At 60.9% G+C, this 51,559-nt stretch carries 39 protein-coding genes and 2 pseudogenes; 10 read left to right on the top strand and 31 right to left on the bottom strand.

Going from position 1 to position 51,559, the window contains the following annotated elements; all coding sequences use genetic code 11:
• The 3 genes and pseudogenes from BV034_RS04140 to BV034_RS04130 all read left to right on the top strand — a co-directional run.
• Positions 1–537: pseudogene (locus BV034_RS04140) on the top strand (hypothetical protein); the annotation flags it as partial.
• A gap of 271 nt (positions 538–808) precedes the next feature.
• A complete protein-coding gene (gene trxA, locus BV034_RS04135) occupies positions 809–1,135 on the top strand; it encodes a thioredoxin (protein ID WP_038163612.1) in 327 nt (108 codons plus the stop codon).
• A gap of 204 nt (positions 1,136–1,339) precedes the next feature.
• Positions 1,340–3,799, top strand: coding sequence for a DUF87 domain-containing protein (locus BV034_RS04130; RefSeq protein ID WP_050024407.1), 2,460 nt, complete (start codon positions 1,340–1,342; stop codon positions 3,797–3,799).
• A 388-nt stretch (positions 3,800–4,187) separates the two neighbouring features.
• On the opposite strand, the gene BV034_RS04125 is transcribed toward BV034_RS04130, so the two are convergent.
• From BV034_RS04125 to BV034_RS04105, 5 genes are all read right to left on the bottom strand, one after another.
• Positions 4,188–4,400: a hypothetical protein gene (locus tag BV034_RS04125; RefSeq protein WP_050024405.1), complete on the bottom strand. Its 213-nt coding sequence runs from the start codon at positions 4,398–4,400 to the stop codon at positions 4,188–4,190.
• Between the two features lie 69 nt (positions 4,401–4,469).
• The gene (locus BV034_RS04120) at positions 4,470–5,090 is read right to left on the bottom strand and encodes a redox-sensing transcriptional repressor Rex (protein WP_038163607.1); all 621 of its coding nucleotides are present in this window, start codon (positions 5,088–5,090) and stop codon (positions 4,470–4,472) included.
• A gap of 112 nt (positions 5,091–5,202) precedes the next feature.
• Positions 5,203–6,585 carry a tetratricopeptide repeat protein gene (locus BV034_RS04115; protein ID WP_050024403.1) on the bottom strand — a complete coding sequence of 461 codons (1,383 nt, stop codon included), beginning with the start codon at positions 6,583–6,585 and terminating at the stop codon, positions 5,203–5,205.
• Between the two features lie 59 nt (positions 6,586–6,644).
• Entirely contained in the window at positions 6,645–6,854 is a 210-nt protein-coding gene (locus BV034_RS04110; protein ID WP_050024401.1) for a hypothetical protein, read from the bottom strand.
• A 50-nt stretch (positions 6,855–6,904) separates the two neighbouring features.
• Positions 6,905–7,783 carry a LysR family transcriptional regulator gene (locus BV034_RS04105; protein ID WP_050024399.1) on the bottom strand — a complete coding sequence of 293 codons (879 nt, stop codon included), beginning with the start codon at positions 7,781–7,783 and terminating at the stop codon, positions 6,905–6,907.
• Between the two features lie 129 nt (positions 7,784–7,912).
• Between BV034_RS04105 and BV034_RS04100 the strand changes: the two genes are divergently transcribed.
• Positions 7,913–11,074, top strand: coding sequence for a DUF2339 domain-containing protein (locus BV034_RS04100; RefSeq protein ID WP_050024397.1), 3,162 nt, complete (start codon positions 7,913–7,915; stop codon positions 11,072–11,074).
• Positions 11,071–13,071 carry a DUF3999 family protein gene (locus tag BV034_RS04095; RefSeq protein WP_050024395.1) on the top strand — a complete coding sequence of 667 codons (2,001 nt, stop codon included), beginning with the start codon at positions 11,071–11,073 and terminating at the stop codon, positions 13,069–13,071. The genes BV034_RS04100 and BV034_RS04095 overlap by 4 nt, the downstream gene beginning before the upstream one ends.
• Before the next feature lie 406 nt (positions 13,072–13,477).
• Here the strand turns inward: BV034_RS04095 and BV034_RS04090 are convergent, their stop codons facing one another.
• The 5 genes from BV034_RS04090 to xerA form a co-directional block, all read right to left on the bottom strand.
• A complete protein-coding gene (locus BV034_RS04090; RefSeq protein WP_050024394.1) occupies positions 13,478–14,926 on the bottom strand; it encodes a DUF1501 domain-containing protein in 1,449 nt (482 codons plus the stop codon).
• Between the two features lie 45 nt (positions 14,927–14,971).
• Positions 14,972–18,334 (bottom strand): PSD1 and planctomycete cytochrome C domain-containing protein, encoded by a 3,363-nt coding sequence (locus tag BV034_RS04085; protein ID WP_050024392.1) that lies wholly within the window; start codon positions 18,332–18,334, stop codon positions 14,972–14,974.
• 147 nt (positions 18,335–18,481) lie between these two features.
• On the bottom strand, positions 18,482–21,685 hold the full coding sequence (locus BV034_RS04080; RefSeq protein ID WP_050024390.1) for a multidrug efflux RND transporter permease subunit: 3,204 nt from the start codon (positions 21,683–21,685) through the stop codon (positions 18,482–18,484).
• Between the two features lie 83 nt (positions 21,686–21,768).
• Positions 21,769–22,974, bottom strand: a complete 1,206-nt coding sequence (locus BV034_RS04075; RefSeq protein WP_050024388.1) for an efflux RND transporter periplasmic adaptor subunit — start codon at positions 22,972–22,974, stop codon at positions 21,769–21,771.
• 235 nt (positions 22,975–23,209) lie between these two features.
• Positions 23,210–24,166 carry a site-specific tyrosine recombinase/integron integrase gene (gene xerA, locus BV034_RS04070; RefSeq protein ID WP_081887560.1) on the bottom strand — a complete coding sequence of 319 codons (957 nt, stop codon included), beginning with the start codon at positions 24,164–24,166 and terminating at the stop codon, positions 23,210–23,212.
• A gap of 89 nt (positions 24,167–24,255) precedes the next feature.
• On the opposite strand from xerA, the gene hisF reads away from it, so the two are divergent.
• Positions 24,256–25,029 (top strand): imidazole glycerol phosphate synthase subunit HisF, encoded by a 774-nt coding sequence (gene hisF, locus BV034_RS04065; RefSeq protein WP_050024386.1) that lies wholly within the window; start codon positions 24,256–24,258, stop codon positions 25,027–25,029.
• A gap of 18 nt (positions 25,030–25,047) precedes the next feature.
• Here the strand turns inward: hisF and BV034_RS04060 are convergent, their stop codons facing one another.
• The 6 genes from BV034_RS04060 to BV034_RS04035 all read right to left on the bottom strand — a co-directional run bounded on the left by BV034_RS04060 (position 25,048) and on the right by BV034_RS04035 (position 32,650).
• Positions 25,048–25,368, bottom strand: a complete 321-nt coding sequence (locus BV034_RS04060) for a hypothetical protein (RefSeq protein ID WP_050024384.1) — start codon at positions 25,366–25,368, stop codon at positions 25,048–25,050.
• A gap of 7 nt (positions 25,369–25,375) precedes the next feature.
• Positions 25,376–27,136, bottom strand: a complete 1,761-nt coding sequence (locus BV034_RS04055; protein WP_050024383.1) for an Hsp70 family protein — start codon at positions 27,134–27,136, stop codon at positions 25,376–25,378.
• 22 nt (positions 27,137–27,158) lie between these two features.
• A complete protein-coding gene (grpE, locus tag BV034_RS04050; RefSeq protein ID WP_050024382.1) occupies positions 27,159–27,884 on the bottom strand; it encodes a nucleotide exchange factor GrpE in 726 nt (241 codons plus the stop codon).
• The gene (locus BV034_RS04045) at positions 27,881–28,183 is read right to left on the bottom strand and encodes a J domain-containing protein (RefSeq protein WP_050024380.1); all 303 of its coding nucleotides are present in this window, start codon (positions 28,181–28,183) and stop codon (positions 27,881–27,883) included. Before BV034_RS04045 ends, grpE begins: the two co-directional genes overlap by 4 nt.
• Positions 28,184–28,206: 23 nt before the next feature.
• Entirely contained in the window at positions 28,207–30,876 is a 2,670-nt protein-coding gene (locus BV034_RS04040) for a hypothetical protein (protein ID WP_050024378.1), read from the bottom strand.
• Between the two features lie 85 nt (positions 30,877–30,961).
• The gene (locus BV034_RS04035; RefSeq protein WP_050024376.1) at positions 30,962–32,650 is read right to left on the bottom strand and encodes a hypothetical protein; all 1,689 of its coding nucleotides are present in this window, start codon (positions 32,648–32,650) and stop codon (positions 30,962–30,964) included.
• A 122-nt stretch (positions 32,651–32,772) separates the two neighbouring features.
• Here BV034_RS04035 and BV034_RS04030 point away from each other — a divergent pair, with 122 nt between their 5' ends.
• Complete coding sequence (locus BV034_RS04030; protein WP_050024375.1) at positions 32,773–33,957, top strand: serine hydrolase domain-containing protein; 1,185 nt, start codon at positions 32,773–32,775, stop codon at positions 33,955–33,957.
• A gap of 3 nt (positions 33,958–33,960) precedes the next feature.
• On the opposite strand, the gene BV034_RS04025 is transcribed toward BV034_RS04030, so the two are convergent.
• From BV034_RS04025 to msrB, 13 genes and pseudogenes are all read right to left on the bottom strand, one after another.
• Positions 33,961–35,433: a DUF4350 domain-containing protein gene (locus BV034_RS04025; protein WP_050024373.1), complete on the bottom strand. Its 1,473-nt coding sequence runs from the start codon at positions 35,431–35,433 to the stop codon at positions 33,961–33,963.
• The gene (locus tag BV034_RS04020) at positions 35,423–37,096 is read right to left on the bottom strand and encodes a DUF4129 domain-containing protein (RefSeq protein ID WP_050024371.1); all 1,674 of its coding nucleotides are present in this window, start codon (positions 37,094–37,096) and stop codon (positions 35,423–35,425) included. The genes BV034_RS04025 and BV034_RS04020 overlap by 11 nt, the downstream gene beginning before the upstream one ends.
• A 39-nt stretch (positions 37,097–37,135) precedes the next feature.
• On the bottom strand, positions 37,136–37,447 hold the full coding sequence (locus tag BV034_RS04015; protein ID WP_050024369.1) for a hypothetical protein: 312 nt from the start codon (positions 37,445–37,447) through the stop codon (positions 37,136–37,138).
• 33 nt (positions 37,448–37,480) lie between these two features.
• On the bottom strand, positions 37,481–38,578 hold the full coding sequence (locus BV034_RS04010) for a hypothetical protein (RefSeq protein ID WP_050024367.1): 1,098 nt from the start codon (positions 38,576–38,578) through the stop codon (positions 37,481–37,483).
• 8 nt (positions 38,579–38,586) lie between these two features.
• Positions 38,587–39,240 carry a hypothetical protein gene (locus BV034_RS04005; protein WP_050024366.1) on the bottom strand — a complete coding sequence of 218 codons (654 nt, stop codon included), beginning with the start codon at positions 39,238–39,240 and terminating at the stop codon, positions 38,587–38,589.
• Positions 39,241–39,287: 47 nt separating this feature from the next.
• Positions 39,288–40,151, bottom strand: a complete 864-nt coding sequence (locus BV034_RS04000; protein ID WP_050024364.1) for an RDD family protein — start codon at positions 40,149–40,151, stop codon at positions 39,288–39,290.
• 99 nt (positions 40,152–40,250) lie between these two features.
• Positions 40,251–40,583 (bottom strand): DUF4339 domain-containing protein, encoded by a 333-nt coding sequence (locus BV034_RS03995; RefSeq protein WP_050024362.1) that lies wholly within the window; start codon positions 40,581–40,583, stop codon positions 40,251–40,253.
• 57 nt (positions 40,584–40,640) lie between these two features.
• Entirely contained in the window at positions 40,641–43,193 is a 2,553-nt protein-coding gene (locus tag BV034_RS03990; protein ID WP_265592603.1) for a PEP/pyruvate-binding domain-containing protein, read from the bottom strand.
• Positions 43,135–44,034, bottom strand: coding sequence for a phosphatase PAP2 family protein (locus BV034_RS03985; protein WP_050024359.1), 900 nt, complete (start codon positions 44,032–44,034; stop codon positions 43,135–43,137). Before BV034_RS03985 ends, BV034_RS03990 begins: the two co-directional genes overlap by 59 nt.
• On the bottom strand, positions 44,031–45,335 hold the full coding sequence (locus BV034_RS03980; RefSeq protein WP_265592602.1) for a lysophospholipid acyltransferase family protein: 1,305 nt from the start codon (positions 45,333–45,335) through the stop codon (positions 44,031–44,033). The genes BV034_RS03985 and BV034_RS03980 overlap by 4 nt, the downstream gene beginning before the upstream one ends.
• An 87-nt stretch (positions 45,336–45,422) precedes the next feature.
• A complete protein-coding gene (locus tag BV034_RS03975; RefSeq protein WP_265592601.1) occupies positions 45,423–45,710 on the bottom strand; it encodes a hypothetical protein in 288 nt (95 codons plus the stop codon).
• A 126-nt stretch (positions 45,711–45,836) separates the two neighbouring features.
• The gene (locus BV034_RS35620; RefSeq protein WP_265592600.1) at positions 45,837–46,013 is read right to left on the bottom strand and encodes a hypothetical protein; all 177 of its coding nucleotides are present in this window, start codon (positions 46,011–46,013) and stop codon (positions 45,837–45,839) included.
• 134 nt (positions 46,014–46,147) lie between these two features.
• Positions 46,148–46,636 (bottom strand): annotated as a pseudogene (gene msrB, locus BV034_RS03970) (peptide-methionine (R)-S-oxide reductase MsrB); the annotation flags it as partial.
• Between the two features lie 376 nt (positions 46,637–47,012).
• Between msrB and BV034_RS03965 the strand changes: the two are divergent.
• From BV034_RS03965 to BV034_RS03955, 3 genes are all read left to right on the top strand, one after another.
• Positions 47,013–47,660, top strand: a complete 648-nt coding sequence (locus BV034_RS03965; RefSeq protein ID WP_081887558.1) for a M50 family metallopeptidase — start codon at positions 47,013–47,015, stop codon at positions 47,658–47,660.
• 38 nt (positions 47,661–47,698) lie between these two features.
• Complete coding sequence (locus BV034_RS03960; RefSeq protein ID WP_050024349.1) at positions 47,699–49,027, top strand: dipeptidase; 1,329 nt, start codon at positions 47,699–47,701, stop codon at positions 49,025–49,027.
• 93 nt (positions 49,028–49,120) lie between these two features.
• Complete coding sequence (locus BV034_RS03955) at positions 49,121–49,696, top strand: hypothetical protein (RefSeq protein ID WP_050024347.1); 576 nt, start codon at positions 49,121–49,123, stop codon at positions 49,694–49,696.
• A 94-nt stretch (positions 49,697–49,790) separates the two neighbouring features.
• Here the strand turns inward: BV034_RS03955 and BV034_RS03950 are convergent, their stop codons facing one another.
• Positions 49,791–50,207: a DoxX family protein gene (locus BV034_RS03950; protein WP_050024345.1), complete on the bottom strand. Its 417-nt coding sequence runs from the start codon at positions 50,205–50,207 to the stop codon at positions 49,791–49,793.
• Between the two features lie 114 nt (positions 50,208–50,321).
• Positions 50,322–50,864, bottom strand: a complete 543-nt coding sequence (locus BV034_RS03945) for an NAD(P)H-dependent oxidoreductase (RefSeq protein ID WP_050024344.1) — start codon at positions 50,862–50,864, stop codon at positions 50,322–50,324.
• Positions 50,865–51,559 lie beyond the last annotated feature (695 nt).

The following is a 51,559-nucleotide window of genomic DNA, read 5'->3' as shown; positions in this document are numbered from 1 at the left end:
CCCGGAGCCAAGGTTGAGGCTGGTGCCACGACCGTTCCTCTCACCAAGTCCCCCGGCGCGCCGCCGAAGCCCCCGGGCGCAGCAGGCGGCACGGGCACCTCGCCCATGGCCAAGTCCGGTGCAGGTCCGACCCAACAGCTTCCCAAAGCGACTGTCCAGCTCGCCAAAGGCACTGGTCCGATGGCCGGTGCAGGCGCAGGCGCAGCAGGGGCCAAGGCCGCCAGCCCCGTGACGCCTCCGAGCGCCCCAGTGAAGCGCACTCAGGCCGCCGACAACGCTCCTCTCTATGAGGAAACCGATCCGGAAGCCGGTCTCGCCCCCCTCGCGATTCTCTGCACGGTCCTCGCCGTGGCCGTAATGCTCCTGAACCTGCTTGGTTCCGACAAAGCCTTCGCCGCCGCCCCAGGAGAAACCAGCTCCTTCATGGTTCCTGCCGCTGACAACCCAGCCTGGGAAGTTCGCGATCCGAACACCGGCACCTTCAAGAACGAGTTCAACAGCACGCTCAAGAAGATCACGGACCTCTACAACCAGTAATCCCAACTCGTTCCTCCTGTTCCCATGCCTCTCGCCTGGATCCTTTTCCTGCTCTCGATCGCAGTCCTTGCCATCAACATCCTGACCAAGAGTCAGATCGGCAGCTAGACTGCACCCGTAGCACTTCCCTTCTACTCAAAAGGCGCGACTCCGGTCGCGCCTTTTTTGTGCCCTCGTCCGGCAGCCAGCCCCGCGTTGCTCTGCGATTCCGGTTGATTCGCCGCATCCCCTCGCCACGATGCGTGCGTAAATCTTTCCACACCCTAATACTATGGCTAGCGAAACCCTGGTCACCTTGACCGAAGAAAACTTCACCGCCGAAGTGCAAAACTCCACGGTGCCCGTGATCGTGGACTTCTGGGCCGAGTGGTGCGGACCCTGCCGCATGCTCACCCCGATTCTTGAAGACCTGGCCAAGGACAAGGCAGGCGCAGTGAAAATCGGCAAGGTGAACGTGGACGACAACCAGAACCTCGCCGCTCAGTTCAACGTGCGCTCCATCCCCATGCTGGTGTTCTTCAAGGATGGCCAGGCCAAGGACGTCGTGGTGGGCGTTCAGTCCAAGGATGCTCTCAGCCGCAAGCTGGAAGCTCTCTGATTGAATTTGCTCTGATCTCCCGGTCACAACACCGGTCCATCTGACAAGCATTTACTGGCGCGGCAATACTGCCGCGCCTTTTCTTTTTCACGACGTCGTCCTGCTGGCCAAGGCCGGATGAAGTTCCGTCTCCCATTCATTGCCCATTGTCTTTTCACCTGCTTCATGGTTTAACCGCATTGGGTTCCACCCCTTCCCTCTCCCATGGAAATCAAACCCGAAATCTACGAACAGCCCGGCACCTTCTACCTCGGCCGCACCTATGATCCCGTGTCATCCAAGCTGGAAGATGATCTGGTGCTCTATGATTCCAAGGACCTCGTGACCCACGGCGTGGTGCTGGGAATGACGGGCTCCGGGAAGACAGGCCTCTGCCTCGCGGTGCTGGAGGAGGCCGCCATGGACGGCATCCCCATCATCGCCATTGATCCCAAGGGCGACATCGCGAACTTCCTGCTCACCTTCCCGGACCTGGCCGGCTCCGACTTCGAGCCCTGGGTGAACGAGGAGGACGCCCGCAAAAAGGGCCAGAGCACCGCCGAGTACGCAGAGAGCCAGTCCGCAATGTGGAAGAAGGGCCTGGGTGAGTGGGGCCAGAGCGCCGAGCGGATCAGGAAACTACGGGACAACGTGGACATCACGGTCTTCACCCCTGGCAGCAACGCCGGCATTCCCGTCTCCATCGTCGCCTCCCTGGAGGCCCCCCCTGCGGAAGTGCTCGAGGACGAGGAAATATTCCACGAGCGGGTGGAGAGCTGCGCCACCAGCCTGCTCAGTCTGGCCGGCGTGGAAGGCGACCCCATGCAGTCCCCAGAGCACATCCTCCTGGCGAACATTTTTTCCCATTGCTGGGCCAAGGGGCAGAACCTGACGCTGGAAAACCTGGTGCAACTCGCCCAGCAACCCCCTTTTCAGAAGGTGGGCGTGATGACTGTGGACGAGTTCCTCTCCGAAAAGAAGCGCACGGATCTGGCGATGAAGCTGAACAACCTCCTCGCCTCGCCCAGCTTTGCGAGCTGGTTGGAGGGGGTGCCGCTCAACATCCAGAGCATGCTCTACACGCCCGAGGGCAAGCCCCGCGTCAGCATCTTCAGCATCGCCCATCTCAGCGACGCGCAGCGCATGTTCTTTGTGAGCCTGTTGCTCAACCAGACTCTGGGCTGGATGAGAGCACAGTCTGGCACCACCAGCCTGCGGGCCATGCTCTACATGGATGAGATCTTCGGGTACCTGCCCCCCACAGCCAACCCACCGTCCAAGAAGCCCATGATGATCCTGCTCAAGCAGGCGCGTGCATTCGGCCTGGGCATTCTGCTGGCCACCCAGAACCCGGTGGATCTGGACTACAAGGCGCTCTCCAACATCGGCACCTGGTGGCTTGGCCGCCTGCAGACGGAGCGCGACAAGGCCCGCGTGCTGGATGGCCTGGAAGGCGCGGCCTCCTCCCAGAACGCCAGGTTTGACCGCTCCGACATGGAGAAGCTCCTTTCTGGCCTGGGCAACCGCATCTTCCTGATGAACAACGTGCATGAGGAGCACCCCGTGGTGTTCAACGTGCGCTGGGTCATGACCTACCTGAGAGGTCCGCTGGGCCGCAACCAGATCAAGCAGCTCATGGACCCGAAACGGGCCGAGTTCGCCAACACCGCCCGCATCTCCTCCGCCGCCTCATCGCGCAAGCCCCGCGCCGCCAAGGCCGCGACTCCGACAGAGGACAGCGGCTTCCTGCCACCCGGCGGCGGCGATGACGATGAAGAGGGCGCACCCGTTGGCTCCTCGATCCGACCGAAACTTCCCGACGGCGTGGCCGAATACTTCAAGGCCGATGGCGGCGGCACCAGTTATACGCCAGCGCTGCTGCGCTCTGCCACGGTGCAGTTCAACGATCCCAAGAAGAAGATCAACGGCCGCCTCACCGTGACCGTAGCCAACGAGATCGACTCTGCCAAAGCCAAGGTGCTCTGGGACAAGTTCCTGGAAATTCCCAAGGACCTGGACCTCGCCACCCTGCAGACCGAGCCCGACGAAAGCCTGGCCTTCGGCGAGCTTCCGAGCGTGGCCCAAAAGGCGGCCACCTACAAAACCATCTCCAAGGACTTCATCAACTGGGTGTACTCCAATGAGGTGTTTGAACTGCTCTACAGCCCCCTGCTGGACGCCTACTCCAAATTCGGCGAAGCGGTGGCAGACTTCCGGGTTCGCGTGGACCAGACTGCCCGTGAATTGCGCGATCAGGCAGTGGAGGATCTTCGCGCCAGGATGACCAAGCAGGCCAAGGCCATCCAGGAAAAGATGGCCCGGGCCCAGCAAAAGCTGGAGACCCAGAAGGCCCAGGCCAGCAGCGCCAAACTCTCCACCGTCATGCAGATCGGCGGAGGATTGCTGGGAGCCTTGTTCGGACGCAAGAGCAGCGCCTTCAGCAGCACCACAGTGAACAAGGTGGGCTCCGCCTGGCGGGAGTCCAAAGAAGCCTCCGCCGCGGAGGATGAAGTGGAGCGTTATGACCAGGAACTCCGGGACCTGGACAAACAGCTCACGGATGAGATCCAAAAGATCCGCGACCAGTACGATCCGACGGCCCTGGTTTTGGAGACCGTTCAGCTTAACCCGCTCAAGAAGAACATCACCCCCAGCGCTGTCGGCATCCTCTGGGTCGCAGAGTAGCGTGGTGGATTTAGCTCGTTCTATCGGCCGCCGCAGTGAACCACTGTGGCGGCCGTTTTGTTGGGAGACTTGCTCCCGCTCCGCGCCCTTCAGATACGCCCAACCTCCCCCATTGAAATCCTATCCCACCGCTCCCACCGTCGCGAAGCGTCTTGGAGTACGGTGGCTCGACACCGTTTTCAAACCGCAATAGCGCGTGAAGAACGACAACGCACAAGCGAAGCCCACCACCACCGCGAACGTCAACCGGCCGGCCCCAGGTTCAAGACACCAACCAGCCTCCATCGCCCGGCGAAAGCGGCGTCAAGCCGCCAGCACTCCAAGACGCTTCGCGCGATTGGAAACACTGGGCAACGGAACCGGCCCCGCCTACCACAAACATTCGCGCTTACAGCACCGTGCTGTCATCCGCACGTTCCAGCTTGCCGACCTTCTTTTTGATGGTCTCAAGCTGCACGGTCATCTCGTGAATCGCTTTGATGCAATCACTCATCGTCTCCGCATCATTCAGGCCGGGCAGGGCCGGATGAAGCTTCATAAACTGGAGGGCGATGTTCTTACAGGCTTCCCGGATCTGGGCAATAGCGGCTGGGCGGTCCATGCCACCTACATCCAACGGGTGACGGACTCCGTCAAACATCAAAACCAGCCCGCGAATGCCCTTGCCTCACTATCGGATGAAGTAGCTCAGATTCTCCAGCTCCACGGCGAGGTCCACGTTGTTGACCACGACGTTCTTGGGGACATCCAGCACCACAGGCGAGAAATTCAGGATGGCCTGAATCCCGGCTTCCACCATCTCATTCACCACCTCCTGCCCGTGCGTCGCCGGGACGGTCAGGATGGCCATCTTGATATGGTTTTCCCGGATGAAGGAAGAAAGCTCCTTTGCATCCATCAAGGGGATCTTGAGGCCCTTCATCCGTTTGGGATCAGGACGCACGTCAAACGCGGACACGATCTCGAAGCCCTCTTTCTGGAAGCCACCGTAGCGAAGCAACGCTGCGCCCAGGTTCCCAACTCCCACCAAGATAACAGGCTGAAGGCGTGATCGCCCCAGCACCTCTCCAATCGCGCCGCTCAGGCCGGCCACATTGTAGCCCAAACCACGGGTGCCAAACTGGCCGAAGTACGTCAGGTCCTTGCGCAACTGCGTGGACTTCACCCCCGCCGCTTTGGCAAGCGCCTCAGAGGAGACAGTCTCCATCATGTTGTCCTTCAGTCTCTGGAGGCATCGCTGGTAGATCGAGAGGCGGTAGACAGTTTTCCGGGGGATTTCGATTCTTGTCACTTGTGAAATTTCACAAAGGAATCGGCTTTGTCAAGGAACCCCACACAAACAAAAGGCCGGCTTCCTTGCGGAAACCGGCCTAAAGCATTCAGTTTGAGGACAGTTTGTGATCTTAGGCGTAAGACGACTCCACACGGGACGCCACGTCTTTGTAACCGTAGTCGTTGTTGTAGATCTCCTTCATGCAGTTGAGGTAGTCGTCGGCCTTGCCCACCTTCTGGTAGGTCTTGCCCAGTTCGTAGAGGATCTCCTTCTTCTCGTTGTTGAAGGCAGGAATTTCCTTCACGGCCTCGGTCATCGCATTGATGGCCAAGTCGTTCATGTTGAGCCTCTCAAAGCACTTGCCCAGCATGAGCAGCGCCTTGTTGCGAATGTGCGGGTTGCTCTTGGCCTGCTGAAGCTCAGGGATGGCCTCGCGGTACTGCTCTGCCTGGAAGAGGATCGTGGCGTAGTCGAAACGATACTGCTTGTCCGTGGGGTTGCGGTCCACCTTGGATTTGGCCTCTAGAAGGAGGGTGGAAAGACGCTCGCGCTTGGTAGCGCGGATGGTCTCCCGCTTCTCCTCAATGTCTTCGGCGTCAGGATTAGCCTCAATCTCAGCTTCCATCTGCTGGATGTGCTTCTCACCGGCCTTGTTGCGCACTTGCTCAATACGGGCCTGCAGGGCCACGTCGCCCGGGGCCAGCTGTGCAGCCCAGTCGTAGTAGCTCATGGCACTTTCCAAGTCATCCATGCGGTCATAGAGATCAGCGATCTTTTTGACCACGTTGACGTTGTTCGGATCCTTTTCGTAGTCGCCGGCCAGTTGCACCAGAAGGGCTTGCATCTGTTCGGGGGTCATCCCCTGGCGGGCGAGGGCCTCGTCACGGTTGGACTGGTCCTTGTCGCGCTTGGCTTTGTCGAATCCGCCTTCCTGCTGCCAACCCTGGCGCATCATGGAAGTCTTGGCCGCCGCATCCTTCTCGCCCTTGATGGCGTCCATGTCGGTCGGATCATGCTTCAGGACCTGGCGATACGTTTCGCTGGCCTTCTCCGGCTCATCGATGGCCATATAGTGCAGGGCCAGCTGGTGCATGTTCCGCGTGTTCGTCGGCTGCCCCTCTTTGATGGTCTCCAACGCCAGGGAGGCCAGATGGTTCTGTCCCAGACGCATGGCCAGATCATACAGAGTCTGATTGGCTGCCGCATTGTAGGGATCCTTCTGGAAAACATTCTCCTCCAGATCAGCAATCTGTTCCCACGGATCCTTCTTGGAGGCGGGTCCCAGCTTGATGCCGCCCATGCTCAGGCCGCCACCAAAGAGGCCCTTTTTCTGGCTACGGAATTTTTCACCTTCGGCGCGGCGCAGCAATTTGCGCCCGTCCAGGAACTCTGGGGCCTGCTTGACCACGGTAAGCACAAGACTGATGGCGTAGTCAAAGTTCTTTAGCTGATAGGCACTGACACCTTTGAGCCACAAGTTTTTCTGCTGAGGGGCAAGATCGGCTTCTGTCATGGAATTGATGGGAGTCTCGTGAAGTTTTGACGTTGTAAAATAAGGGAGCGTGAGGGGAGCTATTTTGCCGCCGGAGCAGCCGGCATGGCAGGGGTAACTGGCTGCGGCCCTACGGGCTTGCCAGTGACGAATGCCGCAAGATTGCGCCATTCACCCTTGAACCCATCGCGAAAACCCGCCCACCCGAAGCCGTGCTCGAAGGCCACCATCCAAGAGTAGGTGGCCAGCAAGAACGCGACGATCCAGAGAATACGGGCGAAAAAACGCATGGCAGAATTGAAGTTTAAAGGCAAAACGCGGCGGGCGTCCAGCCTTGAATTCATCTTGAAAACAACTCGCCAGCCAGCAACTCGGCCTCCCGCACGAAGACTTCCGCCGGAGCCGTGAGTTTACCCGCCCAAAGTGCGCCGAAAGTGACCGGCGGCGCACCCGGCAAAGGCAGCTCCCTCACCCCGGGCGCTATCTTCATCTTCGGCAGCTGGAGACTGAGCCCCACACCGAACCCGCCCTCCACATACCGGTTCACCAGATCCAACCCACCGAGTTCCAGACTGGGCAGCCAGTCCACCCCCCGCGTACGAAGGTAGGCTTGAAACGTGCGGCTGACGCCTTCGAAGGAGCTGAGGGTGATGAGGGGCAGCTCGATGCGATCCTGCTCCAGCACCTCCTGGGCATGCTGGATGCCGCTCGATTCGGAGACCAGCAGCACCATGGAAAGGGTGGCCACCTCGCGAATCTGGATGTTGGGCCCTGCTTTGTCCGTCAGCACCGAAAGGCCCAGATCGATCTCCTGAGACTCCAGGAGAGCCTCGATTTCCTGCTGCCGCCCCTGGGTGAGGGTAAAATGAAACCCTGGCACGCGCTGTTTCATGCGCACCAGGAGTTCCGGCAGGTACTCCCGCTGCACAATTTCTGGAGCCGCGATGCGGAGCCGATTGTCCACCCCACCCCGCAAACGCCGGGCCATGTCATCCAAACCCGCGAAGAAAGGCTCTATATAGGCAAACAGCACCTGCCCTTCCCTCGTGAGCTGGAAAGGGCGCCGGCGAAACAAGGTGACACCGAGATTGTCCTCCAATTGCAATATCTGTGCACTGATGGCCGGTTGCTGGATGCCGTAGGGGATGTGCCGGGCGGCCGCGCTCACCCCGCCATGCCGGGCCACATAGAAAAACAGCTCAAGATGGTGGACGTTCATGCAGGGTCGGTCTGGGGATGGCCCACTGTATTCAGTCCATCAATACACGGTCAAACTTTATCAATTTCCATTCGTCGTCGCTTCGTCCCAGACTAGGGTTCTATACCGGGGCAACCCCCGGCACGTTGTATGGAAGTCATTGGCCTTCTCTTTTTCCTCGCCTTTGTGGTGCTGGTCTTCGTCCTGCCCATTCGGGCGGCCATCGTCTCACGCGCTGCGCGGGACAAAACCGCTCAGCTTGAGGAGCAGTTGCGACAGGCTATCTCCCGCCTGACCGATCAGCAGTACCAGATGAACCAGCGCATCGGCGAGCTGGAGGGTCAACTCCGAGATGGTGCCACCCCATCCGTCAAGGCCGACCAGGCGGCAGCACCTCCGGTCTCCCCAGAACTCCAGATAGTTTCCCAACCCTCAACAGCGCCTCCGCCTCCGCCCCAGGAGCAAGTATCACCAGAGCCTGTGCTGGCGGAAACGCTGGAACCCGTTCCGGTTCCCGCCGCGGCGGAAGAAGCCGTCCCCGCACCGCTTGCTCCTCCTCCGCTGCCTCCAGCCTCGACACTGGCACCGGTGTCCACCCGCGAATCCACGACGCCTGTCATGCCTCCGCCCATGCCGTTGCCCTCTGCGGCCCGGAAGCCGGTTCAGGAAAAACCCGCCTTCACGCTGGAGCAATTCATGGGAGTGAAGCTCTTCGCCTGGCTGGGTGGTCTGGCCCTTTTCCTCGGCATCGTCTTCTTTGTGAAGTATGCGTTTGAGCAGAACCTGATCCCGCCGTCCGTGCGCACCGCCATCGGATTTGTGCTCGGCATCGGACTCACTGTGGGAGGATTGAAGTTAAGCGCCAAGAAGACCTATACGGTCCTGGCACACACGCTCAGCGCCACCGGGGTGTTGGTACTGTATGGCGTGACGTTTGCCGCCCACTCAATATACGAATTCAAACAGTTCGACAGCGTCACCACCTTTGGAGTCATGACTCTGATCACGGCTGTGGGGTTCCTGCTGGCGGTGCGGATGAATGCCATGGTGGTGGCGGTGCTGGGCATGGTGGGTGGTTTCCTCACTCCCATCCTGTGCTCCACCGGCCAGGACAACCCCTGGGGATTGTTCGGTTACATCACGCTGCTTGACCTGGGTTTGATTGCCGTGGCCAAGAAAAAACGCTGGCTCTACCTCACCGCACTGGGGGCTGCGGGGACGATCCTCATGCAGTTGGGCTGGGATACGAAGTTCTTCGCCGCCGAGGGCTACATGTACGGGCCCAAGACCTGGATCACAGTGGGAGTGTTCCTGTGGTTTGCCTTCCTCTTCACCGCCGGAGCCTGGTGGTCGAAGCGTCGTGACGGCGAGGACCTCTATCCAGTGGGCTCGGCCCTTGCGCTCTGCGGCAGCGCCCTCATCATTGCCTTTTCTTTCTTTGACCACACAGAAATCCTCCAGCGCCCCGGTCTGCTCTACACGTTGGTGCTGCTGGTGAATGTGGCCGTCCTGGCAACCGTCTGGATCGAACCCCGAGTCCGCGCCGCTCAGGCCATCGTCGGACTGCTCACCTTTACCCACCTCTCGATCTGGAGCACGCATGAGTTGACGGCTGAGATGCTGCCAGCCGCGCTGGCGATCTATCTGGTGTTTGGCTTCATGCACACTGCCTTCAGTGTGGTGTGGGCACGTCGCCATCCCGGAACACCACAGACCATTGCGGGCTTCGTGCCTGTCGTGGCGCTGCTCCTCATGATTCTTCCTGTGCTGAGGCTCCCGGCAGTGCCCTTCCTGCTCTGGCCTGCTCTCCTGTTGGTGAATCTACTCATCATCGGCCTCGCCGTAGTGACCCGGGCCCTGCTGCCGGTGCTGACGGCCATCGTCCTCACGCTCTTCACCACCCTGGCCTGGCTGCTCCGCCTGCCTGCCACCACTGGCAGCATGCCCGGCTTCCTCACCATTCTTTGCGGCTTCGCCGTGGTCTTCATCGCCGCCAGTTGTTTCCTCTCGCGCCGGATCCTGGCCACCCAGCCCAATCAGATTGGAGATCGCGACCTGCTTCCCAACAGTCTCGCCGAATGGCTGCCCATCAGCTCGGCCACGCTGCCATTCCTGCTTCTCATCATGGCGTCGCTTCACATTCCGATGCCGAATCCGGCGCCGGTCTTTGGCGCAGCGTTGGTCCTGACTCTCTTCATGCTTGGCCTCACCCGGGTCAGCGGCATTGGCAGCCTTCCACCCGTGGCCATGCTGTGCAGCCTGGGCCTGCAGATCTCCTGGCATGTGCACCGCTTTGACATCAGTTCCCCCTGGCAGCCGCTCTTCTGGTACCTGGGCTTCTATCTCCTGTTCACGCTCTATCCCTTCATCTTCCGCCAGGTCTTTGAGCGGGCGATCCTCCCCTGGGCCGCTGCAGCCCTCTCCGGAGTCGGCGCCTTCCTGCTGGTTCATGATCTGGTGAGAATCACCTGGCCCAACAACGTGATGGGCCTGCTGCCCGCCGCTTTTGCCGTGGCGCCACTGCTGAGTCTGGTGATGGTCCTGAAGCGTCACGATGCCGCCAATCCCGCACGTCTCTCGCAACTCGCCTGGTACGGCGCCGTGGGACTCTTCTTCATCACCCTCATCTTCCCGATCCAGTTCGACAGACAGTGGATCACCCTCGGCTGGTCCTTTGAAGGGGCTGCCCTCTGCTGGCTCTATCGCCGTGTGCCTCATGGCGGGCTTCGCGCCACCGGAGCCGGTCTGCTCATCGCCGCCTTCGTCCGCCTGGCCCTCAATCCTGCGGTACTTACCTATTACCCGCGCAGTGAGACGCCCATCTTGAATTGGCACCTCTACACCTACGGCCTGGCCGCCGCCGCGCTCATCCTCGCTGCCTGGTGGCTGGCTCCGCCGCGGCACAAGCTGGGGGATCTCAATTTGCGCAGCCTCTTCTGCGCCCTGGGCGGAGTGCTCCTCTTCCTGCTGTTGAATATTGAGATCGCCGACTACTTCACCGCACCCGGCCAGCGATTTATCGTCTTCAACTTCGACGGGAACTTCGGCCGCGACATGACCACCAGCATCTCCTGGGGTCTGTTCGCCCTCGGCCTGCTCGGGCTCGGCTTCTGGCTGCGCACGGCGGCGACCCGCTACGCCGGCATCGGCCTGCTCGCGATCACCTTGTTGAAGCTCTTCTTCCACGACCTCGCCAACATCGGCAGCATCTACCGCATTGGAGCCCTCATCATCGTGGCTCTCATCGCGCTTGCCGCCTCATTCCTCTACCAGAAGTTTCTGGACCGCAGCCATCCCACTGACGAAGCATGAAAACCCAGTCTTCCATTTTGACGCGGTGGCTGCCTCTCGCTCTGATGCTGACCGTGGCTTCCGCCGAGGCACAGGAAAACACACCGCCGCTGGCTGACTGGCGTCACGTGCAAAGCGTCACACCCGCCGCGGCGGGCCTTGTGCGAATCGAGATCCCCTCCAACACCCACGGCGGCGCCCAGCAGAATTTGAGTGATCTCCGCCTCATCAACCCCTCGGGAGTGGAAACCCCTTTCCTGCTGCAGTGGCCCCAACAAGACACCGTCACCACGCGGGCAGTTTCCGGATTTCGGGCTCGCCTCGAAGGTGACAAGACCTACCTGGAGATGGTGCCGCCACCCGGTGAATCCATCCGCGCGCTCACCCTGGAGACAGCCAACGCCACCTTCCTCAAAGCCGTGACGCTGGAGGGTTCCCAGGACGGAACCACCTGGCAGCCAATCGGTGAACCTGGCATTTTGTTCCGCCAGCGTGATGGCAGCAGCCGGCTTCGTCTTGCCTTTCCAGCCGGATCTTGGAAACAACTCCGTGCCGCCCTCGATGACCGGAAGTCGCCACCCGCGGCTTTCACAGGTGCCACCGTGGAACTGCCGCAGACCGCCTCGTCCACCATCAAGGAAGACGTCACGCTGACAAAGACAGAGGAACTCCCCGGCATCACCCGTCTCCATCTGACTCTACAGACACCGCAAGCCTGGCTGGGTATGCTCCGTCTGCAAACAGCGGATACGGTTTTCAGCCGGAAGGTGGTGGTTCGCAGCGCGGGCACCTCGCCTGAGGGGGCCGGCTCCCCCCTCGCAGATGGCACCGTGTTCCGACTGCAAGCAGACGAACTCAACGCCGCCTCACTGGAAATCCCCGTGCATCGTCAGGCATTGGGGGATCAACTGGTGTTGGACATTGAGAACGGGAACAGCCCGCCACTGAAGATCGACGGCGTCCAGGCCACCCGCTATCCGGTGCACCTGCTTTTTGCTGCCCAGGACTTGGGCGCCTGGAAGCTGTACAGCGGCAACCCGCTGGCCATCGCGCCGTACTATGATCTCGCTGCGCTTTCCTCTCATTTGCAGTCGGCCCAAACCAACATCGCGACAATCGGGGAGCTCCAGGCCAACCCCGGCTACCGTAAGGATGGTGTACTCGGCCAGTTTGCCGAATCAGGCAGCGCCATCGACACCAACGGCTGGCGGCGACGCAAGCCGGTGCTGATCACGCAACCTGGTGTGCAACTCCTCGAACTCGACCTTGAGGCAACCTGTCATCATGATTTCGATGATCTACGCCTCGTTCAGGACGGGCGTCAACTGCCCTACTTGGTGCTCCCGGAGCGCGTCACCCGCACGATTTCCATGCCGGCCACCCTCGCACGGGATCCCAAGCGCCCCACCTGGTCACGGTGGAAGCTGGAACTGCCTTTTGAAGATCTCTCGATGCAACGGCTGGAAATCGACACTCCATCCCGGGTTTATGAAAGAACTTTGAACATCCTGGAAAGACGCCCCAACCGTTCCGGCTCGTCGCAATACTATTCCGCCATCCTGGGAAACGTGACGGTGAGAAATCGTGAGGAGGGGAAATCCGTCACCGTGCCATTGAACACCCGGGCGGCAGGCAGGGAGATTTGGATCGAGACGGACAATGGGGACAACACGCCCATGGAGATCAGCGCCGTGCGAGGAGCTTATCAAGTGGCCCGATTGAAGTTCCAGGCCCTGCCTAGCGGGGCTCCCGTGTATTTGTACTACGACAACCCGTCGGTACCGGCCCCGCGTTATGACCTGCGGCTCGTGGAGCGTGAGCTCAATCTGGCCACCCCCTCCACCGCGACCCTGGGGCCTGAGGAGGCCGGCGCGCCGGGCAAACGCAAAGCAGAAGACGAATCCGGTGCCGGATCTGTCTTTCTGTGGGCGGCCCTCGCCGCCGTCGCGGGCGGGTTGCTGTGGGTGGTGGTGAAGTTGTTGCCTGAACAACCGGGTGGCGGGAGTGCGTCCGCGTGATGGCAGTCAGGGATCCGGCAACGCGATAGGTCTACCGCTGCGAGGTGGAGGGCGGAGTTTGCGAGGTCCATGGGTGTTGGAGGAGAACCCTCCGGGTTCGGTGCGTCGCCATGCGAAGCCCAGGAACATCCAAACTATCATCAGCAACTCACCCCCACCTCCAACCGTCGCGAAGCGTCTTGGAGTACGGTGGCTCGACACCGTTTTCAAACCGTAATCGTGCGTGAAGAACGACAACGCACAATCGAAGCCCAACATCACCGCGAACGTCAACCGGCCGGACCCAGGTTCAAGGCACCAACCAGCCTCCATCGCCCGGCGAAAGCGGCGTCAAGCCGCCAGCACTCCATGACGCTGCCGCGATCTTTGAGGTGCCAACAGGATAAAGGGCCAGAGTCCCGTGCCTCTACGCCATCAGCTCACGCACAACCTTCGGACCATCCTCCACCCCGGTGAGGCGGAAGTCGAGACCGGCGTATTTGTAGGTGAACTTCTCGTGGTTGAAACCGAGCAGGGCGAGGATGGTGGCGTGCAGGTCGCGCACGTGCATCTTGTTCTCCACGGCCTGGAAGCCAAACTCGTCAGTGGCGCCGTAGGCCTGGCCGCCTTTCACCCCGCCACCAGCCATCCACATGCTGAAGCCGTAGTGGTTGTGGTCACGACCGCGCTGTTTGCCGGCGTTGGAGCCCGGAGTAGGCAGTTCCACGGACGGAGTGCGGCCGAACTCACCGCCCCAGAAAAGGAGGGTTTCATCAAACAACCCGCGCATCTTCAAGTCGGTCATGAGTGCGCCGATTGGCTTGTCCGTGCGCTCGGCGAGCTTCTGGTGTTCCAGGATCTCATCGTGGTTGTCCCAAGGCTGGCCGTCGCCGGTCCAGAGTTGCAGGAAACGCACCCCGCGCTCCAGGAGACGACGGGCAATGAGGCACTGACGGGCAAAGGCGTGTTCCCGGCCCGGCTTGGCACCGTACATGTCGATCACCCACTGGGGTTCCTTGCTGATGTCAAAGGCGTCGCTGGCCTCCATCTGCATGCGATAGGCCAGTTCATAGCTCTGCACCCGCGCCTCCAGCTGCTGGTCCTTTTGACGCTCGGCGAGGTGGCGCTCGTTGAGCTGGGTCAGCAGATCCAGTTGGCGGCGCTGCTGTTTGAAGTCCAGCGAGGGGTTCTTGATGAACTCAACCAGCTTCTCCACCTCTTCATTGTTGGTGTTGATGTAGGTCCCCTGATAGGCGCTGGGAAGGAAGGCCGACTGCCAGTTCTTGGTGCGGCGGATGGGCATGCCGCCCGGGCACATGGCAATGTAACCCGGCAGATTCTGGTTTTCCGAACCCAGACCGTAGGTGATCCAGGATCCGAGACTTGGACGGTTCAGACGCGACTCGCCGCAGTTCATGAGCCCCAACGAAGGCTCATGGTTCGGCACATCCGCGTGCATCGATCGGATCACGCACATGTCGTCCGCATGCTGGGCCGTGTGGGAGAACAGATCGCTCACCTCCAGACCGCTCTGACCATATTTCCTGAACTCGAAGGGAGACTTCAACCCTGCGCCCGTGGGACGCTCCGTGCGCAACGTGTTCGGAAGGACCTTGCCATCATACTTGGTCAGCATGGGCTTGGGATCAAACGTGTCCACATGAGACGGCCCCCCGTTCATGAACAGATGCACCACCCGCTTGGCCTTGGGGGCATACTGGGAACTGCGCTGGGCCAGGGGATTGCTCACCGCCGCAGACGCCATACCGCCAAACAACTGACCCAGCGCCATCGTGCCAAACCCCATGCCGATGCGATTCAGCATCTGCCGGCGGGTCAGGAAGGAGTGTTCTGGATTGAAACCGTGGTGGGACATAGGGATTGCGGAAGGGGGAGTTCGGAAAGCGGAATGCTCGCGTGCTTATTCGACAAATTGGAACTCGTTGCTCATAAGCAATACGTGGGCGAGCTGTGAAAGGGGGCTCTGGGGGCGGGCGAGATTGAGCGGCCAGTTGCCGGGGCCGACGAAATCGCGACCGGAATCAGTCCAGACCGTGAAACCGGTGGCGGCGGAGTCCTGGCGCTCAATGCGCGGAGTCCAGCGGTAGCCGTCGTTGGTATTGTCTCTCTTCGGCCCAGCCGTGGCACAGAAGTCCAGCACCTCACCGGCCTTCACTTCCAGGCGGTCCACACCCATGTTGCGGCCCGTGTTGGGGGCAACTGGGGCCTCTTTCACCAACCCGGTGCGGCTGCTGACGATCCAGCCCGTGACACCGTCGCCATTCGGGCTGCCATGCTGGAGCGTGCCGGAGATGCGAATGACAGCGTCCGATGGAGCCACCCAGCGAATGATGTTCGCCATGTCACCATCGCCAACGTGGCTGGTGATCGTGCCGGCTGAAAGGCGGGCGAAGGTGTAGTTGGAAACCGGATCAGGGACCTTGTCTCCACCCTGCCAGACAATGCCCATTTTCTTGTCGTTGAAGAATTTCTTGAAGGCGTTGAACTGCACCTGCACCGGGCCGTTGGGGGTGTCGCGCTTCACATTGCCGTATCCGTATGCCCAGGTGAAGGGGCTGTTGCTCTGGAGAGAGGTCGCATCATTGACGAAACGGCCGGCCAACTCCACCTCATCAGGGGAAGGTTCGCGGAGCAACACCTGCCGATAGAGCACCTTCAGGCTCTCCGAATCGATGCCGCTGTTGTTCGCAGGCACCTTCTGCGCCACCTGGTCGGCCCGGGATTTCATGAACGGGCTGTTCATGAGGAAGAGCGTCTGCTGCGGCACGGTGGTGACGAAGCGCTGCGGGCTCAGCGTATCAGGGTTCGCAAAGTCAAATGTGGCGGGCACGGTGGCCTGCTCGTACCGGTTCACAAACAAGTACACGCTGCGACGGCTGTCGGCGTCCGGGGTCTCGGGCAGGGTGGAGCGCCCGCCCGCCTTGGCCACATTCAAAGCCCCGCTGACCTGCAGGAGGTTGTCCCGCATGTTTTCATAGTCCATGCGCTGGCGGTTGAAGTGGGAGAGCAGGTTGTTTTCCGCATCCTTGAGCTCTTTCTCCGGCGTGGTGGCAGAGCTCTGCTGGTAGGTGCGGGAGGTCAGGATCAGGCGGTGAAGCTTCTTCAAAGACCAGCCCTGCTCCATGAAGGTCGCAGCGAGGTAGTCCAGAAGGGCGGCCTGATCCGGCTTGGGCGTCTGCACGCCGAAGTCAGTGGGCTGGCTGACGAGTGGCTTGCCAAAGTGGTGCATCCACACGCGGTTCACGATGACACGCGCAGTCAGGGGGTTGTCCTTGCTGGCGATCAGTTTGGCGAGCTCAAGACGTCCGCTGCCTTCGCTGAACTTCTGGCCACCCAGCGCAGTGAGGAAACCACGCGGTGCTGGCTCACCCTGACGCCCGGGATTCCCACGGATCATCACTTTCACATCCGCGGGCTTCTCCTTGTCGAGCATCACCATGGCGCGCTGCGGGGCTCCTTCGGAGGTCAACTCCAGCTTGGTGATCTTGTTCTCCAGCTGGGTCATGTGCTCCCGGTCCTTCCGGGTGAAGAAACGGTCGATCTGTTCCACCGGCACCGACATGGGAGACTTGCCATCCATCAGCATCGCGCGCACCGCCTGCCAGTCGGCGTTGTCGGGCTCCTTGCCAGTGATGCAGGTCACAAACACATCGCTGTAAAGACCCGCCACATCGTCGAAAGTCTTGGGCGCAGGCCGCTTGGCCAGCTCGTTCTTCACCACCGCATTGACCGGGCTCTCTGGTCTGGTGAGCTCCTGAACCAATGCAGGGGCCTTCGCGGCGAATTCGCCATCTGGCAGGTCGGAGAGCTTCTTCCACGCCAGCATCACAGGATGCGGCTTTGCCACATAGGCGTTGCGCTTCACCATGTCGCGCAGTCCGTCTGCATAGCGGTCACGCAGCTTGGCCTTGCCCGCCTCGCCGCGGAACTGTTCGCTCTGAAGCTCCAGCGCCTTGCGGGCGAACACGAGATACTCCTTCAACCGGGCACTGTTGCGGATGTCGCCATAGACCTCCTGACGGAAGGTCTGCATCTCCTTCTCGATCGCCGCCACCTTGCTCTTGAAGTCCTCGGCAGCCGCCTTGTCGGTCGCTTCCCCGATCACCGGCAGCTTGTCCGGCGTCTCGCTGGAGTTGAAGACGCTGTACAGCGCATAGTAGTCCTTGCTCGGGATGGGGTCGTACTTGTGGTCGTGGCAGCGGGCGCAGGCAACAGTGAGCCCCAGCATGCCGCGGCTCACCACGTCAATGCGGTCATCATTCTGCAACAACCTGTCCCCGAGGAAATAATCTCCGATGGTGAGGAAGCCGAGGGCTGCCAGAGACGGATCAGCCTGCCCTTGTGCGGGGGGCAGAAGCTTGTCCGCCGCCAGCTGCTGGGTGATGAACTGATCATACGGCAGGTCTTTGTTCAGCGCCTGCACCACCCAGTCACGATAGGTGTAGGAGTACGGGAACCGGTTGTCCACGCCGCCGGCACGGTAGCCGTCCACGTCCGAATAACGAGCGACATCCAACCAATGCCGTGCCCAGCGCTCGCCATAGCGGGGTGAATCAAGCAACCGATCCACCAGCTTCGCCACCGCATCGGGCGACTTGTCGTTCACAAACTTCTGCAGATCTTCAAACGTCGGTTGCAGACCGGTGAGGTCCAGATAGATGCGACGGCCCAGCGTGGCTCGGTCTACCACCGGGGCAAAGGCCATTCCAGCCTCCTCCAGTTTGGCGGCCACGTGCTTGTCCACGTCGTTCTTCACCTCGCCCTTGAGCTTGGTGAGGGCGGGCTCAGCTGGTTTCGTGACCTTTTGGAAGGCCCAATGCTCCTGCCAGGAGGGCTTGTCATGATGCCCCACGGCCTGTTCTTTTTCTTGAGGCCAGGGGAGACCCATCGCCACCCATTTCTCCAGGGAGGCCACTTGGGAGGCGCTCAGCTTGTCCCCTTTTTTAGGCATGGCCTCCACGCCCGGAGCGTGCTTCACGGCCTTGAGCAGCTTGCCCCCCTCGGGATTGCCCGCCACCACGATCTGACCGTAGTCGCTGCCTCGCAAGATCGCGGCCCGGGAGTCCAGCCGGAGGCCGTTCTCGTGCCGGTGCCCACCATGGCAGTCCTGGCAGCTCTCCACCAGAATGGGCCGGATGTTCTTCTCAAAAAACTCGATCTGATCTCCAGAAAACGTCGGCTGGGCTTCCGCCGCAGCCAAAAGTCCAGGAGCAGCGGCAATCAGGCCGCCCAGAAGGGTGCGAATGGAGAATGTTTGGGCCATCGGGAGGGGATTCCGCAGCAGAGTGAGAAACGGGCGGCCACGGATATAGGATACGCACGCCAGTGCCCGTTCTTTCGGCCTGCCGAGCGGTTGCGGGCAGCAACTAAGCTGCCAGCAACCGGCACAAATTCAATCCCCGGGAAGCCCTTACGCCCCCTCAGGAGTACCATGAGGCACCGTGTGGGGCAGCTTCAGGGACTCTGGGGTGTCCTTGATCTCCTTGCGATCCTTCATGAACTTGGCGATCACCACGTAGAAGACCGGGGTGAAAATCAAGCCGAAGAAGGTGACCCCGAGCATGCCGTAGAACACGGCCGTCCCCAGCGCGTTACGCATTTCCGCGCCAGCCCCCTTGGCCAGCACGAGTGGCAACACACCGAGGATGAAGGCGAAGCTCGTCATCAAGATGGGACGGAGACGCAGTCGGCAGGCCTCGACTGCCGCATCGAACCGGGACATGCCCAGGTCCTGCTGCTGTCGCGCGAACTCCACGATGAGAATGGCGTTCTTCGACGCCAGACCCACCAGCACCACCAGACCGATCTGGGTGAAGATGTTATTGTCCATGCCCGAAATCCACACCCCGCCGATGGCGCTGAGGAGACACATCGGCACGATCAAGATCACCGCCAGCGGCAGGGCCCAGCTCTCATACTGGGCAGAGAGCACGAGGAAGACAAACAGCACGCACAGCGGGAAGATGTACACGATGGAGTTCCCCGCCAGGATCTGCTGATAGGTGAGGTCGGTCCACTCATAATCGAAGCCCTCCGGCAAATGCTGTTTGGCCAGCTCGTCCACCCGTTGGATCATCTCCCCCGAACTGATTTCCGCCGAGGTGCTGCCGCTGATGTCGGACGAGACAAACATGTTGTACCGCTGCACACGATCCGCACCGCCGATACGCTCCACCTTCACCAGGGCTCCCAGGGGCACCATTTCCCCGTTCATGTTCCGGGTGCGCAGACGCCCAATATCCTCCGGCTTCATACGATTCGCCGGCTCCGCCATAGCCATCACCTGCCAGGTGCGGCCGAAGAGGTTGAAGTCGTTCACATACGTCGAGCCCAGATAGGTCTGGAGGGTGTCGTTGATTGCGGAGATGGAGACGTTCATCGTCTTGGCCCGCTCGCGATCGATCACCAGGTTAAACTGCGGGTTGTTCGACCGGAAGCCGGTGATCATGGAGGAGAACCCAGGTTCGGCGGTCAGGGCGTCCAGGAACTTGCGCGTGGCAGCTTCCAGGGCGGGCAGACCGGCGTTGTTCAGGTCTTCCACCTGGAGCTTGAAGCCCCCGGCGTTACCGAGACCACGCAACGGCGGCGGCGGAAGGACGAGCACACGTGCTTCCTGGATATCGGCAAACTTCTTGCGCAGCGTGGCCATCAGAGCATCGGCACTGAGCGAGGGATCGGTGCGATTCTCGAACTCATCAGGAATGATGAAGCAGGCGCCCAGATTGCTCTGGTTGGCCTGAAGCACGTTCGAGTAGCCGGAGATGGCGAAGGTGTGGGCCACCCCGGGAGTCTCGCGAGCGAGGGCATCCACCCGGCGCACGATTTCGTCAGAGCGCTCGAAGGAGGCCCCGTCCGGCAGCTGGATCACCGTCATGAAATAACCCATGTCCTGGGCCGGAATGAAGCCGGTGGGCACCTTCTTGAAAGCGTGTACGGCAAAGGCGATCAAGCCACCATAGATCAGCAAGGACAGGATGGCATGACGGATGACCTTCGCGATGCTCTTGGCATACATCTCCGACATGGCGCCGAAGACCCGGTTGAAGATGCGGAAGAACCAGCCCAGGAGCCCTTCGATGATCCTCGTCATGATGTCCGGCTTGGCCTCGTGGTGCCGGAGGAGCAGCGCGGCCAGCGCCGGGGAAAGCGTGAGCGAGTTGATCGCGGAGATCACCGTGGACGCCGCGATGGTAAGGGCGAACTGGCGGTAGAACTCACCCGTGATGCCGCCCAGGAAGGCGGTCGGCACGAACACCGCGCAGAGCACCAGGGCGATGGCCACCACAGGGCCGGTCACTTCCTTCATGGCCCTCAGGGTGGCCTCTCGGGGTGTGAAGCCCTTGGCCAGATACCGTTCCACGTTTTCCACCACCACGATGGCATCATCCACCACAATCCCGATGGCCAGCACCAGACCGAAAAGAGAGAGGTTGTTTAACGAGAACCCGAAGGCTGACATCACCGCCAGGGTACCCACCAGCGACACCGGCACGGCAAGGAGCGGAATCACAGAAGCGCGCCAGCTCTGCAGGAAGACCACCACCACCAGCACCACCAGCAGCACGGCTTCCACCAGGGTGTGAAGCACCGCCTTCATGGAGGAGCGCACGAACTTCGTCGGGTCGTAGTTGATGCTGTAGTCCACACCAGGCGGGAAGCGCTTGCTGATGTCCTCCATGGCCGCATACACGGCGTCAGAGGTCTGGAGCGCGTTCGTACCGGGAAGCTGGAACACCCGCAGTGAGACCGAGTTCTTGCCGTCGCGATAGCTCTTCACGGCATAATCCTTCCCACCCAGCTCGATACGGGCCACGTCTTGCAGACGGATCACATCCCCACTGCCCCCCGTACGCAACACGATACGACCGAACTGCTCCGCGCTGCGCAGACGTCCCTGCGTAGTGAGCGTGTACTGGAACTGCAGTCCGCTGGGAGCAGGCGGTTGACCCAACTGGCCCGCAGCCACCTGCACGTTCTGCTCGCGGATGGCACTGACCACATCACCCGCCGTCAGATTGCGCACCGCCAGCTTCTCCGGATCCAGCCAGATGCGCATCGTGAAGTCCAGGCCGCCTAATGTGGAGGCCTCCGCCACGCCGGGCACACGGGCAATGCGGTTCTGCACCTGCAGGTTCACATAGTTCGCCAAATACAACACATCTCGCGTGTCATCGGGCGAGTAGAACTGAATGGCCATCGTCAAATCTGGCGACCGCTTGAGAGCCGTCACCCCAAGTCGGCGAACCTCTTCCGGCAGACGCGGCAGCGCCGCATTCACACGGTTCTGCACCAGCACCTGTGCCTGGTTCAAGTCCGTACCCAGCTTGAAGGTCACGGTGATCGACAATCGACCGTCACTGGTCGAAGACGAGGAGAGATACAACATGTTCTCCACCCCGTTGATTTCCTGTTCCAGTGGTGTCGCCACCGTGTCCGCAAGCACCTCAGCGTTGGCACCAGGATAGGTTGCACTCACCACCACCGTAGGAGGGACCACTTCCGGATACTGAGAAACGGGCAATTGGAAATAAGCCAGTCCACCCAAAAGCGTGATGACAATGCTCACCACGGCCGCAAACACGGGGCGGTCTACGAAAAACTTCGGCAAATTCATGAAATAAGAGAGGGGTAATTTTTGCGATCCGCGGTGTCAGCACCACGTGTCGGATCTCATTCCTAATTCCTAATTCAGAATTCCTAATTTTTAGGCGCCGCTGATGCGGTCACTTCTGCCTTGGGAGAACCAGCACCCGGCAGCGCCATCGGCTCCTCGGTGGCGGCTACGCTCACGCCGTTGCGGATGTTCATGAGGCCGTTGATGACGACTTTCTCACCCGCCTTCAGGCCGGAGCGGACGACGCGGAGGCCGTCTTCCATCGGACCCACCTCGACGGGGCGGTACTCGGCCTTGTTCTCGCCGTTGATGACGAAGACATAGGTGCGGCCCTGATCATTGCCGATGGCGTTGTCGCGCACCAGGAAGGCTTCGTATTCTCCTGAACCTGGGATGCGGACACGGGCGAAGAAGCCGGGGGCCATCAGCTTGTCGGCATTGGCAAACACACCGCGAGACCGAATGGTGCCGGTGTCAGGGCGGAGCTGGTTGTCCACGAAGTCGATGATGCCCTTGCGTGGGAATCCGGCCTCGTTGGAGAGGCCCATCTGGGCTTCCACGGTTTCAAAGATCGCGCTGCGGCGTTTGCCGTCGCGGTAGAGCTGGCGGTACTTCAGCGCGCTCTGTTCATCCACCTCGATATAACAATAGATCGGGTCCAAGGAAACAATCGTCGTCAGCAGCGTGGAATCCTTCTCACCGCCGGTCACGAGGTTCCCTTCTGTGACAGGGGCATTGCTGATGCGGCCGCTGATGGGCGCGCGCACGCTGGTGAACTCCAGATTCAGCTGGGCCGTTTTGAGCGCTGCATCCGCCACCCGCACGGCGGCATCGGCTTCGGCGGCGGCCTTGAGCCGGGAATCATAGTCCTCTGCCGCAATGGCGCGGGATTTGATCAACGTTTCCGCCCGTTTGGATTCATTGCGGGCCAGTTCCGAACGGGTCCGATTGCGGTCCAGCTCGGCTTTGGCACCTTCCACGGCGGCTTCGTAGGGTCGGGGGTCGATCGTCACCAGCAGATCGCCAGCATTGACCTCAGCACCTTCCTTGAAATGGATCTTCTCCAGATAGCCGCCCACGCGGGCGCGCAGGTTCACCATCTTGGGCGACTCCAGACGTCCCACAAACTCGTCCCACTCCATGATCTTCTTCACGACCGGTGCTGCCACGGTGACCTTGGGGGTGGATGCCGCGCCAGCTGTGCCGCTGGCCTTTTTCTGGCATGAGGTGATGGCCAGGCCAGACAGGCCTGCAACCGCGAGAAGGAACAATGGAGCGCGTTGGATCATGTGAAATTCGTGGGGTATTTTGCCAGCCCTGCAGGTTGGACCACCCGCCATCCAGCGAAAGCGGGGTAATGGCTGTACGTCCGAAGGGGTCAAACAGTTGCAAGTGTACACTTGCATTTTGACCCCGGGAAAATCTGCATGGGCATCCTACAAACACCCATTTTCAGCCGGGCTGGACAGGAAAAGTCCGTGACGTTTTTGCCCGGAAATGCCTTCAGACTGTGGAGCCAGCACATTATGCCCGAGGATGAGCATCTTCGTACACTTCTTTCATCCGCTCAGTGGTGACGTGAGTGTAGATCTGCGTGGTGCTCAGGCTGGCATGACCCAGGAGGGTCTGCACGCTGCGCAGGTCCGCGCCATTGTTGAGCAAATGCGTGGCAAAGCTGTGCCGTAGCTTGTGAGGCGTCACCTGCACGGGCAGACCGGAGAGTTTCCAGTACTTTTCCACCACGTTGTTGATGGCCTGATTCGTCATGCGCTTGCCCACCTTGCTGCGAAAGAGAGGGCCTGAATACACTCCCAGACGGCTTTGATACCGCTGCATCGCCCGGATGGCGGGACCACCCACGGGGCAGATGCGCTCCTTCCTGCCCTTCCCGATCACTCGAAGGGTCTCCGAGTACACATCCACGTCCTCCACGTTCAGGGAGGCCAGCTCACTGATACGAACACCGGTGCTGTAGAACAGCTCCAGAATGGCCGCATCCCGCTCTGGAGCCCACGCAGGAGCCTGCTTTTCACGAGGAGTGTTCAGGGGCAGATTCAGCAGCGTTTCCACCTGGCTCAACGTCAGCACCACCGGCAGCTTCTTCTCGAGCTTGGGAAGTTGCACCTCTAGGAGAGGATTCTTGATGAGGCCCCGACGGCGCGTCAGAAACTTGAAGAATGACCGTAGGGCGGCGAAGTGCAGACGGATGGTGGAACGGCCCAGTTCCGCCTTCATCTGCTCAAACAGATAAAGGCGAAAGTCGTCCGGGGTGAGCGCCTCCCACGTCATGCTCGCCGGCTGACTCTTCCGGAACGTACTCATGGCATGCCGGTAGTTCTCCAACGTCTTGGGAGAGGCTGACCGTTCCACCTCCATGAATGTGAGAAAGTCCATCTCCAGTTCCGACCGCTCCATGCCCTCAGGCACCCGACGGGTAGGAGCCTCTTTTTTGCCTGACTTTCTGGGGACAGCGGTGGCCATGACGGCCCCATCTTCTCGCAGGATTCGCTTTTTTGCCAATCTGGTCTAACCAAGATATTCAACCTTTCCCCTTTTCCCACCCGTCTCTCATGCTCACGAAGCGCATCATCCCCTGCCTGGACGTCAACAACGGCCGCGTCGTCAAAGGCACCAAGTTCCTGGAACTGCGTGATGCCGGGGACCCGGTCGAGTGTGCGGTGGCCTACAATGACCAGGGGGCGGACGAACTGGTCTTCCTGGACATCACGGCCTCCAGTGATGAAAGACGCACGATCATTGATGTGGTAGAACGCACCGCCGAGCGTTGCTTCATGCCCGTTACCGTGGGCGGAGGCATCCGCACCGTGGCTGACATGCGCACGATGCTGCTGGCAGGTGCCGACAAAGTCAGTTTGAATACCGCAGCGCTTTTTAATCCGGGTGTGATCGACGAAGGCGCTGCCGCTTTCGGCTGCCAAGCCCTCGTGGTCGCCATCGACGCCAAGCGCAATGACCGGGGTTCATGGTCCGTGTACACCCACGGTGGACGCAAACTGGCCCTGCGGGATGGCCAGGAAATCGATGCCGTGGAATGGGCCGCCGAGGCCTGCCGCCGTGGTGCGGGCGAAATTCTCCTCACCAGCATGGACGCTGACGGCACCAAGGCAGGCTACGACCTCCCCCTGAACCGGGCCGTGAGCGAAGCCGTCACCATCCCCGTGATTGCCAGCGGCGGCGCAGGCAATCTCGATCACATGGTGGATGTCCTCCAGGAGGGCAAGGCTGACGCCGTGCTCGCCGCGAGCATCTTCCACTTCGGTGAGTACACGGTGGGCGATGTGAAGCGCCACCTGGCCAGCAAGGGCATCCCCGTGCGGCTGTAAAAGGGATCCCCGCCAGCTCTAAGCACCTGACAGGGCTGCGAGACGCTGTCTCCAGCACATCAGCCCCTCCCAGTCCCGGCATCCCACCGACGCGAGGATTGCCACCTGGGCGGCGGCGCGGCTGGGGCTCAATTCCCACGCCTGCCCCGCCAGCGCAAGAGCCTCTTCAGGCTGCTGCTGGCGGAGGGCCTGGGCTCCCAGAAGTCGCAATCCTGCGGCCGCAGCATCCAGGCTCAGGAGAGGCTCCAAGTCCGTACTGCAACGACGGCAGGCGAGGTTGGCATCCTCGATCTCGTTGAACTTGCCACAGGCAGGGCAGGTGATGGAGCGCACAGGCATGGGGCATTCAATCTTCGAGGTAAAACAGGACGTCGCCCAAGGCGTCAGAATGCTTCGATAGCAGACTCCACTCCTGGCCTGTGATCGCGGTACCAATGAGATCCAGCAGGCGTCGGATCTCACCGGCGTCATCATCGGACACACCTTTGTCCAATAGCAACTCAGCGCGCTGCTGAAGGGATTTTGCCGTAGCAAGCAAGGACGCCTGATTCAAATCGCTGTCCTCCTCGTCTGCGCCGTCGAAGTGCCCATCCTCTTCGGCGGAATCTCCAGCGATTGCGTCATAGTAACTCTCCAGATTGGCCCGGGCAGCTTTCAGGTCGAGCAGGTGCTGTCCTCGCGTATCCAGCACCACCGTCTTGGCAAGCCGCGTGCTTTTCTCCGTGGCGGTGACCTTGAGCATCCCGTTGAGGTCCAGGTGAAACTCTACAATGATGGGACTGTCTTCCGGGGCAGTGGGAGAAAGCCCGGACACAACGAAATCTCCCACGAGGAGATTGCCCTCGGGCAACGCGCTCTCCCCCTGATACACCTCCACATTCACCTCTTTCTGGCCGGGGATCAGGGTGTAGAAAGTCTTGGCCCGCTTTGCGGGAAGAGGCGTGTTCCGATTCACGATCGGATCACAGACCAAGCTGTGCTGCACGTTTTGATCCAGCACCGCCACGCTGTAGCTATGTGGAGTGATGTCCACCAGAATGGCCCGCTGCGGTTGCCCGGCGATGATGGCCCCCTGGACAGCCGCCCCCATGGCGACGATGAGATCCGGGTTGATCTCAAAATGAGCCTCAAGTCCCAGCCGCTCTCTGAGCAAATCCTGCACCGCCGGCGTCCGTGTGGCTCCGCCCACAAGCATGATCTTGCCCACCTCCGCGCTGGTCATGCCCGCGTCACGCAACGTGCTGTGCAGGCAGGTCAGCGTCTTCTCCAGCCAGGGCTCGATCATTTCCTCGTACTCAGCGCGTGACACCTCTGTGTCGAGGTGCTGACCGGCCTGCAAATACTCCTCCTGCACTTGAACAAAGGTTTCTTCAGACAGGCGGATCTTGGCGGACTCCATGGTGCCTTTCAGCCGCCTCCGCACCAGATCAGGGAGCTCGCCTTCCGTGCGGTGCCGCGAGCGAAAACGCTCCGAGGCAAGCCGGACAAGCTCCTCATCAAAGTCATCGCCGCCCAGATGGGTGTCTCCATGGCTGGCCTTCACCTCGACCACCCCGGATTCCACGCGCACCAGAGAGACATCGAAGGTGCCGCCGCCCAGGTCATAAACCAGCATGGTCTCCCCTTCCTGACGGCCGGCCCCATAGGCGAGCGCTGCCGCAGTGGGTTCGTTGATGATCCGGACGACATCCAGACCGGCCAGCTCCCCCGCAACCTGGGTGGCCTTGCGCTGGCGCTCATTGAAGAACGCCGGCACCGTGATCACCGCCTTTTTCACCGGCACCCCCAGCTCTGTCTCAGCGGCCAGCTTCAGCTCCTTAAGGATCAGCGCACTGACCTCCTCTGGAGAAAGCTCCCGGTCACCCAGCGTGACCTTCGTGTCCTCTCCCATGAGCCTCTTGATGGAGGTGATGGTGCGCTCTGGAGCAGAGATCTGCTGATTCTTGGCGGCCTGCCCCACGATGAGTTTCCCGGTGGGGTCCAGCCCCACGGCACTTGGCATCGTGGGCTGGCCGTGAACGGGAAGGATTCGAGGCGCGCCGTCTTCCACCACGCAAACGGCGGAGTTCGTGGTTCCAAGGTCAATGCCTGCAATAACTTCGTACATGATGTAAATTTCCTGAGGGGTTCTATGCGGAGCGGGAGACCCGGACCTGGGCGGCGCGGACAAGCTGACCGCCCCTCTGGTAACCGGGTAATATTTCCTCGATCACCGTCTGATCGGGCACCGATCCGTCCACAGTCACGCTGACGGCGGTCATCACGGCTGGGTCAAGGATCCGGCCTTGAGTGACGATCCTTTCCAGCCCGGCCTTCCTCAACTGTCCGTCCACATGCCCGGACAGAATCGCGAAGGCTTCGCCCTGGACCTGCCACGCATTGCGCCAGGTCTGCAGGCCGGCACGGGCGGAAGGCCACCAGGTGGGAGACACTTGAGGAGGGCTATCGAAAGCGGTTTGGATGCGCCGGATCTTGTCGGCCGTCTCGATCAGCGCCAGACACCAGTCTGAGGGGAGCGCATCTCCCTGCTCCTCCTGAGATCGTTGCAAACGCAACTGGCGGGTCTCCTCACCCAGGGCGGAGAGCGAGTCGCCCAGCCGGGCGAGCACATCAGCCGTGCGGCGCCCCGAGCGACGCCACTCCGTGGTTGCAGTGGTGAGTTGCTCGTAGAAGGATCTCAGGCTGGGTGCCTCCTCAGCAGCTGCAATGTCATCCGCCTCCGGCTCAGCCAATTGATCGACAGACTCAAGCCAGGTTTCGAACTCCGCACGCAGGGCCGACTTCCACTCGACACCAGCAGAGGAACTTTCCGGATCAACATCGGATCCGTGAGGAAGGGGAAAAGAAGGATTCATTTGGCACAAAGACGGAGGTACTGCTTGAACTGGGCGGCGGGCATGGGCCGGGCCACTCCGGGTTGTTGAAGGTAGCGGGCCAGGGCATCCAAGAGCGAAGCCCCCGGGGCAGCGTCCCGGAAAAGCCGCCACATGTCCCTCAGCTCAGACGTGCGGATGCGTTCATAAGCCGCGTTCAGCAGCTGAAAACCTTCCGGATCGTTTTCTGGAGAACGCGTCTGGATGCCTTTCACATACGCGAGGCGTATTTCCTCGTCACCCGCGTTTTCGGTGACACCCAGTTCAAGATAGGGATTCATGAGTCAACAGGGGGTTGGAAGATTTAGAACAAGTCGAGCTGGTCAGGATGGGCGACCTTTCCACGCCCCTTCGGCTTGCTGGGCAGAGGGTCGGACTCATCTTCATCGTCGTCCCCACCCATCATGATTTCGGCGAGTTCCTCGTCTGAGCTATGCTTGGCGAAGTCAACCAGCAAGTCAAACATCTCGACCGGTATCACGCCCTCTTTGATCACCCGCTTCCGGAAGGCGGCAACATCGCGTGGATGGGTACCCTTGATCTGGAGGATGATATCCATAAACCCACGGATGTCGTCATTGGAAAGCCCCCCGTCATCCTCATAGCCGTCCGGTCCTGACGGAATGACCTCGAATATCGGATCGTCAAAGCCTCCCCTTCTTTTGGAGTGAAGCTCCTCCACCTTGTGCCGCAGCTTGCGAGCCCTCTCAGCCACCACCGGCAGACCTGCCGCAGTGGCATCGTTCGCCAGCTGTTCCAGATAAAATTCCGGCTCGTAAACCGTTCCGCTGAAACAACGCAAATCGTCCAGGACAGCTACAGCAAGTCTCAAGCGAGGGTCTGCTTTTGGCCTGTGCTCTTTCGAAAGGAAACGCTTGTGCAGGAGGAAAATCAGGTAGTCGCACAGCTCCTTGAACTTGTCATCCTTCTTGTCTCTGGTCACGTGCGACACCAGGGCATCAGCCAGTCTCAGCACGGCTTCGGGGGACTCCGTTTTAAATTTCACTGCTGACATGGCAGCCTCCAGAGGCTTCCGAAGCTGCCCCATCGTGCCGGGAGACTTGCGTCGCAAGACCCAATACTCAAAGACATCCAGCAACTGGATGATGGTTTCAGACTTCACAGTAGGGAGCGCCGCCTTCCAGCGCGCGGCGTTGTCCTTGGGCGCAGGTAAAACGAAGCAAATGCAGAACATCTGCTCGAAATAGACCGCCACCAGAGGATGGGGTGCCAGGGCTATGCCCTCTTCACGGACCGCCGCGAAGCTGCCCCGTTGATGGCCTGCCCCTTGGATTAACCGCATGCACCACCGGGACCGCGTCTGGACCTTGGCCTCGTTCACCAAAAGAGGTTCCACACCGGCCCATTCATCTGGAGAGGCTTTCCCCTCTCTATCTATGATGTAACCCGCCCTGGCAAACACCACATCTTCCTGCAGACGGGTGTCGAGGGGATCCAACCGCAGCGCTTTCTCCAGACTGGCCAGCGCCCTCGAGAAGTTCTTCAACTCCAGGTCCAACTCAGCAGCCAGCACCAGCACGCCCTTGTCTTCCTCGAACCGCTGGCACATCCCTTCAAGAAGCTCCTGCCGCTTGAAAGAATCTCCCTCTACCCTCTCCAAGACCCGGCACAACCCCAGATAGGGCTTCACCCAATCCGGCCGGAGCCGAATGGCCTTTTCAAACTCGGCGTGGGCAGCCTTGGGGTTGCGCATCAGAATTCTAAATTGACCGGGAATCTGCGATGGCACCATGGCCTCATCCGCCCACTTCTCTGCCATCCATACCCGGGCCAGAGCCTCAGTCTCAGGCGACAACCCTCCCTCGGCCTTCCAGACCCGAACATAGGTCTCGAAAACCGTCGGAATGTCAGTTTCCTTCAGGAAGTCCAAGTTCAACATGACACTCCGCAGCAAGGCCAAGGCCTCCTTGGGACGGACAAGCGCCTTTGGCAGGTCATCCAAAACTGCAACCAGCAGTTGATCCCGCCGATCATCACTTAGCTCCCCGGTGGCAAACACCTGATCCGTGAGCGTGCCGGCCACATTCGGAACAATGGTCGGAAACTTGCCTTTCGCGCCATTGCGCAGAGCATGATACGCGCGGGACGCTTCGCCTTTGATCCAGTGAGATTCCGCCTTTGCCACGGAAGGGGCCCACCCGGGGTCCCCTCCCGTCAGAGCGAGGAGGCCAAATGCAAGCTGCTCATCAGACGGCTTGGCACCCTCCGCCGCCGGTGCCTTCAATAGGGAGAGGTAAGGCACTGAGGCCTTGGTCAGCAACGCGGAAGCCGTCAGCGTGCTGAATCCTTTGATGGCTTTTTCGTTCTCTCCCTGGTGCGTGAAGACGACCGCCCGCAGGAACGACTTCCAATGCTGCAACGCAGACTTCAGCGACAGAGGACGCAAGAGATCCTGCGCTGCGGGAAAGTCACCGTTGCCCACGGCCTCCACTGCGCGCCCTATCGCAATCAAATCCTGAAGAATCTGGGAGGAACCCTCCTTCAGGGTCGGGAGACTCCTCGACAGCGCCTCTGCCACCCAGGCATCAATACGGTTCCAATCAGAAGAAGCAATCTCCTCTCCTGAACTGAGTTTTGAGGCCAGTGCTGTCACCTCATCCAATGTGGGAAGGCGAACCGATGCGGAAGCCTGCGGTGGGGCAGGAGTCGCTCCCGCCAGGCTCTCCTTTTGCGCGACAATTTCCTTCTTCAGTAAATCGACGATCTCCTTGGGAGCGATCGTTGCGAGGTAGGAAATCACCTGTTCCGCTTCCGAAATCTGCTTCTTGGAGATCATCTCCAAGGCCAACCCCGTATTGGCCTCAATCAACAACGGCAGGAATGTCGCTTTGTCTGCTTTGCAACCCTGCTTCGCCTCATCACGAGCTTTGCGCCACTGCTTGGCACTCAACAGGCTGCGCACCTTGTCTGTGGCGGATGGGGCCGGGGAATTGGAGGGGGCGGCGGGCTTCATACGACGGAGGGATTTCTTTATCCCACCCACCGTCACGCGCAACCTGCGACCGCCGAGGAATCCTCATTTGCCAGCCTGACAGCAACTAACGCACCACTTCAAAAGACCGCTCCAACGGCTCGGCGCTCTGGAGTTTGGGTTCGATAGACCGGCCCCACTGCCAGGCCACCACGGTGACCTTCACCGGAAACCGGGCGCGGGGTGGCAGCGGGGTGAGATGCAGGGTGTCCCCGTCCACCCAGGCGGGCCCCTCGCGCACATAGAATCGCACCTTCTCTCCGGAGTCTGCGGTGGCCATCAGGGGCACCGTGGTTGTTTCGGACTTTTGATTGGAAAGCGGGGCAAAGGTGATGCGCTGGGCAGGGCCGGAAGTGTTGCGCACCGGGATCTTCAGAAGCGCCTGCTGCACGGCGCGTTTGTACTCTCCATCTCCCGGATGGCTTGCCTGCAGCCAGATTTCCCCCGAACGGCGTGGGTTGTCGAAACCAAGCCGCCCAAAGGCAATTTGAAAAGTCTCGGGGCCGAGTTGGGTCACCGGGCCGCAGATTCTCTGGATGACAACTGGCCCACCACTGGAGGCATGACCGATCTCCGCACCAGCGGGAAGCTGGGTCCATTTAACAGGTCTCCCCTCTGGCACGGAATCAAGGAAAGTGCCGCGCAGCTTGAAGGTGACGCCATCTGGTTCAGGTAAGAACGGCAAGGTGACCTGCTGATGAGTGTTCTTGTCCTGCCCCGCCGTGACGCCAGCTTGCTCATAGCCCACCAGTTGGGCTTTTTTGTTCTCGCGCTCGTGACCGAAGGCCTCGATTCTCTGAGCGGTTTCCTGGTCGAAGCACCAGAACGCCTGCTCACGATCCCCGTTGTACTGAGCCACTGGATCAGCCGCTGACTTGCGAGATTGATCACGTCGCCAGCGTTCCACCAGCCACCCCTCGCGACTGGGATCCAGTGCCACCAGAGGCTGCCCTTCTTTAATCGGCAAGCGATACTGAGCCGCCTTTTGCAGATAGAACGCCAAGAACTCCACCTTGGCCTCGGAGACATCGAAGTGCCCGCCCCCCGGCTCCGCCAGAAAGGTGAGCGGCAGCCGGGAATGTGCGCGACGTTGTTTGAGGCCCTCTCCCGCCCGATCCGAGGCCCATTCATACTCTCCTAGAGTCACCAGCCCCGGCACTCCGTTGAGGGCATCCCCTGACAGTTTGGGAATGCCAGGATTCGTGGCGTACGGCCACTGCCCGCTGATGGAAATGGCCGCCAGAGTCCGCTCTGGCTTCCAGGCAGCAAAGGACCAGGGAAAGGAGGCCGCAGCCGAGTGTCCAATGGGGACCACAGGCACCGTGCTCAGCTCGGTGTGCCCGGACATCGCGCCCAAGGCGCTGAGAAATCCCTCGAACCTCCCACCCAAGACCGTATCCGCCTGGAGGTCCAGGCCCAGTGGTGGAGTGATCCAGACGGCGGCGAACTGCAAGTCTGCCAGCGCTTTGCGAAATCCGGGGTGCTCCAGGATGGGCTCCTCCTCCATGTTGTGCTGCCCCAGCAACACGCCCCGCAGCTTCTGACAGGTCGGCGGGATCCACAGATAGACGCGGGGAGCGGCTTGAGTCTCAGGGGAAACGATCCCCTCTACCGGAGCAGACCATTGCCACACCGCGACGTCTTCTGCTGGCAGCGGCAAGGCATGGCAGAACAAACCAGCCACCATGGCCAGCCAGACCGAAGGCCGGGGCATCGACATCATTTTCACCAGTGTCCGCAACTCTGCGGCAGTCATGCTAGCCCACGCCGGGAGCAGCCACCATAGAACATCTGTTCCACCCGACACCGCCAGGCGGACGCCCTGCGAAAATTTCAGACAAGGATTCCCTTCCCGGAATTTCCCGTTAGAATTTGCCGATGCCGTTCAGTCGCCGCCGCTGGCTTCAGACTGCCGCCCTGGCCCCCTGGAGCCAGGCGTGGGCGCTTCCGGCGTCTCCCACCCCCCAGCCGCTGGTACGCGGACGCCTCGCGGAGATTCAGGCAATGGTGGAAGATGCCGTTAAAAACCGACAGCTCCCTGGTGCCGAATGGTGGATCGAGAGGCAAGGCGTCGTGGCATCGGGCTTTCACGGATCGCGAGCCCGCGTCCCGGCCGTGGAGCCGCTGACCGCGGACACGATTTTCGACCTCGCTTCGCTTACCAAAGTGGTGGCCACGGCACCATCGGTGATGCTGCTGTATGAACAGGGCAAGCTGGACATCAATGACCGGGTCTGCCGCCACTTGCCGGAATTCACCGGGAGCGGCCGGGAGTTCATCACGGTCAAACAACTGATGACCCACACCTCGGGACTGCGACCAGGCATCCCACTCAACCCGCCCTGGACGGGCTGGGCGGCCGGGTTTCAACTGATCACTACCACGGAGCCGTTTCATCTCCCAGATGCCGAGTTCCGCTACAGTGACATCAATTTCCTGCTGCTGGGAGAGCTGGTGAGCCGCGTGGCCAAACAGCCACTGGACCAGTTTGCCAGACAGCATGTCTTTGATCCCCTGCGGATGAAGGACACCACGTATGTGCCGGGAGATGCGCTGAAACCACGCATCGCCCCCACGGAAAATGACGAGAACGGCCAGCTCCTCCGTGGCGTCGTGCACGATCCCACCTCCCGTCGCATGGGCGGGGTGACGGGTCATGCCGGGCTGTTCAGCACCATCGGTGATCTGGCCAGATACGCGCGCATGATGCTGCGGCAGGGGGAGCTGGAGGGTGCCAGGGTCTTGCGCCCGGAGACGGTACAACTGATGACCTCTGTGCAATCGCCGCCCGCCATGGCCGACCAGCGGGGGCTTGGCTGGGATCTGAACTCCAGCTACAGCCGCCCCCGGGGCATGTTGTTTCCTGATGGTTCCTACGGCCACACGGGATTCACCGGCACGTGTCTCTGGATCGATCCGGCATCCGGCAGTTTCTACATCTTCCTTTCCAGCCGGCTGCACGGCACCAAAGGGCGCACCAACATCCTTTCCATCTATGAGCGGATGGGCACGCTCTCCGCCCAGGCCGCAGGGTATGTGCTGACGGGCGGAGCGGGCCTCTGAAACTTACGCACCACCCTGCTTGCGACGGGGCCCGGTGTGCACGGCTTCACAAATCTGGCGATACACACCCGCCACCTGTCGAACCGGGAGCTTGATGCCTTTCACAGGCGTCATCACTTGTTCCGCGGCAGCCACGCGTGAAGCTGCCGCCCCGGTCTGGCGCGCGGATTTTTCCCACACCTCGAAGCAGCGGGTGAGCAACTGGCCGCGAGGAATACCACGCCGCAGCAGGCTGATCAAACCTGCGGTGGCTCCGTGACCGGAGACCACGGATTCCGCTTCCTTGCTCGCGACATCCTCCGCAGGCACCAGGCTGGAGCTGCTCTGCCAGATGAAAAGGCCGAACAGAACCAGACCACCGATGAAGAGGCCCTGAAGGTGCAGACGACGGGCGAGCGTCATGATGCCGGGAGTCTCCACCGTGCCCAGATGAAACTCGTCAAAGATCACTTCACGCGAGGGGCCTACTAGCCAGGCCAGGAACTGCGGGGCCCGCTCCTTCAGCAGAGCTTCATTGCTGGCAAAGTAGCTGTCCGTGGCCACCACCACGCTCCCCTGGCCGATGCGTTGCTCCGCAATCATGATGGAACCATTAGCCGCGGCAAGGGCCGTCCAGCGGTCGGAGGTGGACACCGGCTTTTCGTCTTTCTCCTCGTCCTTGTTCCCGGCTTCCGCCTTGTCTTCCCCCTTATCCTCCGCCTTGTCATCCAATGCGGGTTTTTTCTCGGGGATTTCCTCGAACTTGAGGGACGTCCGGCTGTACCACGCCGGCAGCTCGCCGTCCTTCAAAGGCAGTTGGGGGGACTTCTCCAGTTCAATCGCTCCCTTCGCCGTCATGACAAAGTTCTGCCGGTCCACCGTTAAACCGAGTACCTCCTTCAAGGATCTCGACTTCAGCAGCCAGGCCATTTGCTCCTTCAACTCCTCAAGCTTGCGCTGATCCTCACCCTTCTTGTCTGCTGGTTGAGCGGGAGCATCCTTTTTCGCAGCCTGCTCGCGTTCCCGCTTCTTCTCCCTTTCCTTCCGGCGCTCTTCCCGCTGTTCGCGCTCGCGTCGCTCGGCGTTCTCATCGCGCCGCTTGTCCACGCGATTCTCCATCTCCTTCCAGTTGCCGACCTGGCCGTCCAGCGTGATCACCACCCGGCCGCCGCGGGCGGCAAAGGCCTGCACGTCCTTGCCATTGAACTCCCTGGAAGCAAACACCTCCGGGGTCAGGCGCAGCAGCATGAGGGTCTGGCCGGGGCCGCCCTCGAGCTTGTCGAGGCTGCGGTAGTTGCGCAGTGCTTGTGTGCCATCCAGACGGTCAAGGGACTCAAACAGCACCCGCGATCCCAGAGGATCACTGCGCAGTGAGGAATAAGGGGGATAGGCATTGCCCGCCGAGAAGCGACGGCCGATGATGCTGGAGAGGCACCAGACGGCAAAGCACCCCAGCAAAACAAGGATGACGACAGGGACTGCGTTGTTACGCTGCATGGCGGGTGATGCGCTCGTGTTCCTCCTGGAAGCTGGTCATGAGTTCCTGTGTGACGTCGTGCCAGCCGTACCAGACCCGGTCAAAGGTGCGAACCTGACGCAGAAAGCTGGCCTGCACGTCCTCATGCCCCCGGGCTTTGCGGTTGATCTCCCGCACATAGTCTCCGTTGGATTTGGTGCCGCTGATCTGGAGCATGCGTTTCTCGCCGAGATGCGCCAACGTTGCGAGGAAGAGGGCACGCAGGGCCAGCCTGAGCTCCCCGGCCTCCATTTTCTCACGAGCCATGCGTAGCCACTCGTTTTCCGGCAACTGCGTCGCCACGACGTGCTCGCTTTCCAGGTCGATTTCCGCCGGGGCAGCTGCGGCCTCCACCACCTGGGTGAGACGCGACTGACGCCAGTTGCGGTAGAAGAGCCAGAGTACCCCGAGGACCAGCACCACCGCCAGCACGATCAGGATCTTGGGCATCATGGCCATCCAGGCCGATCCCGTGGGGGCGTCAGTGGGCATGTCGGGCATCTCCTTCCCGCCAAACAACCAGTCAATGAGATCCCCGATGGCATTGCCGATGTGCTCCAGCATGCTGTTGATCCAGGCTCCCAGATCTTTGAACCCGCTTGCGAGCCAGGAGCTCTCCTCCTCCACTTTCGGACCGCCGTCCCGCGGCATGCGCCACTGGTATTCTGAACCTTGCAGCACGCTCTCGATGTTCTGCGACAGCTCGCCGCCACGCTCGGGCGCTGCGGCAGGGGCCGAGGCTGGAGCCGTGGACTGAGCCGCCACCGGAGTTGCCGCTGCGAAGGAGCAAAGCGCCAGCAACAGGGTCACCCCCGCCGTGGCCGCCCGCAGAGAGATGATGCGCCGCAGGATGACCGAGAGATCGGCCCCTGTGGTGCGGGATTCGCCATAGAAGCACCGGAGAATGTAGATGCTCTTCACCAGGGGATTGATCCCCAGATAGCAGATCATCACCAGCAAACCCTGAATGCCAGTGCTGAAGAGAAGCGTCCAGTTCATGCTGAAAGGGTTCTCAATGCCTGTGAAGGACTTCAGCAGCATGGCCCCCATGCCGAATCCGATGAAAACATTGAGATACATCAGGAAGGCCACCAGCTTGATGATGCCGATGGTGGTCGCGTTCTGAAGCCACTCCAAATGAGACTGCCGGGCGGCAATGCGGACCAGTTCTCTCGTGGTGCCGCCCTTGCGGAAATGATCCACCGCCAGAATGGTCACGTTGTGATAGAACGCGTAAGTCCACGGGAACGGCAGCATGGCCAGAAGCGCAATGGCCAGCACCCAAGGAGCGGTCGCGTGAATAAGCATCTGGGAGGCCACGAGGCGGCACCACCCGCGAAACGGCAGGGCCCCCGATGGCGGCCTGCCTTGCACGACGGCCTCCAGCTGGTCGCAATACAGTGCCTGACCGATCTTCATCACCCCATAGAGGAGGGCAAGCACCAGGGAAGACTCCATGACATGGGCTCCCGCACTGGCTGAGCGGGACATGTCATTGAGGAAAAAAAACAAGTAGAGCGCGAACGGAATGGTCGAGGCGTAGTAGGTCAGCCACGCCGACGACGGGGATCGTCTCAGCAGGTGGGTGGCCTCCTCCAACAAGGTGATGAGGGTCGGCAGGGTGGATGGCTGGCGGTGGGCCATGGGGGGGAACTCGGGAAGGGAGTGTCTGTGGCGATCCGGCTACATACCGGAGAATTTCATCCAGATGGTGCCCTCATGCACCTCGGCGGGGATGTTCAGCAGGATACGCCCCACTGCCCAGGTGGTGAACCACAGGATCGCAACCCCCAGTACCGCCTGTAGGCCAGCGGTCACCAGGAACCAATCCCGCTTGGGCTTGTCCTTGACGCTGGTCTTCTCCCGGTGACAGGCCACGCACACCATGCGCCCCTCCAGATCCGTGATGCATTCACGACAGAAGGTGTTCCCACAGGAAGTGCAACGGGCCGCTGCTTCCCGGAGGGGATGATTGAGACAGATGGCGTTGGACACGGGAAAGAGGGATTTGCAGGAGAGACCGGACTCTTAGGCAGCTGGATCCAAGGGGGGCGGCACCGGAGGAGGAGTGGCGAGAGCTTCCGGAGCGAGCCGGCGACCCCGCCCACCGTACACGACAATACTCAAGCCCAAAATGAGGATCAAGCCCCCCAACATCACCAGACCCCAGCCCCAGGGCTCACACTGCTCCATGGAGTAGTCGGCCAGGAAAGAGAGGATGCGCTCGTTGCCAACCGCCTTCTTGCCAAACATATCTTCGGGATTGTTCATCCCCTGGTGCATGACCGCCGCGATCGCCAGAATGTACATGCCCAACCCGGCCAGCAAATCCACCACGAGATTCGCCCAAAGACACGTCAGCAAGGTGCCAGGGGTCCGGTAGCGGGACGCGTGAACGAGGCCGATGATGCCCAAGACCGTGATCAGGGTGCCGAGTACCACGCTGGAGATGGTGAGCGCCAGCCCCGGAACAAAAAGCTCTGCTGCCAGCGCGGGTCCCCACAGGAGCATGAGGAGCCCGGTGAAAAAGGTCCAGTTGCTGCCCTGCCAGGGAGGTTTGCCGCCCGGGATGGAGGCCCCTGGTAGCAAGGGAGGAGGCAGAGGCAAAGCGGCTGCAGACTCCGCACCGGGTTGGGCTGGGAAAAACGAGGCGGACACCAGATTGCTCTGCTGCCTGCGACAGAGATCCTCCAGAAGACGCATGACGGGTTCCGCCTTTTGCACGCGGACCAGTGGCTTCAACCGCAGGACCTGCACGGCCGTCTGGAGGGAGCAACGGCAGGTGCGCCCGCGGAACATATTGATCAGCAACAGAACCGTGAGCATCACTCCCGGGATGACCAGAGAAATCGGGAGAAACGGCTCCTCATCACGACTGAGAAACGCCAGCCCAAGAAAGAACACCGCCGCGAGCCCCATGCCGATGGAAGCCCAGATGTAAGACTTCGTGGTGACCAGAGTCAGGGCTTGAATTTTGTCATAGTCCACCCGGCGGTACACCTCACTAAACGGGAGAATGAATCCCCGCCCCTCGACCACAAGCAGGTGGTCGGGCCCCTGCCAGAGGCTGCCCTTGCCGCCGGTGCCGCCGGCCAGATGTTTGTAATCGTCAAATGACTGCTTCATCGGCCAACTCAATCAAAGTTCTTGGACACAAGCGCGATGAAGAGCACCACCCAAGCCGCGCACTGAAGGAGGCTCAACAACCCGGCCCACACTACCCGCCCCCGGCCGCGAGGCACCAGACTGCGAGGCTTGCCCCAGGCGAAGATCGCCAAGCCCAATCCCGTAGGGGCCGTGATGAGACTGACCATGACGCACATGGCGATGAACGCCACCCCGACCGGTCCCAGCAGCAGCAATGGGATGCAGAGGAGGAAGGGGGCCAGGGTCGTCAGGAGGGCGATGTTGTCCCAAAGGACGCGCCGTGACTGGAAACGGGAGTCCTGCCGCTTGAGCCGGAGATTGTCCAGGCACTTGAAACAGACGGTCTCCCCTCCCCACTGGGCTGCCCAGGCATCGGAAATGAAAACACCGCAGTGGCTGCAGGACGTGGTGGCCCGGCGCTCGGGGTTGTAGAAACAAACATTGTCCCCCGGACCGGGAGGATCATCCGGCAGCGAGGGTGGCCGGGGGGCGGCGAGGTTGACTCCCGCACCCGCAGTCAAAGCCGGGAGGACCCATGCCTGCGACACCCGCCCACAGAGCGGACAGGGGGCGCTTTCGCGCCCCTTGAAGGCTTCTTGGGGGATGGCGTAGCCGCAACTGGTACAGCGGAGGGTGGCCATGATCACTGCCGGGGTTTTTTCTTTGGAGGGCCGGAGTAGGGTCGGCGCTACTTGCGCACCACGCGGGTCGCGCAGACCCGGTCATGCAACGCACGCTTCTCGGGATCGAACGCCGCCATCCACCATGGGAAGGAACCCAACAGAAAGCCAACGAACATGGAAGCGAACATGCCGAAGGCAATTCCGCCGGCGAAAGCTTCCCGATTGCTTTCCATGAGGGATCTGAAGCCGCCAAAACCCAAGGCCATGACCAGCATGAGCAAGACGAAGACCACAATGCCCAAGATCAAGCCACTGAGCAGATAGTCCGCCGCAAAACGCCCGAGCGACCGGAGGTAGGACGGCTTGGTACCGTCAGCATTGACCACCTTAAAGCCCAGAGCCAGCTTGCCTAGCGTGGCACTGTATTTGCCCGTCATCCAGGTGTAGTAGCCCGCCCAGATGACCAGTTGCAGGAAATTCATGACCAGCTGCCCAACGATCTGAATCCCTGCCGTCCCGGCAGAGTCTCCTCCAGTGGCACTCGCCATGCCCAAGCCAAATGCGATGGGCAGGAAAAGCAGGCAACTCCCCACGGAAACCACGATGTAGTCAATGAACCGGGCCAGCAAGCGCCACCAAAAGCCGACGTACTCCATCGCCCCAGGATGGGTGGCCTCGGTGACCACGCCTTCCCGCATCTGCTGGAGGAGGAGCCCTTTGTCATACACCGGCACGCCACCGAGGGTGGGGGTGGCGGGGCTCACCTGAGTAAGGTCAGGCCGCACTTGGGAGAGCGGCTGCCAGTCTGGCAGACCTTCCCTCCAAACCAGCGTGTTGGTCGGAATGGTCCCACCACGCACCAGCGTGGTCAGTTCCATGTCGGAGATCGGGCCCTTTTGTTGTCCGTTTTCAGAGTAAAACCAGTTCATGTGTCGGCGGGATCTGTCTTGGGTTGGGAGAAGCGTGAAGAGCGGATGCACCCTCGCTGAGAGAAGCCGTGGAGAAAAGCAAAAAACCTGCCCTGATCCTCAATTCCTTTCGCGTCCGAAAAGTCGTCCAAAGAGACCCGGCTTCTCCTTGTGGGATTCTCCTGGAGCACCCCCGTTTGCGGCAGCATTGGAGGAGGGCGTGCTCAGCGGGACTGGAGCGGTGGCCTTTGTCACAGGCACGGGCTTTTCCTGGGCTTGGCGCACACGCTCAAGCAGGTCCGGATGCAGTTTCTGCAAGGGAGCCCATTCCTCAAGTTCCGGCCGCCAGACCAAGGTGTCCTTCACCAACGCGCCTTCAAGGGCGAGCTTTTCCAGCGCCTCCTCGTTTACGGGCCCCAGCGCGTGACCCTCGACTGAGTAATACCAGTTCATGCCGGAAGGGATACTGCCCCGCCCCTTCCGGGATTGCAAGACTTGGGTGCCTGATGCTCAAGTTTCCTGCACCAGCCTGACGCGACCTCGAGAACCATCCACCCGCACCCGCTGCCCGTTGGTCAGCCGCGAGAGGCACTCACGCACGGCCATGACCGCCGGGATGCCCATCTCCCGGGCGGTGACCGCCCCGTGGGACAGCGGACCACCACTGGCCGTGATAACCGCGCTGGCCAGATAGAAGAGCGGGGTCCAGGTCGGACTCGTGGTGTGAGCGACCAACACCGCGCCTTTGGGAAACTTCGCGAAGTCGTCAGCCGACAACACGCGAAAGACTTCGCCCTCTGACTCTCCCGGACTGCCAGCGAGGCCGGTCATGTCACCAGAGTCTTCCAGAGGTTCCGGAGCCGACTCTCCCAGATTCCACTCCGGCTCCCGTGCGGCATCCGCCATGCAGGCGGCTTTTTGATCACGGACCTGTTCTCCCAACAGTCGCCAGGCGGTACCGCTACCCGCATGCACCGCCGTTTCAATCTGCGCCTCATGCGCATAGAAGATGTCCATGGGCTCTTCCAACACGCCGCGCGCCACGAGCCGATCCCCCAGCGCCCGCAATCCCATGCGCAAAGGCTGGTTGAGCCGGGTGGTCTGGTAGTGCTCCAGATCATCCAGGCTTGTGTAAGCCCGCGCCAGGCGGAGGATCTCAGAGAAGAAGTAGTGGGCCTCCTGCGGGAGCTTGCTGAACAAACGAAACTCCGCCTGCTGTGCCGCCACCTTGATTTCCCGCTCCTTTTTCACCGGAGCCGCATGCATGGGTGAGGCAAGGATGATCTTGAGGTTGTCCAGGACCACCCACGGTGCCTCACGCCATGGAGGCTGATAGGCATCAAAGTCGATTTCACGGTGTCCGTGGTTCTCGAGAAAGCGCTCAAACTGGGCGTTAAACTCCTCGAACGGTTCGAGCAGATGGTCCTCGATGATCTCGCGCGAGGGAACCTCCTTCAGCAAGATTGCCAGAGTGGGCTTCTGCTGGGCTCGATGCGCCAGCTCAAACAGCTCCCGATTGATCTGACCGGTCTTGGTCTCACACCAGGACATGAGGGTGTCGAACATGGGCCGCGCGTCCTGCTCACCGACCACGTAAGCAAGCAGCTTCAGCAGCAGACGGCACAGCACCGACTGGGTGATGGAGATGGCGATGTTGGGCCGGAAGTAGGTCGCACCATGCGCCACTACCTCCTTCACATGCGTCCACAACGCGGTCTCGTTCATCTCCTGAAGCGGTACCATGGAAAACACGCCCAAACGGATGAGGTAGCCATCGAGATCCCGCATCCAGGTCACCGGCAGTTCCTGTACCCAACGGTATTCTTCCCGGAGCCGGGGCATCTGACCCAGCAGATCCTCCAGGTTGGTGAAGTGGAAAGGGGTACGTCCCGCATAGAGCCGCACGGCATTCTGGTTGCCATAGATGTAGTGGCCGAAGCTGGCGAACCACTTCCCGCGGAACGCCGGGTAGTCCATGAGGCGGAAGGAATAGTGCAGCGATTCGTGGAAACCGGCATCCACAAAATCCCAGGTGAGCGGCGTGATGACGTTGGGAAAGCGCTCGGCGGACTCGTCCCGGGTCCACTTGGGTGGGATGGTGGTGATGGGTCGGGACTGGAGCAGGTGCAGCGTGCCGCCGAGCAAGCCCCATTCGATGTCCTGCGGAAAGCGGTAGTGCCGCTCCACACGGACCAGGAGCGCCGCCAGCTCGGCAAGCTGCGCATCGCTCAAGCAGGCGCAACATGCGGCGGCCCCGTCCACCACACGATCCACCGTGCCCTGGTCTGAGGAAACCACCATGTGGGACTTGGTGGCCACCGTGCGGGACTTCACCGTACCTGTTGCTTTGTCGAGTTCAAAGTGATCCACCTCCGCCTCTCCGCTCACGACCGACTCCCCCAGCCCGTAGTTGGCATCCACCACGATCGTGCCGAGATCGCCGTTCACAGGATTGATGCTGAAGGCCACGCCGGCAACGTCGCAGGGGACCATTTGCTGGATCACCACCGCCATGCTCGCGTGCGTGTGGTCAAAGCCGTGCTCCCGCCGGTAGGCGATGGCGCGGTCATGCCAGAGGGAGAGGAAACAAGCCTTGATCTTCGCCAGCACCTCGTCTGGCCCAATCACATTGAGGAAGGTGTCGTGCTGACCGGCGAAGGCCGCACTGGCCAGATCCTCCAGGTTGGAGGAGGAACGCACCGAGTACGCCTGCCCTGCCGGGCGGGCGGCCAGGGCCTCGCGCACCTCAGCTGCCACGGCCTCCGGGAGAGGTGCCAGGGACAGCTCTTCCCTAAGGCGTGCACTGCCCTGCTGGAGGCGAACCGGATCCTCGGCGGAGAGATCCGCGGCCTGGGCGAGCACCTCCCCCAATCCTGATACAAACTCCTGGTACGCGAGGGTGGTCACCACCATGCCTGCGGGCACCGGGAACCCGTTCTGCGTGAGCAGGGCAAGGTTGGCTCCTTTACCCCCGCAGAGATCCACCCGGGTGGCGCGTTGATCGTCAAATGGAAGCAGCAGGCTCATGTCGGCGTGAGGATGTCGGGTGTGGGTCGGGGGCATGAAGGTATCGGGTCAGCCAGATGGCAAAGCCGGCCAGGGCAAACCCAGCCATCACGTCCGTTACATAGTGGTAGCGGAGGTAGATGGTGGAGAGCCAGAGGCCAACGGTAGGCACCAGCCAAAGACGGAATCGGCCGGGTGCAAAGCGACGGTCAAACCCCAGGAGAAATGCCGTCACCGCCGTGTGGAGGCTGGGAAAAACATCCACCCGGTTGCTCCCCGCCTCCACGAGGGCAGCATTCCACTTGGTGAACACCCAGCCCTCCAGCGGCACGGTGTAGCGGGCGGCAAAAGCGGGGTCCAAATGCGGTCCAGCGGCAGGAATGAGGGTATAACCTAGAAATCCCAGCCCGTACACGGTGAAAAATCCCGCCGTGAAAAGGCGGGCAAGGCCGAGATCCCGACGATAATAGTGGATCCAGCTCAGCAGCAGGCCCGCGAAGAAGGTGAGGTAGCAAAAACTGAGGATCTCCGTAGCCCAAGGGTTCACCCAGGACTGGAGCCAGAGGGAGGGGTGCCCACCGAGGAGTGTTTCATCGCACTTTTGCAAAGCCAGGTCCCAGCGACGGGTCGTCATGGCAGGCACAGCCGTGCGGATGGCCGCATAGGTCAGATTGATCGCCAGGGGGAAATAGAGGAGCCTCAGGTACATGGTCCACCGCCGGTGCGGCAGCCGGAGTGACAACAGGATCAACGCGCCGCTGACCAGCAAAAGGCTGGTAAAGAGAATCGCATCACCCCCCCACCCCTGCCTCATCACCAGCCGCACGGTTCCAGAAATCCAGAACAGGGCGAAGGCGATTTCATGGGGAAGGATTCTCCAGGAATCCAGCCGGGTCATGAGCGGTCAACCTCCCGAATCAATTGTTCGTGAAACACAAGCGCCTGGCGTCGCAGTTCCGGATGCCGGAGGGCATTGTTGACGGCGATGGCCACCTTCTGAAAACGATGGGTGAGTTGTTGGGAAACAAGGGTTGCCACGACGTACATCAGAGCAAAGGCTGGGTGCCCGCTGAGCAGGGCGATCAGCACCACCAGGGCACCCCAAAGGAGGAAGGCGGGCACACCCACCATGATCTTCCACAGACTGACCACATTGAGATCATCGGCCATTTTCCGGGCGGCCAGCCACCCCAGCAGCAACGGTGGAAGATTGAGCCACACCCCTGGGAACCAGAGCGTGCCAAAGAGGAAGAACGCGGTGACGTACACCGGCACAGGTTTGATGGGGAAAAGAGGTATGCCTTGATACAACACCAACGGCAGGCCGGGCATGGCGGCCTGCCGGTCGCGGATGGCCTGCTGAAAAGCACGCCAGGCTTCCAGCATCGGGGCCGGGATGCCGCGCTCCAGCCGCTTCATCATGGCAAAGTACTCGTGCTGCGTCCCCAAGGTGAGGGCGAAGGCGATGTGCTGAACATCCTCCTGTTCCTGCTCCGTCGCGACATTGATGCCAACGACTTCCAGAGCGGCCGAGGTACGCTCCTTGATGGCGAGAAGCCGGCGGCGGTCTGAAGTTGACTCCTCGAAATCCAGCGACACTGGCGGCCCGATGACCACCTCGACGCGGCGCTGGAAGAGGCTGGGCTCTTCATAGTGGATGCCCAAGGGGATGATCTTCAGGTCACTGCGCCCTGCTTTTAAGTGCTCCAGGATCAGGTGTGAAGCCCCCGCCCGGAAGGGAAGGTGCCGGGGGCCGAGCGTGCTGGTGCCTTCTGGGAAAATCGTCAGCCGCCCCCCTCGCGCAAGCAGGTCCTGGCATTCCTGCATGGCCTGCTGGTTGATCCGGTCTGCGTCCGGCGTCTTGGCCCGATCCTTGTCCCTCACCACTTCGATCCCGGAAAAGAACAGCCGCCCAAACCAGCTCCGGCACAGTTGCACCGATACCATGAACCGGGTGGGGGCCAGGAGGGCGTGATAGACAAATGCATCCACCGCGCCGTTCCGGTGCAGGCACAGAAACAACACAGGGCCTTCCTCAGATCCGGGCAGATGTTCCCGCCCTGTCACAGTGACGCGGTCGAAATAGAGCCAGGCGATCAACCGGTGAAACCTGGCATGCCAGCCAGGACGCATGGCGATACGGTCGCCCTCTGCCAGAGGCAGCGGCGCAGAGGAGTCAATTGAGCGGGATGGAAGCACGGCGTTGGCAGACGGGGATCTCCCCCGACAAGACATGCATCGGAAAATGCCAGCGATTGTGACACGGTAATGAGTTTCTCCGTTCGATTACCGCCGCACTGCTGAATCCGCCACCGTGCCATCCTCAACACCGGCACTGGCATCGGCTTCCAAATGCTGTGAGAGACAGTCCAGAATAAAAACCGCCTCCCCTGTCTCCGGGCTATAGCGAACCCGCGCAAGGGCGACTCCCGCAAAGGCGAAGACCCCGGGCAGAAAGGCGGCAGCCGCCAACTGGGTTCCCGCCACCCGATGGCCCTCGAGGAACTGACGCACTGCAAAGATCAAGAGCGCCCCCGCCCCAGCCCCAGCCCCCAGCCCAAGGAGCAGAAACATGGCAGCCGATCCCGGATCCAAACCCACCGTACCCCGGATCACCGTGCCTTTGCCATCCGGTGTTAGGGTGCCAATGAACACAGGGTTAAAGGAGTTTTGATAAGTGAGCCTCTTGGCGAGACGAAATCACCGGAGATTGATCGAGCCAGTGAAGGGCTGGCGCTTCAGGGCTTCCGGGCCATCGGCCCAGCCCGCCCAGTCTGTACAGATCAACTGCTTGATGCGCGCCACGCAAACTTCCGGCGGCAAGGGAGAACGCAGCACCAATTCTCCACTTGGCGGCTCCTTGATCTCGGATCTCATGGCAAAACCGTAGCATAGCCTGTCGGATCCGCCAGCAGGTGCGTCACCATGCCGAAGGCATAAACCAAAAAAGCCCCATCATGCTGAGAGCACGACAGGGCCTTGATCAGTGGGGAAACACCCCAGGGAACGCGTTACTTCTTCTTCTCTTCCTCGGTCTTGGCAGCTGCCGCCGTGGCTTCCGTCTTGGGCTTGGTGTCATTAAACAGATGGAGCAGCCCACCGTAACCAGCCTCCTGCATTTTGGCCTTGGGGATGAAGCGCAGGGAGGCGGAGTTGATGCAATAACGAAGGCCACCTTTGTCCTTGGGGCCATCATTGAAAACATGACCCAGGTGGGAGTCCGCGCGGTTGGAGCGGACTTCGGTGCGGACCATGCCGTGGGTGTTGTCTGCGAGTTCCTTGACCTCTTTGTCGTTGATCGGCTTCGTGAATGCAGGCCAGCCGCAGCCGGAGTCGAACTTGTCCTTGGAGGAGAAAAGCGGGTCTCCGGAGACGATGTCCACGTAGATGCCCTCCTCGAAGTGATGGTCATACTCGTTCGTGAACGGGCGTTCCGTGCCGCTCTGCTGGGTGACGGCAAATTGGACGGGGGTGAGCTTCTGCTTGAGCTCTTCCTTGGTCGGAAGGGGGGCGCGGGGTCCGGCGGCGTCAGGTTTGGCGGCGGCTTCGGACTTGGGTTCTTCCTTTTTCTCAGGTTCTGCAGCTTGGGACATGGTGGCGAGGGAAAGGCCGGCAACCAGGGTCAGGGCGCGGGCGGCGTGAGCGAGGACACTGCCCCGGACGGCGGCGATGGGGTATGGGCGAACAGTGGACATGGGTAGAATACGAAAGGATGAACTGGTTCTGATCGGGATTGCAAGCCGGCGGTTCAAACAAACCGCGCTTAGCATCCCTGCTCTACCCCTGTAAGACGAACGAACGGTGGAATATTCCCAAGGAATATTGCCCATGGCCGCAATCTGGTTGCATTCGTAGCCATCCTTTTGAGGTTCAACTATGATTCGATTTTCCCTATTTGGATTCCCGATTGCCATTCACTGGATGTTCTGGGTGACGGCAGTGTTTTTGAGCGGCAAGCCATTGGCCAAGTCGCCGGAGGATTTCCAGTACCTGCTCGCTTTTGTCCTGGCAGCTCTGATCTCCATCATCATCCACGAACTGGGCCATGCCTTCCTGCAACGCCGGTACGGCGGCAGGGTGCAGATCATGCTTGTAGCCCTTGGTGGGCTCGCGATTTCGGACCGTGGATTCTCCCGCCCTCAGCACATCAAGATCAGCCTGGCCGGTCCCGTCATCCAGATACTCCTGGGGCTCCTCGCATGGAAACTCCTCAAGATGAGCAGTGGAGACTCGCAGTTTGTCGTCGATTTCCTGAAGGCGTTCGCGTGGGTCAGCATCGTCTGGGGCGTTTTCAATCTTTTCCCCATCTATCCAATGGATGGTGGCAAGGTGCTGCTGCATTTCCTTGGACCCCGCATGGAAAAAGTCACCTATCTGGTCGGCATCATCGGAGCCGCCGTACTCGCACTTTGGATGCTGTCCCGTGGCAGTACCTTCACCACCCTCCTGCTTGGCATGATGGCGTACGAAAACTTCCAGCGCTATCGCGGTGACCGCCCCGCAGGTATGCTTTACCCCAACTGATTCCGTCCCGGCTGCCGCCCTTCTACCATTACCTTTCCATGAGCACTCCCCTCGAAGATCTTTTCACGGTATTGCGCTTCCCCAGCGTCTCCACCGACTCCTCCCGGCGTGATGACACCCGCGCCTGCGCCAACTGGCTGGTGGAAAAGCTGAGCCGCATGGGGCTGAAGACCAGTCTGCATGAGACCCCAGGGCATCCGGTGGTGATCGCCCAGAACGAACATCGCCCAGACCGCCGCACGGTGTTGATCTACGGTCACTATGACGTGCAGCCAGCAGAGCCTTTGGGCGAATGGCGGACTCCGGCCTTCGAACCCACCCTGGTAGGCGACCGCATCATGTGCCGCGGATCCGCTGATAACAAGGGTCAGTTCATGGCCCATGTGTGCGGAGTGGAACAGGCCTTGCGGGAGCACGGCGACCTGCCCGTCAACTTGACGTTTCTCATTGAAGGTGAGGAAGAAATTGGCAGCCCCAACCTCAAACCCTTCCTGCTGGCCAACAAGGAACTGCTCAAATGCGATGTGGTGGCCATCTCCGACACAGGGATGGTGGCGAAGGGCAAGGGCACGTTCACATATGGTTTGCGGGGCATTGCCTGCGTGGAAGTGACGGTGCGCGGTCCCGGGATTGACCTGCACTCCGGCCTGTTTGGCGGAGCGGTGGCCAACCCCAACATGGCGCTGGCTCGGATCCTCTCCACCTTCCACGATCCTGAAGGCAGGGTCTCGGTGGAGGGCTTCTACGACGCCGTGCGACCGCTGGCCGACTGGGAACGGGAGTCCTGGGCCAAGCTGGGAGACTCCGCCGCGGAGACGCAGAAGCTGACCGGAGTGCCGGAGCTCTTTGGGGAAGCGGGCTATTCTGACATGGAGCGCCGCTGGGCGCGGCCGACAGCCGAGATCAATGGCATCGGGGGAGGTTATCAGGGCGAAGGCTCGAAGACAGTGATCCCGCGATCCGCTTTTGCCAAATTCAGCTTCCGTCTGGTACCTGATCAGAACCCAGAGGACATTCTTGCCAAAGTAGAAGCCCACCTTCGCCAGCACACCCCTCCCGGTGTGAATCTGGAAATCGAGCTGGGTCATACCGGCCAGCCGTACCTGATGGATCCCTTTTCTCCCTTTGGTCAGGCCGCACAGAACGCCCTGGAAGCCACGTTTGGAGGCAAACCCGCCCTGATCCGTGAAGGCGGCAGCATCCCTATCGTGCAGGCCTTCCGCGATGTACTGGGCGTGGATACCCTTCTGCTGGGTCTGGCGCTGCCCGACTGCCAGGCTCATGCGCCGAATGAAAACTATCCGGTGGCAAACTTTGAAGCAGGCATCCGGCTCAACCAGCATCTGCTGCGCGAACTGGCCAAATGATCGTCGAGGATGGCAACGCAGGTTTTTTGTCACACAGGGCCTGCGTTGCACAATCAGAGCTTGTCCCCCTCTTCACATCATCCCGACTGATCCATGAAAACACTCTCCCTTTTTGCGATGGCCGCTGCTGCGGTTCTCTCTGCTCTCCTGCCCGTCCAGGTGCAGGCTGATACCGTCGATGGCAAATCCTCCACCAAAGATCTGGTATGGGTGGCCCGCTCCACCAGCGATGGCGGCGAACTCTTCGTCTCCTGGGCGCATGGCGGCACCGGTGCCAAGGTGGCCGACCTGGTAGGGCTGGGCGCGCTGAAGGTGCACTTCTCCTCCGATGACCGCTGGCTCTTCGTCACCGATGGCGGCAGCAGTCTGGGAACGACGGTGCGCCTCTTCAAGCGTTCCACCGGCCTCACCTACAAGGAGGTGAAGGAGTTCGACTTTGACTTCGCCGTGCAGCGCCTGGCCGCACAGATCGAGGGCGGCAAGGAGATCAAGGACACCTTTCTGGACCGGAGCTACCTGCGCTGCGTGGGCTGGAGCAAAGACGGTCCGCAAGCCTTCCTGGCGATCAGCGGCAAAGGCACGCTCAATGGCAAGCGGTTCGAGGTGGAAGACTTCACCTGCGTGTTTGACCCCGTGGCCCGTGTGTTCTCCGCGGTGAAGAAAAAGTAACTTCCCAACGCGGTTCTTTCCCGAAACCCATTCACAAAAAAACGCCGGTGGTCTGCAGCCACCGGCGTTTTTCGTTTGAAGAGGATCGCGAGAATCAGCGCCCGCCCAGCTTGGAGTCCACCGAGAACTTGCCAGCGCCGGTGAAGAAGAGGGTCACAAATCCGGCGAGGTAGATAAAGGCGAGCTCGCCGCTGCCTGCGCCGGAGAGCACGGCTCCATGGGCCACGAAGAAGGCCACGGCCATGGTGACGATCAGGAACACTGCGGCCACGCGGGTAAAGAGTCCCAAGACCAGCAGCACGGAGCAGACCAGTTCGGCAAAGAGGGCCAGCATGAGCTCTGGTTTGGCCCCCAGGCCGATCACGGATTTGAACTGGGACAGGCTACTGTCAAAGTTCTGGGCTTTGACGAGGCCGTGAAGCACTCCCATGGAAAGACCGAGCCAGAGTCGGAGGACCAGGAGGCCGAGATCGGTGCTGCGGGGAATGAAGTTGAGCTGAAGGAATTTCATAGGTGGGAGTGCTTACGTTCGAGGGTAGTGGGTTGGTGACCCATTAGCAGGCCTTTATTCCAAAAAGTTGGCCCAGTCTTGCCATCAAGACGAGGTTCGAGAATCACGCGGCGATCAGGCCTTGAGCTTGGTGACAAAGTTCAAGAAGCCTTGAGCCTGGGACTTGAGGCGGGCGACCACATCGGGATCGATCACCGTGCCATCATCGCCGAGCAGCGAGTTCACGCCGGGCATGAAGACCCGCTCCGGGAACACGAAGGCATTGCGGTAACCAAAGATGGCCTGGAGTTGCTCCACGGGGCGAAGGGCTCCCCACATGCCCGCACCGAGTCCGGTGAAGGCCACAGGGCGATGTTGAAAGCTCTCGGGGAACTTCAGCATGTCGATGAAATACTTTAGCACGCCAGGAACGCTGCCGTTGTACTCCGGCGTCACCACGTGAAGGCCGTCGCTGGCCAGGACGGCGTCGCTGAACCGGGAGAAGGAGGCAGGCTTGCTGGCGTAGGAAGAGGGATGGAAAATCTCGGGGGGAAGCTCGGCGAGATCGAGAATGTCCACCGGCTGGCCCAGCTCAGCGTAGAGGCTGGCGACTTGGCTGACGATTTTTCGGGTGTTGCTGCCGGGGCGGTTCGTGCCGCTCACAAGAGTGATTTTCATAAGGCGAAGACGGAAAGGGTGGCCAGACGTTTTTCGCACAGGAGCTTGGGTTTGTCGTCGGGTTTCCCAAGCCAAGGTGGAAAGGGAAGGGCGGATCAATGGTGCCTGAATCTGTCGAAACTTGGCACCATCGGAGAGAGGCGAAACTTGCAGACGCTTCGGCTAGTGCCTGCCAAGGAACCTCGCGGTGCGGTAGGCAGTCAGACCATCACCATTCCCCCCTAGCAACGGATTCGCGAAGGGGAGCGCAGGCGGCTCGCCTGCTTCAGCCCGGCGGCCCGCCGGGCAGGTGAGGTGGCTGGAACAAAAAGAGGGCCTCCACCGGATAACGATGTGCTACGCGGGCGGGGCCGCCCTTGTGGCAGGCGAGCCGCCTGCGCTCCCCAAAAACACCCGTGTGCAGGTCGGTCGCGCGTTTGGTGCGTTCTCCTCACGTCGACAACTACAGGGGCGCTGGGTGGTTGGTGATCAAGCACCAGTGGGCGGGAGTTGGGGCGTGAGCCATCGGGCTGGGTGCGGATACAGAAGGTGTTTGAGGATTCCTTCTGCCGTGCACCCCCCAACACCGGCCGTAGTTGTCGACGTGAGGAGAACGAACCAACTCCTGCTCAGTCCGCAGTTAATCCCCGAAGGGGATTTCTAGCACAGCCCAGTGGTTGGACGAGCTCTAAGCGAGTCAACCCTGGGTACCTACG

Source organism: Verrucomicrobium sp. BvORR034 (assembly GCF_000739635.1).
Classification (GTDB): Bacteria; Verrucomicrobiota; Verrucomicrobiia; order Verrucomicrobiales; family Verrucomicrobiaceae; genus Verrucomicrobium.
The sequence above is the reverse complement of the archived record's forward strand: the minus strand, read 5'-3'. Positions and strand labels throughout refer to the sequence as shown.

Excerpts from the sequence above, each read along its gene's own strand:
- BV034_RS03985 (WP_050024359.1), bottom strand. The coding sequence starts at position 44,034 with ATGACCCGGCTGGATTCCTGGAGAATCCTTCCCCATGAAATCGCCTTC.
- BV034_RS04095 (WP_050024395.1), top strand. The coding sequence starts at position 11,071 with ATGAAAACCCAGTCTTCCATTTTGACGCGGTGGCTGCCTCTCGCTCTG.
- BV034_RS04080 (WP_050024390.1), bottom strand. The coding sequence starts at position 21,685 with ATGAATTTGCCGAAGTTTTTCGTAGACCGCCCCGTGTTTGCGGCCGTG.
- BV034_RS04105 (WP_050024399.1), bottom strand. The coding sequence starts at position 7,783 with ATGAACGTCCACCATCTTGAGCTGTTTTTCTATGTGGCCCGGCATGGC.
- BV034_RS04035 (WP_050024376.1), bottom strand. The coding sequence starts at position 32,650 with ATGACTGCCGCAGAGTTGCGGACACTGGTGAAAATGATGTCGATGCCC.
- BV034_RS04030 (WP_050024375.1), top strand. The coding sequence starts at position 32,773 with ATGCCGTTCAGTCGCCGCCGCTGGCTTCAGACTGCCGCCCTGGCCCCC.
- BV034_RS04055 (WP_050024383.1), bottom strand. The coding sequence starts at position 27,136 with ATGTACGAAGTTATTGCAGGCATTGACCTTGGAACCACGAACTCCGCC.
- BV034_RS04100 (WP_050024397.1), top strand. The coding sequence starts at position 7,913 with ATGGAAGTCATTGGCCTTCTCTTTTTCCTCGCCTTTGTGGTGCTGGTC.
- BV034_RS03975 (WP_265592601.1), bottom strand. The coding sequence starts at position 45,710 with ATGTTTCTGCTCCTTGGGCTGGGGGCTGGGGCTGGGGCGGGGGCGCTC.
- BV034_RS04075 (WP_050024388.1), bottom strand. The coding sequence starts at position 22,974 with ATGATCCAACGCGCTCCATTGTTCCTTCTCGCGGTTGCAGGCCTGTCT.
- BV034_RS04020 (WP_050024371.1), bottom strand. The coding sequence starts at position 37,096 with ATGGCCCACCGCCAGCCATCCACCCTGCCGACCCTCATCACCTTGTTG.
- BV034_RS04110 (WP_050024401.1), bottom strand. The coding sequence starts at position 6,854 with ATGCGTTTTTTCGCCCGTATTCTCTGGATCGTCGCGTTCTTGCTGGCC.
- BV034_RS03990 (WP_265592603.1), bottom strand. The coding sequence starts at position 43,193 with ATGCCCCCGACCCACACCCGACATCCTCACGCCGACATGAGCCTGCTG.
- BV034_RS03955 (WP_050024347.1), top strand. The coding sequence starts at position 49,121 with ATGAAAACACTCTCCCTTTTTGCGATGGCCGCTGCTGCGGTTCTCTCT.
- BV034_RS04115 (WP_050024403.1), bottom strand. The coding sequence starts at position 6,585 with ATGACAGAAGCCGATCTTGCCCCTCAGCAGAAAAACTTGTGGCTCAAA.
- BV034_RS04005 (WP_050024366.1), bottom strand. The coding sequence starts at position 39,240 with ATGGCCACCCTCCGCTGTACCAGTTGCGGCTACGCCATCCCCCAAGAA.
- BV034_RS04040 (WP_050024378.1), bottom strand. The coding sequence starts at position 30,876 with ATGAAGCCCGCCGCCCCCTCCAATTCCCCGGCCCCATCCGCCACAGAC.
- hisF (WP_050024386.1), top strand. The coding sequence starts at position 24,256 with ATGCTCACGAAGCGCATCATCCCCTGCCTGGACGTCAACAACGGCCGC.
- BV034_RS04010 (WP_050024367.1), bottom strand. The coding sequence starts at position 38,578 with ATGAAGCAGTCATTTGACGATTACAAACATCTGGCCGGCGGCACCGGC.
- BV034_RS35620 (WP_265592600.1), bottom strand. The coding sequence starts at position 46,013 with ATGAGATCCGAGATCAAGGAGCCGCCAAGTGGAGAATTGGTGCTGCGT.
- xerA (WP_081887560.1), bottom strand. The coding sequence starts at position 24,166 with ATGGCCACCGCTGTCCCCAGAAAGTCAGGCAAAAAAGAGGCTCCTACC.
- BV034_RS03945 (WP_050024344.1), bottom strand. The coding sequence starts at position 50,864 with ATGAAAATCACTCTTGTGAGCGGCACGAACCGCCCCGGCAGCAACACC.
- BV034_RS03960 (WP_050024349.1), top strand. The coding sequence starts at position 47,699 with ATGAGCACTCCCCTCGAAGATCTTTTCACGGTATTGCGCTTCCCCAGC.
- BV034_RS03965 (WP_081887558.1), top strand. The coding sequence starts at position 47,013 with ATGATTCGATTTTCCCTATTTGGATTCCCGATTGCCATTCACTGGATG.
- BV034_RS04130 (WP_050024407.1), top strand. The coding sequence starts at position 1,340 with ATGGAAATCAAACCCGAAATCTACGAACAGCCCGGCACCTTCTACCTC.
- BV034_RS04085 (WP_050024392.1), bottom strand. The coding sequence starts at position 18,334 with ATGGCCCAAACATTCTCCATTCGCACCCTTCTGGGCGGCCTGATTGCC.
- BV034_RS04045 (WP_050024380.1), bottom strand. The coding sequence starts at position 28,183 with ATGAATCCCTATCTTGAACTGGGTGTCACCGAAAACGCGGGTGACGAG.
- grpE (WP_050024382.1), bottom strand. The coding sequence starts at position 27,884 with ATGAATCCTTCTTTTCCCCTTCCTCACGGATCCGATGTTGATCCGGAA.
- BV034_RS04000 (WP_050024364.1), bottom strand. The coding sequence starts at position 40,151 with ATGAACTGGTTTTACTCTGAAAACGGACAACAAAAGGGCCCGATCTCC.
- BV034_RS04125 (WP_050024405.1), bottom strand. The coding sequence starts at position 4,400 with ATGGACCGCCCAGCCGCTATTGCCCAGATCCGGGAAGCCTGTAAGAAC.
- BV034_RS03950 (WP_050024345.1), bottom strand. The coding sequence starts at position 50,207 with ATGAAATTCCTTCAGCTCAACTTCATTCCCCGCAGCACCGATCTCGGC.
- BV034_RS04060 (WP_050024384.1), bottom strand. The coding sequence starts at position 25,368 with ATGCCTGTGCGCTCCATCACCTGCCCTGCCTGTGGCAAGTTCAACGAG.
- BV034_RS04025 (WP_050024373.1), bottom strand. The coding sequence starts at position 35,433 with ATGCAGCGTAACAACGCAGTCCCTGTCGTCATCCTTGTTTTGCTGGGG.
- trxA (WP_038163612.1), top strand. The coding sequence starts at position 809 with ATGGCTAGCGAAACCCTGGTCACCTTGACCGAAGAAAACTTCACCGCC.
- BV034_RS03995 (WP_050024362.1), bottom strand. The coding sequence starts at position 40,583 with ATGAACTGGTATTACTCAGTCGAGGGTCACGCGCTGGGGCCCGTAAAC.
- BV034_RS04090 (WP_050024394.1), bottom strand. The coding sequence starts at position 14,926 with ATGTCCCACCACGGTTTCAATCCAGAACACTCCTTCCTGACCCGCCGG.